Here is a 57,671-nt window from a genome sequence, read left to right on the forward strand (position 1 = left end):
TGCAGCGGCTGGAGAGCGAGGGCGTGCTTGCCGGCTACAGCGCCCAGGTGGATCCGGAGGCGGTGGGGCTGGGGCTGCAGGCGTTTGTGCGCGTGCAGCTGACCCGGCACGAGAGCGATGTGATCGAGCGTTTCGTGGAGCGGGTGAACGGCTGGGACGAGGTGGTCGCCTGCTATGCCCTTACCGGCGACATGGATTATCTGATGCATGTGTACGTGGCCGACCTGCAGCACTTCTCGCGCTTCCTGCTGGACCGGCTGCTCAATGCCTCGGGCGTGGCCGACGTCAACTCCAGTTTCGTGCTGCGCACGGTAAAACGTTCAGCCGCGCTGCCGCTCAGCCAGCTCGAACGGTGATACGAACGGCTGCCGGCACACTGTCATTAACGTTAAACTAATGGGCTGATGAGTATCGACGCCGTTTCCACCCCCGATCGCCATGCGCTGCGCCCGTTGCGCTATCTGTGGCGCGTGCCGCTGCTGCTGGTGCACGTGGTGCTGGGCATCCTGCTGTGCGGATGCATCCTCACCTGGAACCGCAAAGCGGTCATGCAGGACGGCCGCGAGCCGTTCACGCATCGCATGATCCGCCTATGGTCCACCGGGCTGATGCGCATCTTCGGGCTGCGCTCCGTACGCATTGGACAGCCCTTGCCGGATGCGGTGCTGTTCGTCGCCAACCACACCTCCTGGATCGACATCGAACTGCTGCACAGCCAGCGCGCCGCGTGCTTCGTGGCCAAGGCCGAAATCGCCAGCTGGCCGCTGGTCGGCTGGCTGGCGGCCAGTGGCGGCACGATCTTTCATCGGCGCGGCAGCAACCATTCGCTCGCGGCGGTGATGCAGGTGATGGTCGAGCGCATGCGCAGCGGCCGTTCGGTGGCGGTGTTTCCCGAAGGCGGCACCGGCCACAACGGTGTGCTGAAAGTGTTTCATGCGCGCATCTTCCAGGCCGCGCTCGATGCCCAGGTGCCGGTGCAGCCGGTGGCTTTGCGCTTTGTGCGCGATGGCCGGCGGCAGATCGACGCGGGCTTCCGCGACAACGAAAACTTCTTGCAGAACTTCCTGCGCATGCTCGGCGGCCCGGCGATGGATGCCGAGGTGCATTTCCTCGAACCGGTAGCCGCCAGCCCGGAGGGACGGCGCCGCATGGCCGATCTTTCGCGCGAACGCATCGCCGCGGCGCTCGAGGACCGTCCAGCATGATCTTGCCGCAAGGACGCGACTTTCATCCGCCCTGGCCGCTGACCAGCGGCCACATCCAAACCATGCTGTCCTCCAGCGGCGTGCGGCGCCAGTTTCTGCCGCGCCGTGCCTACCGCGTGCTGGACGGTGCGCAGACGGTGATGGTGGATGGCGGCGAAGGCATTCGCCTCACCGGTTCGTTCACCGCGCAAACCGCGCAGCCCGTTTCGCGCGGCCTGGCGGTGTTGTTCCACGGTTGGGAAGGCAGCGTCGATTCCACCTACGTGCTGCAAACCGGCAGCCGCCTGCTCGAAGACGGCTGGGATATTTTCCGCCTCAATTTTCGCGATCACGGCCAGAGTCACGGCCTCAACGAAGCGCTGTTCCACTCTTGCCGGATCGATGAAGTGGTGCACGCATTAGGCGACATCGCGCAGCGCTGGCCGTCGCGCGCCATGGCGCTGGCGGGCTTTTCGCTGGGCGGCAATTTCGCCTTGCGCGTGGCGATGCAGGCGCCGGCACACGGCATTGCGCTGAACTACGTGCTGGCGGTGTGCCCGATCATCGATCCCAGCGAAGGCCTTTTTTCGCTGGAAGAATCCGCGCCGTGGTTCTACCAGGCGTACTTCATGAACAAGTGGCGGCGCTCGTTGCGCGCCAAGCAGAAAGCGTTCCCGGAAATCCAGTATTTCGAATTGCAGGAGCTCAAGCAGAATCTGCGCGGGCTGACCGAAGCGCTGGTCTTGCGGCATACCGATTTCGGTTCGCTGGAAGCGTATCTGGACGGCTATTCGGTGGCCGGCAATGCCCTTGAAGCCATGCAGATTCCGGCCACCATCCTCACGGCGCGCGATGATCCGGTGATTCCCGTCACCGCGTTCGAAAAGCTGCAATTGCCGAGCAATGTGGAACTGGACATCGCCACCTACGGCGGTCACTGCGGCTTCATCGGCGGCTGGGACATGACCAGCTTCTGCGACGAATACATCGCGGCGCGCTTCAACGCGATCGCCGAAGGGCAGTCTCCGCATCCAGCTTGACCCGTGGCCGTCATGCCTACTCTAACTGGCGCCATACCCCTCATTGCCGTCATGCCCGCGAAAGCGGGCATCCATCTTGTCCTGATGCATCCATGGAACATGGATGCCCGCTTTCGCGGGCATGACGACAGAGAGGGCGGGCATGACGCAGTGAGGGTGGGTATGACGCAATGAGGACGGGCGTGCCGTAGTGAGGGCGAGCATGACGGCAGTGAGGTTTGTGGAATAAACAGCCGTTCCCTAAGGCTGTGACTATATGCACGGTGACTTCCTGCAGTCGGAGTTCGTAGCAGCACGGGCATAAGCTCCGCGCACCTCTGAACGAACGTCGCCGGGAGCCGTCATGAAACGTCGCACCGCCGTTTTGCCCGTTTTGGTGTCATTGGCCCTATCCACGACATGCTTCGCTGCCCATCCACCGCAGGATGGCGATCTCCTCACAGCGGGCGAACATCCGGGCTGCGAGCACATCGATGCAAAAGCGTGTGTCGAGCAGGCCATTGCGGCGATGGGCGGCAGGTCGCGGCTCGAAGGTATTCACAGCCTTCACTACGATGCGATGGGACACACGGTGCTGGCCGAGCAGTCGTACCGGCAGCAGCCGTTCATCACCTCCTACGAGCGCGACAACGTCACCATCGACTTCGACAAACAGCGTTTGCTCAATGACGAGCAGCTCACCTGGCCGGAAGCCGATCCGCACACCGAAAGCGTCGAACTCACCCTGATCGCGACGCCGCAAGGCATCGTGCTGCACGGCAAGCATGGCGACCTGCCGGCGTCGCTGGCGGATCGGGATGCCAGCCGCGACATGCTGGCGCTGGAACCGGAACGTCTGTTGCTCAACGCGGCGGCCGCCGGCGATTTGCATTACGTTGCATCGCAGTGGCTGCGCGCCACGCCGCACAGCGTGGTCCAGTTCACCTGGCAAGGTACGCCCATACGCGTGTTGCTCAATGCCACCAATCATCTGCCCGATGCGCTGGAGCGCACGAGTGTCTTCAATGATTTCTGGTTTGCCTGGGGCGACGTCGAGCAGCGCATCTATTTCGACAACTGGCATCTCGTGCAAGGCATGCTCTTTCCCACCAATCGCATCGACCGGCGCAACGGACTGTGGTTTGCGTCCACCCAGTTGCTCGATCCGGTCTTCAATGCCGAGGTGGACGACAAGGCATTCGCGCTGGATCCGGCGGTAGCCGCCAAGAGCGCGCAAGCCAAAGGTTGGAACCGCGTTTTCAGCGACCGACAGCGCGTGCAGCTGGCGCCGGGTATCGAGCTTTATCAGGGTGCATGGAACACCACGCTGATCAAACAGGACGATGGCGTGCTGGTACTGGAGGCGCCGATCTCGCCCGGTTATGTAAAGGGCATTCTCGCCAAGGTGCACAGCGAATATCCGGGCGTGCCGGTCAAAGCCGTGCTCAGTACCTCCGATTCGTGGCCGCACATGGCCGGCGTCAGACAAGTCGTTGCGGACGGTGTGCCGGTGTATGTGCTCGATCTCAACCGGCCGTTGCTCGATCGCCTGGTGCATGCGCCGCACCGCCTGCAGCCGGACGATCTGCAGACTCACCCCATGCCGGCGCACTGGATGACCGTGGCCGATCGCGTGGTGCTGGGCCAAGGCGCCAATCAGGTGGTGCTCTATCCTCTGCGCGGCGCATCGACCGAACGCCAGTACATGGTGTATTTCCCGCAGCAAAAACTGCTCTACGCCAGCGACACGTTGGCTTTGAACCCCGACCACAGCCTGTACGACCCGGAACTGATGTACGAAGTGGCGCAAGCCGTCGCGCGCGAACACCTCAAGGTCGACACGGTGTATGCCATGCACGAAGGGCCGACGCCGTGGACCGCGGTCCAGCAACAGCTGGCCAAGGCGATGTCGACGGCCAGTCCCAACGCCGCGGGCTGACGGTCGAGGAGCTGTCACGACCGGATCATTGATCGCGCGTTACAGTCGCGCAGACAGGCGCCGGCTTGCGCCGGCGCGGGCCTGCCCCAAACTGTCGAGTTTTCATGGCGTCACGGAGATCCCCATGCAGCTACGCAGCGATAACTTCCAGCACGGCACACCCATTCCTCCCGACCTCGCGTTCGGCAAGCCGGGCCATCCGGTGGCGCTGTCGACCAACGTAAGCCCACACCTGGCATGGAAAGATGCGCCGGCCGGCACGCAGTCGTTCGTGCTCACCTGCATCGACACCGACGTGCCGAGCAAGCCCGATGACGTCAACAAGGAAGGCCGCGTGGTGCCTGCCGATTTGCCGCGCGTGGAATTCGCGCACTGGCTGATGGCCAACATTCCCGCCGAGTGCGGCGAGCTGGCCGAAGGCGCGTGCAGCGAGGACATCACGCCGCGCGGAAAAAAACAGCCGTACGGCCCACCCGGCAGCGTGCAAGGCGTCAACTCCTACACCGATTGGTTCAGTGGCGATGTGCAGATGGAAGGCACTTACCTGGGTTATGACGGCCCATGCCCGCCGTGGAACGATTCGCTGGTGCATCACTACCATTTCAGCGTCTACGCGCTGGATACACCGCGCCTGCCGCTGGATGAGGGTTTTTCGCTGGAAGAGCTGCGCGCGGCGATGGCCGGGCACGTCCTGGCGCAAGCGCAGCTCACCGGCACCTACAGCCTCAATCCCAGCGTGCCGGCCTGAAACGGGAACCGCGGCTTTAGATGTGCCAGACCGTTCCCTCCCCTGCGCGCAGGGGAGGGAGCTATCCCGGCAGATTGAATTTCAAGGCAAATTCAGCCTTCTGCGGCGAGCGCTCTGACAGCAATCTTCACGCCAACACAGCACGCTGTATGGCACATGGAACCAAGGGCCGCGACCGGATGCCCGTCGATTCCCGTGGAGCGCCGCCATGTTGCACTACGCCTTGGTCTTCCTGGTCATCGCCATCATCGCCGCCCTGCTCGGTTTTACCGGCGTTGCCGGTACCGCCGCGTGGATTGCGAAAGTGTTGTTCGTGCTGTTTCTGATCCTTGCCGTGATCGCTTTTTTCCGGCGGACTGGCTGAATGGCACGACTTTTTCGTTCAGCCTGCAAGGCGGCAAACCGCTAGAGTGAACACCTCAAGCCAATGGAGAACGTCATGAACAAAGAAGTCCAGGCGCAAGACGGCAGCATGCATGAGAACCGCGTGCACGAGCGCATCGACCAAGGTGCCGAACGCATCAAGCAGGCAACCTCTGACGCCGTGGCCAGCAGCAAGGATAAATTCGATCGTGCGGCCGACCGCGTCGAAGAGCGCGTGCACAGCGCCACCGACAAGGCCGCGAACGCCGCCAACCGCGCCAGCGACAAAGTCAGCGATGCCGCCGAGCGCGGCCGTGCCGCGTACGACCAGGCGCGCGATCGCGCCGACGAATGGCTGGAGGAAGTGCGCGAATACGTGCGTGAAAAACCGGTCCAGGCGGTGGCCATTGCGCTGGGCGCCGGCTGGCTGCTCGGCCGTATCCTCCGTCGCTGAGTTTGAACCTAGGCACGGAGGCGGGTAATGCACGATTCCGTGCACGAAAACGAAACGTCAGCAGAGCAGCCGGAGCCGACCGGCCACGCCCCCCCGAGCGGGCTGCTGGATGACCTCACGCGCTTGGCGCGCGCGGTGCGCGACCTGTTCGGCGCGCAGTTGCACCTGCTGGCCGCGGAGCTTGGACTGGCGCGCAGCGCCGTCTCCTGGCTGCTGGCCGCCGGCCTGGCCGCCACCATCGCGGGGGTGGGTCTGGGTCTCACGTTGCTGGGTCTGATCGGTTTGCTGCTGGCCAAATGGCTCAGCTCGTGGATCCTCGCCTTCGCGGTGCTCGCGGTACTGGAAGTCGTGTGGCTAGTGGGAGCGGTCGTGTTGTTCCGGCGCTGCATGCACTGGATGAGCTTGCCGGGTACGCGGCAGGAGTGGCGTGCGATCATGCGTGACACGCTGCACCGCGCCGAGCGCGACATCGGCACAGACGAGGGGGAGGTCTGACATGAGCCTGTTCAAGCAACTGGAGCGCGTGCGCCACGCGCGCGAACGCGTGGCCCGGCATCGCGGCGAAATGGCCGCACCGGCCGCGGCCCTGTTGGAACGCGGCTATCGCCATCCGCTCACCACGGTGGGCGCGGCCGCCGGCGCCGGACTCGTGCTCGGCAGCCTCGGGGTCAGCCCGTTGCGTGTGCCGGGACTGGTGTCGACCGTAGGTGCGGGACTGGCGGAAATCGTGGCGCACGGCACGCGCCTCATCGCTGAAATGGGCATGGACGAGGGCTACGACGGCAGCGACAGCGACACGCCATGACCGCCGTCGAACCCACGGCGTTGCCGGCGGTGACATCGGCCGATAGTCCAGCGCGTGATACACCAGCGCCACCTTCGACCAGCCTGACGCACCAAATGAAAGCCACCACCCGCGGCGTCAACCGCCTGCGTGGCCATCTGCGCAGCATCCGCATGTCGTTCACCGCCTTGCTGATACTGGCGCTGCTTTACACCGTCACGCTGGTCAAAGGCCTGATCATTCCGCTGGTGCTGGCCGCGTTCATCGGTCTGGCGCTCAACCCCATCGTGGCGCGCGGCACGCGCCATCACATTCCGCGCTGGCTTGGCGCGAGCGTGCTGATGCTCACCTTGATGGCCGGCATCGGCACCGGCATCAGCATGCTTACCCAGCCTGCGCTGGGCTGGTTGCACAGTGCGCCGTCGCAGATTCGCAGTTTCATTCCCAAGCTCGAACACATCACGCGACCGCTCGAAGCCGCCGGCCGTGCGACGCAAACCCTGGTCAACGGCCATCCCACGCGGCCGGATGCGACGCAAAATGCCGGCGATGTCGCGATCAGCGTGTGGGATGTACTGGCCAACGCGCCGAAGGTGCTGGCGGCGGTGCTCACCGTAGTGCTGCTGGTGTACTTCTTCCTCGTCTACGGCGACCTGATCTTGCGCCGCCTGGTGGAGATCGCGCCGAACTTCGGCTACAAGCGCCACGCCGTCAGCATCGTGCGTGGCATTCAGACGGAAGTCTCGCGTTACATCCTCACCACCGTGGTGATCAACGTATCGTTGGGCGTGATCACGGCCGGCATGCTTTATCTGCTGCACATGCCCGATCCGGTGCTGTGGGGCGCGGTGGCGATGATCGCCAATTTCATTCCTTATGTCGGCGCGATCGTCACGACGGCCACGCTGTTGTTCGTCGGCCTGATTCATTACGACGCACTGGGGAACGCCTTGCTGCCCGCGTTCTGCTTCGCGTGTCTGACGGCATTCGAGGGCAACCTGATCACGCCGATGATCCTTGGACGACGCATGCGCGTCAGCCCGATCGCCATTCTTATCTGGCTGCTGGTCTGGGGTTGGCTATGGGGCGTGCCGGGCGCGCTGCTGGCCGTGCCGATGCTTACCAGCACGAAGCTGATTGCGGAGCGGGTACGCGGGTGGGAATGGTTTGCGCGGATGGTGCAGCGCTGATTGGCATCACTTGCCGCAGATCTCGCGCTCGTCATTCCGGCCTGGGCCGGAATGACGATTAGGTAAGACTAACGATTACGGTACTTGGGCTACTTGCGAGCAATGGTTGTCGCCGCACGCCTGCCAGCCGCCACCAAGCGCCTTGTACAACGCCACGGCGCGCGTATCGATGGCGCTCTCCGATTGCGCCAGCGCATCCTCCGCCGACAACTGCACGCGTTCGGCATCCAGCAACTCCAGATAGCCGGTCGCACCTTCCTGGTAACGCACGCGCGCCAGATCGGCGGCGCGGCGGCTTTCCTGTGCCTGCACGATCAACTGCTCGACCCGTGCGTGTTCGGCGTTGTAATTGACCACCGCGTTATCCACGTCCTCCACTGCCAGCAGCACCGCGCGCTGGTAATTGGCTTGCGCGGCATCGGCGCGCGCCTCGCTGGCGTGCAGGTTCGAACGCACGCGTTCGACGTTCAAGCCGTTCCAGGTGATGGTGGGCATGAACGAGAACGCACGCGAGGCCGGGCCGCCGAAGTCATTGCTGCGTCCGGCCAGGAAACCGACGAAACCGCCGAGCGTGATATGCGGGAAAAAGTCCGCCTTGGCCACGCCGATGCGCGCGGTGGCCGCCGCATACTCGCGTTCGGCGATGCGCACGTCGGGCCGGCGCGACAGGGCGTCGCCGGCATCGCCGACCGGCAGCGCCGTCGACACCGGCTTGAACGTCGCCGGTGACACATCGACATCCAGCTCGCCCGGCCGCTCGCCCAGCAGCACCGCCAGGCGATAGGTGTACCCGCGCGCCTGCGCATCCAGCACCGGCAATTGCGCTTTGGCCGCGCTGAGCTGTGCACTGGCGCTGGCCACGTCCTGTTCGGAGGCGGTGCCGATCTGTGCGCGGGCGCTGATCAGCTTCAATGTATCGGCCTGGTTGGCAATGTTGCGCTCGGCAATCGCCAGCCGCTGCTGGGTACCGCGCAGTTCGAAATAATTGCGCGCCACTTCGGCAAACAAGCTCACCTGCGCATCGCGCAATGACGCCTCGCTCGCCTGAGTATCCGCACGCGCCGCCTCCACCGAGCGGCGAATGCCGCCGAAGACGTCGATTTCCCACGACGCATCGAAGCCGGCCTGATAGGTATCGATCGGAATGCGCTGCGTGGTGAAGCCAGGCTGTTGCTCGAACGCGCGGCTATAGGACGCGCCGGCGTCGATCGTGGGAATCTGGTCCGACTTCGCCGTGCCCAGCAGTGCGCGCGATTCGGCCAGCCGCGCCTGCGCAATCGCCAGGTCGAGGCTACCCTTGGCCGCGTGCTCAATCAGTGCATCAAGAGCAGGATCGTTGAACTGCTTCCACCACGCAGCCTGGAACTGCGTGTTGCTTTCCCATTGCGCGTCGATGCCCTGCAGCGTCGCCGACGGCGTGTGCGGTGTCTTGTAGTCCGGCCCCACGCTGGCACATCCGGCCAGCGCGAGTGCGGCGAACAAGGCGGTATTACGTAGCAAACGGATCATCTCAATGGCCCTCCAAAGCGGGCAAGTTGGATGCGTGCTGCTTCTTGCGCGCTTCGCGGCGTTCCACCACGGCGCGGATCAGCACGTAGAACAGCGGGGTATAGATCAAGCCGAAAATGGTCACGCCCAACATGCCGGAGAACACCGCCACGCCCATCGCGTGACGCATCTCCGCGCCAGCGCCGTGCGAGGTCACCAGCGGCACCACGCCCATGATGAAGGCGATCGACGTCATCAGGATCGGGCGCAGACGCAGGCGGGCCGCTTCCAGCACCGCATCGTGGCGCGACATGCCTTCATGCTGGCGCTCGCGTGCGAACTCCACGATCAGGATGGCGTTCTTGCACGCCAGGCCCACCAAGACGATCAAACCGATCTGCGTGAAGATGTTGTTGTCGCCACCGGTGAGCCACACGCCGGTCAGCGCCGACAGCACGCTCATCGGCACGATCAGGATCACCGCCAGCGGCAGCGACCAGCTTTCGTACAGCGAGGACAGCACCAGGAACACCAGCAGCACGCACAACGGGAACACCAGCACGGCGGTGTTGCCGGCGAGAATCTGCTGATAGGTGAGATCGGTCCATTCGTAGCTCATGCCATTGGGCAGATTGTCCTGCGCCAGTTTCTCCATCGCCGCCTGCGCCTGGCCCGAACTGAAGCCGGGGGCGGGGCCGCCGTTGATCTCGGCCGTGATGTAGCCGTTGTAGTGCTGTACGCGTTCCAATCCCGCCGAACGCTGCACCGTCACGAACGAACCCAGCGGCACCATCTCGCCGTTGGCGCTGCGCGTCTTCAGCTGCAGGATGTTCTGCGGCTCGTGGCGAAAGGCCGGCTCGGCCGAAACGTTGACCTGATAGATGCGGCCGAAACGGTTGAAGTCGTTCACGTACAGCGAACCCAGGTATGCCTGCAAGGTTTCGTCGACATCACCCAGATCCACGCCTTCGGCTTTCGCCTTTTCGCGGTCCACGTTCGCATCGATCTGCGGCACGCTCACCTGATAGCTGGAAAACAGGCCAGCCAAGGCGGGTACCTGCTGGCTCTTCGCGATCAGATTCTGGGTCTGCTTGTACAGCTCGTCGAAACCCAGCTGCCCGCGATCCTCGACCTGGATACGGAAACCGCCGATGGTGCCCAGGCCCTGTACAGGCGGCGGCGGGAACGTGGCGATGTACGCATCCTGGATGGTCGCGAACTTCTGGTTCAATGCGGCGGCAATCGCACCCGCCGAGAGCGACGGATCGCGACGCTCATCGAACGGTTTGAGCGTTTCGAACACGATGCCGGAGTTGGTGGCATTGGTGAAGCCGTTGATCGACAGGCCCGGGAATGCCACCGCGCTTTGCACGCCCGGTTGCTTCAAGGCCATCTCCGACATGCGGCGGATCACATCTTCCGTGCGATCCAGCGAAGCGGCATCCGGCAATTGCGCGAACGACACCAGGTATTGCTGGTCCTGCTGCGGCACGAAACCCATCGGCACATGGCTGAAGCCCAGCCACGCCAGGCCGATCAAGCCGGCATACACCACCAGCGCTGCCGGACCCTTGCCGACAATGCGGTTCACGCCACCGACATAAGCATCCGCACTGCGATGGAAGAAGCGATTGAAGGGTCGGAAGAGCCAGCCCAATCCCTTGTCCATCAGCAGCGCCAGTCGATCCTTCGGCGCGTCATGCCCTTTCAGCAGCACGGCGGCCAGCGCGGGGCTCAGGCTCAGCGAATTGAAGGCCGAGATCACCGTGGAGATCGCGATCGTCAGCGCGAACTGGCGATAGAACTGGCCGGTAAGGCCGCTGATGAAAGCCGTGGGCACGAACACCGCGCACAACACCAGTGCGGTCGCGATGATCGGACCGGTGACTTCGTTCATCGCGCGTCGTGTCGCTTCCTTGGGCGCGTGGCCGAGCTCGATGTTGCGCTCGACGTTTTCCACCACCACGATCGCGTCGTCCACCACGATGCCGATCGCCAGCACCAAGCCGAACAGCGATAGCGCGTTGAGCGAAAAGCCGACCAGATACATGATCGCGAACGTGCCGATCAGCGATACCGGCACGGCCACCAGCGGAATGATCGATGCGCGCCAGGTCTGCAGGAACAGGATCACCACCAGCACGACCAGGAAGATCGCTTCCAGCAAGGTGTGCGCCACCGCTTCGATCGAGCCGCGCACGAACACGGTCGGGTCGTAGACGATGCTGTATTGCACACCTTGCGGAAAGTCCTTTTTCAAGTTCGCCATGGTGGCGCGCACTTCGTCGGAGATCTGGATGGCATTGGAACCGGGCCGCGCGAAGATCGGAATCGCCACCGCCGGCTGGTTGTTGAGCAGGCTGCGCAGCGCGTACTGGTTGGAGCCCAGTTCCACCCGCGCCACGTCGCGCAGATGCACCACGCTGCCGTCCGCATCGGTACGCACGATGATGTTGTTGAAATCATCCACCGTGCTCAGGCGTCCCTGCGTTTGCACGTTGAGCTGGAAATCCGTATTGCCCGGCACCGGCGGCGCATTCAGCGCACCGGCCGCCACGGCCACGTTCTGCTCCTGGATCGCATGCACGATGTCGCTGGTGGTCATGCTGCGCTGGGCCAGCTTATTGGGGTCCAGCCACACGCGCATGCTGTATTCGCCGGCGCCGAAAATCTGCACATCGCCCACGCCATCCAGGCGGGCGAGCGTGTCCTTCACGTGCAGGCGCGCGTAGTTGGACAGGTACAGCATGTCGTAGCGCTTATCCGGCGAGGTAAGGTGCACCACCATGGTCAGGTCGGGCGAGCTTTTCTGCGTGGTGACACCCAGCCGCTGCACTTCCTCGGGCAGACGCGGCAGCGCCTGCGATACGCGGTTTTGCACTTCCACCTGCGCATTGTTCAGATCAGTGCCGAGCGCGAAGGTGACGGTCAAGGTCATCTGGCCGTCGCTGGTGGCCTGCGAGGACGAATACAACATGCCCTCGACGCCGTTGATCTGTTCCTCCAGCGGCGTGGCGACGGTTTCGCCGATCACCTCGGGGCTGGCGCCGGGATAATTGGCGCGCACCACGACGGTGGGCGGCACCACTTCGGGATATTCGCTGATCGGCAGCTTGAACACCGCGATGCTGCCGGCGATCACGAAGATCAGCGAAAGCACCGCGGCCATGATCGGCCGGTCGACGAAAAACTGTGCGATGTTTTTCATGGTTAATCTCTCGAAAGCGATAAAACCGCAGCAATGGTTGTTGCCTCTCCCCCTGCGGGCAGGCGGAGCTTGGAAGGGGTGGCGCTTTTACCTGGTGCGCGGGCTCGACCCCATCGCTGCCTTCCCCGCTGCACGGGGAAAGGCAGCGGCCAGGCTCAGCCTTGCGGGTGTTTCTGCGCCGTGTTGCCGGTCTGCGCGGTGCGTGTGTCTTGCTGGCCGCTCGGATCGGCCGCGGCGGCATCCACCAGCGCCTTGTCTTCAGGCGAGAGGCGTGCATCCATCGCGACCTGCGTGGCGTTGACTTCGGCGCCGGGCCGCACGTGCTGCAAGCCGTTGATCACCACCACGTCGCCGGGATTAAGTCCGCTCTCGATCACCCGCAGGCCGTGAAACAGCGCACCGGTGTCGACCTTGTGGTACTGCACCTTGTGCTGGGCATCCACCACATAAACGAACTGGTTGCTCAGGTCCGTGCCGATGGCGCGGTCGTCCACCAGCAGGCGCTGGCGCGGCTGGCCGCTCTGCAGGCGCACATGCGCATACAGGCCGGGGGTGAGCAGGCCGTCTTCATCGTCGAACACCGCGCGCAGGCGCATCGTGCCCGAGCCTACGCGCAGCTGGTTGTCGACGAAGTCGATGCGTCCGACGTGCGGATAGCCTTGCTCGTCGGCCAGGCCCATGGTCGCCTCGATGCGCGGGGCGCGGCCGCTGCGGGCGGCATCGCGGCGCAGGCGATCGAGCTTGAGCCAGGTCTGCTCATCGACGTCGAAGTACACGTAGATGGGATTGACCGAGACCACGCTGGTCAACACGTCCGAACTGCTTACCAGGTTGCCCGGCATGATGCGGGCGTTGCTGACGTGGCCGTCGATCGGCGCGCGCACCTGGGTCCAGTCGAGGTTGAGCCGGGCATTGGCCAGCGCCGCGGTGGCGGCGGCCAAGGTGGCGGCGGCACTTTGCTCGCCGGTGACCATGCTGTCGGCGTCTTCCTGCGAGATCGCGTGCTGGGCCAGCAGGCGCCGGGCGCGGGCGGCATTGGCCTGGGCCAGCCCGAGCTGGGCCTGAGCCTGGGCGCGGTTGGCGGTGAGGCGGTCGACCTCGGCCTGGAACGGGCGCGGGTCGATGCGGAACAGCACATCGCCCTGGTGCACCAAAGCGCCTTCCTTGAACTGCACCGCGTCCACATAACCGCCCACGCGCGGGCGCACCTGCACGGTATCGACCGCCTGCAGCTGGCCGGTGAAATCGGCGCTGTCGCTGATCGGGCGCAGCATGGCCTGGGCGACGGTGACTTCGGGCAGGCCGCCGCCGGCGTTGGCCGACTGCGCCTGAGCGCCGCCGTGGTGGCTTAAAAGAGCCCAACTGCCGGCGATCGCTACCACGACAAGGCCGGCCAGGATGGTTTTCTTAAACATCGTTTCGCTCCCTGGAGATGATCGTGCGGCAGTGCAGCACGGTGAGGGAAACGAATAATGGGTGTACTATCTAGCACAGAAAATGCGTTCGTTGCGCAAGCCACTCCTGACAGCCAGTCACGAATCGAGTCAAAATCGAAGCTATGGAAGACTTTTCCGCCATATCCGCCTTCGTCCGCGTGGTCGAAGCGAAGAGTTTTGCCAGCGCCGCCGCGCAACTGGGCATGACCCCTTCCGGGGTCAGCCGCGCGGTCTCCCGGCTGGAAGAGCAACTCGGGGCCCGGCTGCTGTTCCGTTCCACCCGGTCGCTACGTTTGACCGACGATGGGGCCTCGTTCTATGCACGTTGCAAGGAAATCCTTGCCGATCTCACCGAGGCCACCGAGGCGCTGGGCTACGCCAATCGCAAGCCGAAGGGCAAGTTGCGGGTTGGGATGACCGTCTCGGTGGGCCGCGCGGCCATCATCCCCCAGCTCAGCGATTTCGAGCGCCGCTACCCCGATATCCGCCTCGAGCTGATGATGTGCGACTACCCTTACGACCTTAACGAGGAAGGGGTCGATTGCGCCATCCGCATGGGTGAGTTGGAGGATTCCAGCCTGATCGCGCGCAAGATCGGCTATTTCAAGAACGTGCTGCTGGCCTCTCCCGAATACCTGCAAAAGTACGGCGCGCCGGCCAGCATCGAGGATCTGAAGAACCACCGCTGCATCAACTATGTCTACGCCAACGGCCGCCCGCGCCAGTGGCAGTTCGATACGCCCGGCGGACGCGTCGAAGTGGACATCGACGCGCATATGCTGATCAACGACGGCGAATCGGTCATCCAGGCCGCGGTCGCGGGCTTGGGCATCATCCAGGCACCGCACGTGCTGGCCGCCTGCATGCTGGACCTGGGCAAGCTGGAGCCGGTAATGACCGACGTCACCTCCACCGGCAAGTCGGTGTGGATCGTCTATCCGCAGAAGAAACACCTGTCCGCGCGCGTGCAGGCTTTTATCGAGTGGGCGCGCGAGCTGTTCGAGCGTCCGTTCGAATCGATGGGGCACGTGGCGCCGCCGGTGGTCGAAGCGTTCCGCCCGGCCGGGCGGGAGAAGCAGCGTTCGCGCGCGCAGTAACGACCCTCACGCGCCGGGCGGCGTCAGCCACAACAAGGCCGCGCCCAGCGCGATGCGATACAGCGCGAACCCGGTGAAGCGGTGCGTGCGAATGTAGCCGAGCAGCCATTTCACGGCGATAAAAGCCACGATCAGCGACACCGCGAAGCCAACCATGAGCGCGCGCCAGTCTTCGTGCGCGGCGCTGCCGTGCTTGAGCATGCTCAGCAACGCATAGCCGGTCGCCGCATACATGGTTGGGATGCCGACCAGGAACGAAAACTCGGCCGCGGCCGAACGGTTGCTGGTACCGGCGAGCATCGCCGTGAAAATCGTGGCGCCCGAACGCGAGGTGCCCGGGAACACGCCGGCCACAATTTGCGCAATGCCGACCAGGATCGCCACGCGCCACGTCACCGCCGTGCGATCGGTCTGGCGCGCTGCGATCGCCTCGGCTGCCAGGATCCAGAAACCGCCGATCAGCAGCGCCCACGCGATCGGCGTGATCGTCTCGGGCAATTTGAAGCCGTAGTGCGTCACCAGCGCGCCCAGCAGGCAGGTGATCGCGAACGCAGCCATCAGCTTGAGCAGATAGTCACGCTGGCCGGGTTGGCGCCACTGGGTCAGCAACTGCCCGATGCGCTTGCGGTAAATCAGCGTGATCGCCAGGATCGCGCCGGCTTGGATGCCCACATTGAACAGGTCCGAGCGCGCGCCCAGCCCGAACTTCTCCGCCATCAACAGGTGGCCGGTGCTGGAGATCGGCAGAAACTCGGTCACGCCTTCGATGATGCCCAGCAGGGCGACGCGGATCAGGTCGGGCATGGCAGGGCCTCCGGCGAGTTGAGTGCTGCCGCGTGCAGTCGGACACGAAACGGCATAGCTTAGGTGGAATGATCGACCCGCCGAGGTGGGCACGGGTGGACGGCAGGCTATGAAAAGTTGCACCATCGCGAAGCAATGTGCGTTACAAAATGGTGCATCGCAGGCTCCTCCCCGCGCGACATTGAAGCTCAAGCTATTGATGTAAAAACACTTTGCAACTTGGTACGGCGCTTGCAGGCAAGCACGCGCGATCCACATCCTGACCCCGAGGTTTCTCCATGTCCGCCAAGAAAGTACTCGACCTGATCCAAGAACATGACGTCGAGTTCGTCGACCTGCGTTTTGCCGACATGCTCGGCAAGCACCACCACGTGACCTTCCCCGCCCACGCCATCGACGAGTCCACTTTCGAGGACGGCAAGATGTTCGACGGCTCCTCGATCTCCGGCTGGAAGGGCATCAACGAGTCGGACATGGTGCTGATGCCCGATCCGGCCACCGCCTACCTCGATCCGTTCAGCGGCCACACCCAGCTGGTGCTGCATTGCGACGTGCTGGAGCCGAGCACCATGCAGGCCTACGGCCGCGATCCGCGTTCCATCGCCAAGCGCGCCGAGGCGTTTCTCAAATCCACCGGCGTCGCCGACACCGCGTTCTTCGGTCCGGAGCCGGAATTCTTCATTTTCGATTCGGTGCGCTGGCAGAACGACATGGGCCGCGTGTTCTACGAAATCGAATCGCAGGAAGCGGCGTGGAGTTCGCGCTTCAAGTACGACGAAGGCAACAGCGGCCATCGTCCGGGCGTGAAAGGCGGCTATTTCCCGGTCAGCCCGGTGGACTCGCTCGGCGACCTGCGTGCGGACATGTGCAAGGTGCTCCAATCGCTTGGCCAGGTGGTGGAAGTGCATCACCATGAAGTGGCCAACGCCGGCCAGTGCGAAATCGGCACCCGCTTCAACACGCTGGTGCAGAAGGCCGACGAGCTGATGACCATGAAGTACGTCATCAAGAACGTGGCGCACCAGAACGGCAAGACCGTCACCTTCATGCCCAAGCCGATCGTCGGCGACAACGGCAGCGGCATGCACGTGCACCAGTCCTTGAGCAAGGACGGCAAGAACCTGTTCTCCGGCGATCTCTACGGCGGCCTGTCGCAGACCGCGCTGTGGTACATCGGCGGCATCTTCAAGCATGCCAAGGCGATCAACGCGTTCGCCAACTCCACCACCAACAGCTACAAGCGCCTGGTGCCGGGCTTCGAAGCGCCGGTGATGCTGGCCTACTCCGCGCGCAACCGCTCGGCGAGCTGCCGCATTCCGTTTGTGTCCAACCCCAAGGGTCGCCGCATCGAAGTGCGCTTCCCCGATCCGATGCAGTCGGGCTACCTCACCTTCACCGCGCTGATGATGGCGGGCCTGGACGGCATCCTGAACAAGATCGACCCGGGTGCGCCGGCCGACAAGGATCTCTACGATCTGCCGCCGGAAGAAGAGAAGAACATCCCGCAGGTGTGCTCCAGCCTCGACGCCGCGCTGGAAGCGCTGGACAAGGATCGCGACTTCCTCAAGGCCGGCGGCGTGTTCACCGACGACTTCATCGATGCCTACATCGAACTGAAGATGCAGGAAGTGACGCGCTATCGCGCCAGTACGCATCCGCTGGAATTCCAGATGTATTACGCGATCTGACGGCGGTTGCATGGCAAGCGTGCACAACGACGGGCGCCTGGGCGCCCGTTGTTGTTTGCATATCCTGCCGGCACAGCTTGTTGCGTGCGCATCCTTTTCGCCGCATGCCGGCGAGGGGCGAGTGGAAGACCGCGGTGCGCACGCCGTGGCGAGTCCTCGCCACATGTCTGTCATCTACGCTGTTTAGGGTGGGTACGATGACTCACCCCTTCCACGCCAGCGGGCCGCCGATGGCCCGCCGCCGCATGCTTGCCGCCGCCATGCGCCGCGGATCGCGGGACCGCCAATGACACTGACGCGGCGCCGATTCCTGCACGCCACCGGCGGCCTGCTCGGCGCGAGCGCGTTCGCCGGCTTCTGGCGCCCCGCCATGGCGCAGATGAAGATGCCGATGCGTGCGATGGCGCCGACGCTGGCCGCGCCCAACGTACCGCTGATCAATCCCACTTCGCTGGCGCGCTTCGTCGATCCGCTGCCGGTGCCGCCGATCGCGCGCGCGCGGGGAAAGCGTGCCGATCCGCTGCATCATGGCAAAGAGCTTGCCTACTACCGCATGGAAATGCGCGCGTTCAAGGCAAAATTGCATCGCGACATCCCCGCCACGCCCTTGTGGGGCTACGAGGGCATGTTCCCTGGGCCGACATTGGAAACGCACCGCGACGAGCCGCTACTGGTCGAGTGGGTGAACGCGCTGCCGGAAAAGCACTTCCTGCCGATCGATCATCACGTCCACGGCGCGGAACGCGATAAACCCGAGGTGCGGGTGGTGACGCACGTGCATGGCGCGCGCGCGCCGGCCAATGCCGATGGTTATCCGGAAGACTGGTACGTGCCGGGCCGCTCGGCGTTGTATCGCTACCCCAACAGCCAGGATGCGGCAACGCTGTGGTATCACGATCACGCCATGGGCATCACCCGGCTCAACATCTATGCGGGCCTTGCCGGCGCGTTCATCGTGCGCGACGCGCATGAACAAGCGCTGGGCCTGCCCGCGGGCGACTACGACATACCGCTGATCCTGTGCGACCGGCTGGTCGCGCAAGACGGCCAGCTGTATTACCCGGTGTCGAACGATCCGGACGCGCCGTGGGTCATGCAATGCAACGGTAATCTGGCGCTGTGCAACGGCAAGATCTTTCCGTATCTGGACGTGGAGCCGCGCCGCTACCGTTTTCGCCTGATCAATGTGGCCAATACGAGTTTCTTCGACCTGTCGCTGTCGCAGGACCAGGCGTTCCAGCAGATCGGCACCGACCAAGGCCTGTTGCCCGTGCCGATCGAACGCGCACGCGTGGAGCTCTATCCGGCCGAACGCGCCGATGTGATTATCGATTTCTCCAAGCTCGCGGGCAAAACCGTGCTGCTTCGCCACCAGTCGCAGGGCATCGTGGAATTTCGCGTGCGCCGTCATGGCGGACCCGACGCCTCGGTGCTGCCGGCGACGTTGCGCGAGGTGCCCCGCATCGATCCGGCCCGCGCCGCGCGAGCGCGCATCCTTACCTTGAACGAACTCGACGACGCCAACGGCAACGCACTGGTGATGTTGCTGGACGGCAAGCGCTGGTCCGATCCGATCTCGGAAAATCCGCGCCAGGACTCGCTGGAGACCTGGAGCTTCGTCAATCTCAGCGGCGATGCGCATCCGGTCCATCTGCATCTGGTGCGTTTCCAGCTCATCGACCGGCGCCCGTTCGACCTGTTCGCCTGGAACGCCCATCGCACGTTGACCTTCACCGGCCCCGCGCAGGTGCCCGAACCGCATGAGATGGGCTGGAAGGACACCGTGCGCGCCGATCCGGGCATGGTGACGCGCATCGCCATGCGCTTCGAGGGCGAGCCGGGCCGTTATGTGTGGCACTGCCATTTCCTCGAACACGAGGACAACGAAATGATGCGTCCTTACGAGGTTTTGGCCGCCCAGACGTAAATACGGCGTCAAGTTGAAGTAGTGCGCCCGATCACGCTTGTCGCAGGACGGTCATCGTGCGATGACGGCGTGTCGCGTTGCTGCCAACGCCGCGTCATGTAACAGGGCCACACTTGCGGGCGGTCCGCGAGAGACGGCGACGACACGCGTCTGCGCGGACTGTAATCAGGGGGATTACGCGATGCAGGCTCTCTTTGGGATCGCCAGCAGGAGACACCAGTCATGCCCACGAAGTTTGACCGTACCCGGTTGAAGCCGTTTCTGTTTGGGGCGCTCGTGACCAGCCTTGTCGGACTGGCCAACGCGCAAACCACCAATCCACCCAATGACGCGAGTTTCCGCGCCAACGTGCCGAACTCGGCGACGACGCCCGCCAGCGGCCAGTCCGGCGGCACCATTACGCTGTATAGCCCCAATACAGGTAAAGACAATAGCAACCGCACGCGCACGCCCATCAAGCACGTCATCCTGCTGATCGGTGAAAACCGCACCTTCGATCACGTCTTCGGCACCTATCGGCCGCCGGCCGGGCAGACGGTGTACAACCTGCTTTCCGAAGGCATCGTCAACGCCGACGGCACGCCGGGCCCGAACGTGGCCAAGGCCGAGCAATGGCAGGCAAGCCAGACCGGCGATTACACCCCATCGCCCACCCGCACCAGCGCGTATACGCAGCTGCCCCAGATGAACACCGGTGGCGCGCCGACGCAGCCGTATCTGTCATCGGCCGCGCAGGCCGAGGCGATCGAGCCGGGCCTGCCCACGGCCGACTATCCCGAACTCGCCGAAGGCGGCACGGGCCTGCCCAATGACGCGGTCGATACGCGCTTCCCGTCCACGCTGGCCAACGCGCCGGTCAACATGCACGCGTCGATCAGCTACAACGACTACGCCAACAGTCCCGTGCATCGCTTCTTCCAGATGTGGCAGCAGCTGGACTGCAACGTCAGCCAAGCCACCCGCGCCAACCCCAGCGGTTGCCGCGCCGACCTGTTCCCGTGGGTGGAAGTGACCATGGGCGCGGGCAACAACGGCGCCACGCAGCCGGCCGGTTTCACGGATGAAAGCACGGGCGAAGGCTCCACCTCGATGCAGTTCCTGAACATGGCGCAGGGCGATGCGCCGTATCTGAAGCAACTTGCCCAGCAGTTCGCGCTGAGCGACAACTTCCACCAGTCGGTGATGGGCGGCACGGGCGCCAATCACATCATGCTGGGCTTCGGCGACGCGATCTATTACGCCGATGCCAACGGCAATCCCGCGGTGCCGCCGAGCAACCAGATCGAAAACCCCAACACGCAATCGGGCACCAACAACTGGTGGGTGCAGGACGGCTACAGCGGCGGCTCCTACGTCAACTGCGCGGACGATACCCAACCGGGCGTCGGCGCGGTGCGCAGCTATCTTAAGAGCCTGCCGTACCGCACTTTCCGCGGCACCGATTGCAAATCCGGGGCGTATTACCTGGTCAACAACTACAACCCCGGCTACCTGGGCGACGGCACGCCCGCGCCGCTGGGCGCCAACCAGTTCACCATCCCGCCGGTAACGCAGCAAAACCTCGCGCTGCTGCTGACGCGCCATAACGTAAGCTGGAAGTATTACGGCGAAGGCTGGTCCAACGGCACCGAAGACGGCGAAGCCGGTACCTTTTGCAACATCTGCGATCCGTTCCTGTATTCCAAGCAGATCATGACCAACCCGACTCTGCGCGCGAATAACCAGGACATCAACAACCTCTACAGCGACATCCAGAACGGCACCCTGCCGGCGGTGGCCATCGCCAAGCCGGACGGACTGCTGGACGGCCACCCGGCTTCGTCCAAGCTGGAGCTGTTCGAGGGCTACGTGCAGAAAATCGTGCAGATGGTCCAGGCCAACCCGCAGCTGTGGAACAACACGGCGGTGATGATCACCTTCGACGAAGGCGGCGGTTACTACGATTCGGGCTACGTGCAGCCGATCGACTTCTTCGGCGACGGCACGCGCATCCCGCTGCTGGTGGTGTCCAAGTATTCGCAGGGCGGCCGCGTGGTGCACACGTACTATGACCACGTGTCGTTCGACAAATTCGTCGAAGCGAACTGGGGCATCGACGAGACGATCTCCCGTCGCAGCCGCGACAACCTGCCCAACCCGATCCAGTTCGGCAACAACCCCTACGTCCCGGTCAACGCGCCGGCCATCGGGGACCTGATGGACATGTTCGACTTCCGCGGATGGAACCCGGACGTCAACGTGGCTGCAACACAAAACTGAGTATGCTGATCCAATGCCCCGCCCGCGCAGGTGGGCGGGGCATCCGCTTTGTGCTGATGGGAACGATGAAGACGATGAGTTTGCTTGCGCATCCCGCCGCTCGCTGGCACCGCTGGTCCAACCCGATCGCCGCACTGGTGCTGCTTGGCGCGTCCGGCAGTTTCAGCCCTCGTACCCATGCCGATCCCGGCGATTTCCAGGCCATGCCGGGTCTGTGGAAAATCACCCTGCACACGCTTAAAGACGGGCGTGCCGGCCCGGCTACGGTGCAATGGAAGTGCCTGTACGACGGCGGCGATCCATGGGCCACCTTCGTCGATGCGATGGTGCCCGGCGAGCACTGCACACGCAGCGGCGAACACCGCACCAGCACGGCGCTGGCCTGGACCGTGGACTGCGGCGGCCAGCCGGCGGCCGGCAACGGCCGTATCCAGCTCGATTCGCCCAAGCACTACACCGGTGACGTGACGCTGGACGGACACGACGTACTGCAAGTGGAAGGCAAGCGCTACGCCGCCTGCACCAGCCCCAGCGATTGAAGGCGCTTCAGTCGGGCAGCGCAATCGGCTTGCCGAGCTGGCGCAGCCGGCGTTTTTCCGCGCGCCTGGCTTTGCGTTCGGCCTTGCGCACGCGCCGGTCGTGCTGCCACAGATAGATCGCCGGGGTACTAAGCAAGGTCAGCAGCTGCGACACGAACAGGCCGCCCAGGATCGCGATGCCCAGCGGCTGGCGCATTTCCGCACCGGTACCAAAGCCGATCGCCAGCGGCAGGGCCGCGCCCATCGCCACCAGCGTGGTCATGGTGATCGGGCGAAAGCGCACCAGCGCGGCTTCGCGGATCGCCTCGGGCGGTGACAGACGGTCCTCGCGCTCGGCGACGAGGGCAAAATCCACCATCAGGATCGCGTTCTTTTTCACAATGCCGATCAGCATCAGCACGGCGATCACCGACATGGTTGACACCTGCGTATGCGTAATCAGCATCGCCAGGAACGCACCCATGCCCGCCGCCGGCAGCGTGGAAAGAATCGTCAGCGGATGGATCAGGCTCTCATAGAGCATGCCCAGCACGATATACATAGCCAGGATCACCGCAATGAAGACGATCCCCGCATTGGTCGCCGCATCCACCAGTTTCTGGTTGTCGCCGGTGAATTTCTTCATCACGCCCGACGGCAGCTGCGCGGCATAGATCGCCTGGTCCACAAATTTCAGGCCGTCGGCCTGCGTCACGCCATCGGCCAGGTTGTAATGGATGGTGGCCGATTCGAGCTGGTTGTAGTGCTGGATGTCGATCGGTTCAATGTACGGTTTGATGTGCGCCATCGCCGACAGCGGCACCATCTTGTTGCTGGCGTTGCGTACGTAGAGATTGAGCAGCGTGTCGGGGCTGACCGAGTTGGCGTTGTCGGCGCTCAGAATCACCTGGTATTGATTGAGATCGGAATAAATCACCGATACCGGCGTCTGGCCGAAGCCGTTGGCCAGCGCCTGGTCGATATCGCCCATGCCGACCTGCAAGCGCGAGGCTGCGTTGCGATCGACCTGGAGCAGCTGTTGCGCGCCGATGTTGTCGAACGTGGTGCTGACATCGCGGAACGGCTTCATCTTGCGCATCACCTCGGCCAAATGCAGGGTGGGCTGCTGCAGCGGCTGGCCGCCGGTGCTGGTCAGGTCGAATTCGTATTTGCCCTTGGCCTTGGCGCCGCTGCTGCTGCTGAAAAAGCCCAGGCTGGTGATGGTGATGTCGACATCGGTGAGCTTCTTGTAATGCTCGTTGAGCCGCGCAATGACCTTTTCCACCGGATCGGGCCGCTCGCCCGGGCCGTGGCCGCGCGGTTTGAGGTCGATGAAGTAGGTTGCCTCGTTGCCCACCGCGCCATTGGTATTGTTGCCGCCGAGAAACGAGGTGACGTCGTATACGGCAGGATCGGCCAGCATGCTCGCCTCGATCTCCTGCGTGCGCCGCGCCAGCAGAACAGGCGAGATGTTCGGATCGGCGACCAGATCCACTTCCAGCATGCCGGTGTCGCCTTCGGGCATCAGTGCGCCGCCGGCGGTCTTTACCACGGCGACGGCCAGCGTGACCGTCAGGATCAGCAGGATCAAGGGCTGCCAGCGCATGATGCGGCGATGGCGCATGGCCCAGTCCAGCGCGCTTTCGTAGATGCGCAGCAAGCGCCGGTCAAAGCGCTCAACCGCACGCTCCAGCCTGCCGGGTGTGTGTTCGCCGACCGCTTCGCGCTTCAGGTAATGGCCGCACAGCGCGGGCGTGAGCGTCAGCGACACAATGGCCGAGATCACGATCGTGGCGATCAGCGTGACCGAGAATTCGCGCATCAGCAGCGTCATCGAATTGTTGCCGAACACCATCGGCGCGAACACCGCCACCAGCGACAGCGTGATCGAGATCACCGTGAAGCCGATCTCGCGCACGCCGATCAGCGAGGCATGCAGGGGATCCTCGCCCTTTTCCATGTGGCGAAAGATGTTTTCGATCACCACGATCGCGTCGTCCACCACAAACCCGATGCACAGCACCAGCGCGATCAGCGACAGCATGTTGAGCGTGAAATTGAGCGAGTACATCAGGACGAACGCGCCGGCGAGCGACAGCGGCACGCTGAACATCGCGATCACCATCGGCCGCACGCGGCGCAGGAACACCAGCATCACCGCCGCCACCATCACGATGCTGAGCAGCAGCGCCACTTCCACCTCATGCAGCGCCGACTTGGTGGACCGGGTGAGATCGAAGATCGGCGAGATCTTCACGTCGGCGGGCACCAGCGCCTGCAGCTTGGGGAGGGTGTCGCGGATCTTCTGCACCAGTTCCACCGCGTTCGCCTCGGGCCGCTTCATCACCTGCATCACCACGGCGTGCCGGTTGTTGAACCAGGCCGCCTGGTAGGCGTCCTGCTGGCCGTTGCTGACCGTCGCCACGTCCGACAGGCGCACCGGCACGCCCTTCTGGTTGGCGATCACCAGCGATGCAAAATCCCGGGCGGTCTGCAGGCCGTCGTTGGCGGTCACCGTCATCTGCGTGATGCCGTCGCTCAAGATGCCCTGCGGCGACATCACGTTGGCCGCGCGCAGCGCATTGGCCACGTCGTTGGCGGTAAGACCCTTGGCGGCGAGCGCGACATTGTTCAGCGACACGCGGATCGCGTGCGGCGCGCCGCCGATCAGCTGCGCCTGCGCCACGCCGGTGATTTGCGACACCGCCGGGCGCATCAGCGTATCGGCCAGATCGTAGAGCTTGTCCGGCGGCATGCTGGTTGAAGTCATGGTCAGCAGCAGCACGGGAATCTGCGTCGTATCCGCCTTGAAATACTGCGGCGGCGACAGCGCCATCACCGCCGGCAGGTCGGGTATCGCCGCGTTGATCGCCTGTTGCACGTCGCGCGCCGCCTGGTCCGCGCCGCGCGAGAGGTTGAACAGAATCTGGATCTGCGTGCCGCCCGGATTGGCATCGGATGTCATCTGCTGGATGCCCGGGATGCGTCCGAGCTGCCGTTCCAGCGGCGCCGTCACGGTGGCCGCCACCGTTTGCGCATCGGCACCGGGTACCAGCGCCTGCACGGTGATCGCGGGAAACTGCATCGAGGGAAACGCGGCCAGCCCCAGCACCAGGTAGGCGCAGAAGCCGGCAATGACCAGCCCGATCGCCAGCAACGAGGTAGCGACCGGACGGCGGATGATCGGCTCGAAGATATTCACGCGCGGCACCTGCGGCCACGCGCGGCGGCGTGCGTCAGGAAGCGACTGGGATGGCGCGCGCGGATTCCATGCATAACCACTTCATACGCTGACATCGCTCCAGGCAAATGTGCCTGAAGTCCGGCCGTGCCGGAAGGCATGCGTTGGCATACGCGAAAATGACGGCGAGAGAAGCGGGTGTATCGGAAAGTTTACAGTTGCGCTCGATGTTCACGTTTGCCGCCAGGGCGAAGCGTCAACGCATCACGGCGATGCCGTCGCCTGCTTGCCCAATTTGCGCAAGCGCCGCTCCTCGCGCCGCGCCTTGTGCGCCGCCTTGCGCACGCGGCGGTCGTGCTGCCACAGGTACATCGCCGGCGTGCTGAGCAAGGTCAGCAGCTGCGACACCGACAGGCCGCCCAGGATCGCGATACCCAGCGGCTGGCGCATTTCCGCACCCATGCCGAAACCGATCGCCAGCGGCAGCGCCGCACCCATCGCCACCAGCGTGGTCATGGTGATCGGGCGGAAGCGCACCAGCGCCGCCTCGCGGATCGCATCGGGCGGCGACAGCTGCCGCTCGCGCTCGGCGACCAGCGCGAAATCCACCATCAGGATCGCGTTCTTCTTCACGATGCCGATGAGCATCAGCACCGCGATGACCGACATCATGGTCAGCTGCGTATGCGTAAGCAGCATCGCCAGGAACGCACCCATGCCCGCGGCGGGCAGGGTGGAAAGAATGGTCAGCGGATGGATCAGGCTTTCATAAAGAATGCCCAGCACGATGTACATCACCACGATCACCGCCGCGAACACGATCAGGGCATTTTCCAGCGCCTCCATCAGTTTCTGGTTGTCGCCGGTGTAGCGGCGCGTGATGCCGGGCGGCAGCTGCGCGGCGAACATCGCCTGGTCCACGTATTTCAAGCCGTCGGCCTGGGTGATGTCCTTGGCCAGGTTATAGCTGATGGTGGACGATTCGGTCTGGTTGAAATGCTGCACTTCCACCGGCGCGATGCTCGCCCGGATATGCGCAATCGCCGACAGCGGAATCATCTTGCCCTGGGCATTGCGCACGTAGGTATTGAGCAGGGTATCGGGGCTTAGCGAATCGGCGTTGCTGGCGGCCAGTACCACGCGGTATTGATTGATGTCCGAATAAATCACCGACACCGGGTTCTGGCCGAAGGCATCGACCAGTGCCTGGTCGACCTGGCCCATGCCCACCTGCAGGCGCGAGGCGGCATCGCGATCCACTTCCACCCGTTGCTGCTTGCCGATGCTGTCGTAGCTGGTGGTGACATTGGTGAATGGCTTCATCTTGCGCATCACCTGCGCCAGGCGCAGGGTCGCCTGCTGCAGCGGCGCGCCGGTGGTGCTGTCCAGGTCGAAGGCGTATTCGCCGCCGCCCTTGTTGCTGCCGCCGCCGAGAAATTGCAGGGCGCGCATGGTTACGGTCATGTCCGGCAGGGTTTTATATTTCTTGTCCAGGCGCTCGATGACTTTATCCAGCGCATCGGGGCGCTGGCCCGGACCCTTGCCGAGCGGCTTGAGGTCGACAAACAGCGTGGAATCATTGCCGACCGCGCCATTGTTGTTGTTGCCGCCAAGGATGGTGGTGACGTCCGCCACGGCCGGATCGGCCTGCATGATCGCCGCCACGGCTTGCGTGCGCGCGGCCATCAGTTCGGGCGAGATGTTTGCGTCGGCCGACATCTGCAGGATCAGCATGCCGGTGTCTTCCTTGGGCATCAGGCCGCCGCCTGCCGTCTTGGCCACGATGACCGCGAGCAAGGCGGTAAGCAGCAACAAAATGGGCGGCTGCCAGCGCATGATGCGACGGTGGTGCATCGCCCAGTCCAGCCCGCGCTGGTATACGCGCAGCATCCAGCGGTCGAAGCGCTCGATGGCCGCTTCGAGCTTGCCGGGTTTGTGTTCGCCGGGCGTTTCCGCCAGCAGGTAGCGCCCGCATAGCGCCGGCGTGAGGGTGAGCGATACCAGCGCGGAAATCACGATCGTGGCAATCAGCGTGACCGAGAATTCACGCATCAGCATGACCAGTGTGTTGTTGCCGAACACCATCGGCGCAAACACCGCCACCAGTGAGACGGTGATGGAGATCACCGTGAAGCCGATTTCGCGCACGCCCAGCAACGAGGCTTCGAGCGCGCCCATGCCGTGTTCCATGTGGCGCACGATGTTTTCGATCACCACGATGGCATCGTCGACCACGAAGCCGATGCACAGCACCAGCGCGATCAGCGACAGCGTGTTGAGCGTGAAGCCCAGCGCGTACATCACCACGAACGCGCCGGCCAGCGACAGCGGCACGCTGATCATCGCGATCAGGGTGGGGCGCACGCGGCGCAGGAATACCAGCATCACCAGCGCCACCATCACGATACTGAGCAGCAACGCCACTTCCACTTCGTGCAGCGCCGATTTGGTGCCCTGGGTGAGATCGAAGATCGGCGTGATGGTGATGTTGGCCGGCACCAGGTTGCGCAGGGCCGGCAGGCGGTCGCGGATCTGCTGCACCAGCGCCACGGAGTTGGCCTCCGGCCGCTTGCTGATTTGCATCGACACCGCGCGCTGGCCGTTGAACCACGCGGCCTGGTACTTATCCTGCGCGCCGCTGGTAATGGTGGCGACGTCCGACAGGTGCACCGGTACGCCCTTCTGGTTGGCGATCACCAGCGAGGCGAAATCCTGCGGCGTGTGCAGCGCATCGTTGGCGGTCACCGTGATCTGGCGGATGCCGTCGCTGAGCATGCCTTGCGGCGAGGTCACATTCGCCGCGCGCAGGGTGTTGGCGATGTCGTTGGCGGTGATGCCCTTGGCAGTCAGCGCCATGTTGTTCAGCGTCACCCGCACCGCATGCGGCGAGCCGCCGAACACCTGCACCTGCGCCACGCCGGGGATCTGCGACACCGCCGGCTTGAGCAGCGTATCGGTGAGGTCGTACAGCTTGTCCGGCGGCATGCCGGTGGAGGTGAGCGAAATCAGCAGCACCGGGATCGAGGCGGTATCGAACTTGAAATACTGCGGCGGCTGCATGCCGGCGGGCAGGTCCGGCTGCGCGGCGTTGATCGCCGCCTGCACGTCGCGCGCGGCCTTGTCGGCATTGCGGCCGAAGTCGAACAGGATCTGGATCTGGGTGCCGCCGGCGTTGCTGTCGGAGGTCATCTGCTGGATGCCGGGAATGCGGCCGAGCTGTCGTTCCAGCGGCGCCACCACGGTAGCGGCCATGGTCTGCGCGTCGGCGCCCGGATACTGGGCCACCACCACCAACCCCGGGAAATCCAGCGACGGCAACGCCGCCACGCCCAGCAGCAGGTAGGCGCAGAAGCCGGCAATGCTCAGGCCGATCGCCAGCAGCGAGGTGCCGATGGGCCGGCGGATGATCGGTGCAAAAACGTTCATCGCGCTACCTGGCAGGTGTCAGGCCAACGCAAGCGGCGCACACGCTCATCCAGCGCGTACGACGGCGCAACAAAAGAAAAGGGCACATTCATGGGCACCTTATGCCTTGGCAGGCGATCAGTGCGAATGTGCCTGAAGTCCGACCCTGCCGGAAGACATGGGCGCGGATTTTTCGTCGAAATCGCAAACTTGTTCAGCCACTCCCCGTCCCGGCATGCGCCGCGACGGGGGCGTCATCGTCAGTGGATCGACGGGCTGTAGCGGAAGGTGAGATACCAGGTGCGGCCCAGCTGGTTGTAGTAGTAGGCCGTTTCGTAGTTGTGATCGAACGCGTTGGCAAGCTTGGCCTGCACCTGCCAGCCCGGCGCCAGGGTGTAGCTGACGCGAAAGTCGGTGGTGGCGTAGCCGCCCATGCGGTACGCGTTGGCCTCGTCGTCGTAGCGCTTGCCCGAGGCGAAGAAAGTGGCGCCCACGGCGAATTTGCCGAAGCTGCGATCGATGTCCACGCGTCCGGTGTCCCTGGCGCGGCGCGGCAGCAGGTTGCCGTTGCCGGGGCCGGCGCCGTCGTTCTTGGGCTGCATCAGGGTGAGGTAGTTCTGCACGCGCCAATCGTCCAGGGTGAAGCCAAACTGGCCTTCGATGCCGCGGATCACCGCGCGGCTGATGTTCATCGGGATGAACGCTTCGTTGAGCTCGATCAGGTCGCTGATGCGCGTCTGATACGCGTTGACGCCCCAGTTCCATCCGTTCAGCTGCTGGGTCAGGCCGATCTCGGCGCTGCGCGAGGTTTCCGGCTGCAGGTTGGGGTTGGCCGTGGGCACGCCGCCGAAGGCCGGATAGTAAAGATCGTCGAAGGTCGGCGCGTGGAACGCCGTGCCGTAGCTCACGGACAGCACCGGACCCTGGTCGAAATGGTAGCCCCACGCCGCGGTGCCGGTGTTGTGGTTGCCAAATTCATCGTTGTGGTCGTGCCGTGCCGACAGCTGCACCTCGTTCTGGCCGAACGTGCCCTGGTACAGCGCAAAGGTGCCGGTGTCGCCGCGGGTCGTCTGGGTGAAGCCGGTGTCGCTGTAGATGTGTTCCTGCTGGTAATCCAGGCCGACCGTCAGCAGTTGGTTGGCGGCCAGCGTGATGTCGTTCTGCCACGAAGCCTGGTTGCGGCGCGAGTCGAAAAAGCCGGTGCCCATGCGCGGGTAGTAGAAGCCGTAATAGCTGCCCTGGTAGAAGGTGTCGAAGTCGTCGCGGCTCTGCCCGGCGTCCAGCGTCACTTTCCAGATGTCCAGTGGCGAGAAGCTCAGGCGCGCGCCGGCTACTTCCTGCGCTTCGACCGCATCGTTGCCGCTGTACGGCGAGCCGGCGTATTCCACGTTGCTCTTGCTGCGCAGCCAGTCGAAGGCCAGTTCGGTGCCGTCGTCCCAGCGATAGCCGAAGTTGGCCAGGCCGTTCCAGTTGCGGTAGGCGTCGTTGCGCGGATCGTCCACGAAACAGGCCACGCCCAGCTCCGCCGCGCCCATGCGGCAGGCGGGAATGCCGCCGGTGTATTCGCCGCCGAGGCTGGCGTTGTACCAAAGATGGGAATCGCCGCCGGAAACGCTCGCTTCGCCGTTGACGTAGTGATGGCTGCCGCCGGTGACGCTCACCGACGGCGAGATGCCGCCGTTGGGCTGGCCGTGGCGGGTGAAGATCTGGATCACGCCGCCGATCGCATCGGAGCCGTACAAGGTGGCACGCGGACCGCGCACGATCTCGATGTGGTCGATCACGTCCACCGGAATCTGCTCCAGCGCCGCCACGCCCAGGCTCACCGAGCCGATGCGCACGCCATCGATCAACACCAGCACATGCGTGGGATTGGTGCCGCGCACATACACCGAGGACGATTGCCCGATGCCGCCGGTCTGGGTAACGCTGATGCCGGGCAGGCCGTTGAGCAGATCCAGGGTCGAGGACGGCTGCAGGCGATCGATATCCTCGCGCGTGATCACGCTGACCGAAGACAGCGAATCGCTTTCGTTGATCGCGGTGCGTGTTGCGGTGACGATGACCGGTTCGAGCGTATTGTTGCCCTCGGTGCCGGTGGCGGACTGTGCGTGGCTGGTTTGAGCAGTCAGTCCCAGGCCGAGCAGCGCCAGGGCCAGCGAAGTTTTTTTCAACATGATGTCGGTTCCCCTGCCGCGCGTCCCCGCGCGGCGTCAATAAATAAGCCGGCCATCGCGCGAAGATAAGGGGAACCGGAATGCGGGCAGGCGCAAAGCGTCGTGGCACGCATTCGGAGCCTCGCCCACCGCGAGCTGCCAGAACCTTGCTTCGGGCCGGTCTCCGGACTCGCGGGCGGCATGCTTGCAAGTGCATGCCTGCGAACGATGCCTTCCCATGCCAAAGCACAGTGGCGCGTGATCGTTCGCTAAAAAACGCTCGCTTACCGTTGCGGGGGCAGTGCCGGCCTTGCTGCGTGAACAGCGCACCGGCTTCCCGTTTCATCCCCTTCAGCCAAGGCCGTGGGGACACCCGAAACGCGCAAACTTTAGCCGCTGAGGGTGTTGCGGGCAATGTCGGGTGCTTTTACCTGGCGCTGCAAAACGGCCGACGCGGTAAAGTCGCCGCCTCGTTCATCCGACCCTGTCCGGAGATCCAGGCACATGAAGAAGCGCTTTGGCGGCCAGCGCGCCGTGTTGTGGCTGGCGCTGGGCATGGCGTGCTGGTCGCAGGGCTTACTGGCCGCCGCGCCGCCCGGCGCCGACGCCATCCCGGCGCGCCGGCCGCTCGATGAGCCCCAGCCGCCGCCCGGCCCCGGCCCGAGCGCGCAGACCATCAAGGCGTGGCAGGACCGCAAGTTCGGGATGTTCATCCACTTCGGTCTGTACTCCATCGCCGGCGGCATGTGGAACGGCAAGCGCGTGGACCATGGCTATAGCGAGCAGATTCTCGCCAACGGGCCGATCCCGCCGAAGGATTATGAAGCGCTGGCCGCGCAGTTCGATCCGGTGCGCTTCGATGCCGATGCCATCGTGGCGCTGGCTAAGGCGGCAGGGATGAAGTTCATCGTCATCACCGCCAAGCACCATGACGGCTTCAACCTGTTCCAGACCGCGCAGACCCGCTACAACGCCGTCGATGACACGCCCTACCATCGCGACATCGTCAAGCAGCTGGCCGAGGCCTGCGCGCGCGGCGGCCTCACATTCGGCGTGTATTACTCCACCATCGACTGGCACCATCCCGGCGGCAACACCTACATCGAGGGCAACAGCAATCCCATCACGCCTGCGCAAGAAGCGTTCAACGTCGCGCAAATCAAGGAGCTGTTGAGCCATTACGGCCCCATCGCCGAAATCTGGTTCGACATGGGCAAGCCCACGCCCGCGCAAAGCGCGCACTTCGCGCGCACCGTGCACGCGCTGCAGCCGCAGACGATGATTTCCGGACGAGTGTGGAATTATCAGGGCGATTTCGCCGTGATGGGCGACAACAGCGAGCCCGACGTGGCGATGGAGTTGCCATGGCAATCGCCGGCATCGATGTTCGCGCAAACCTGGGGTTACCGCTCGTGGCAGGTGCGCAACGACTTGCCCGGCAAGATCCGCGAGAACATCGCGCGGCTGGTGCGCGTCGTCAGCCAGGGCGGCAACTACATGCTCAACATCGGCCCGCGCGGCGACGGCTCGGTGGTGCCATACGAGGCACAGGTGCTGCGCGGCATCGGCGACTGGCTCAAGCGCAACGGCCAGGCCATCTACGGCACGCGCCAACAACCCTTCGCCGCGCTGGATTTCGGCTACGCGACCGTCGGGCCGCACGCGCTCTATCTGTTCGTATCCAAGCTGCCTGCCGACCATCGGCTGCGCCTGCCGGGCCTGGCCGATACCGCGCTGGGCCGTGCGTATCGACTGGGCGCGCCGGGCGATACGGTGGAAGTGCAACGCGAAGGCGCGGACGTCAGCATCGCGCTGGACCGCTTCGCCAACTGGCCGACCGGCGACGCCCAGCGCGACAGCGTGGATGCCTTCATGCCGGTCGTCGTATTGCCGTGGAAGGGCGAACTGCGGATTCGTCCGGCTGCGCTTGCCGCGGCAGGCGATGGACGTTTTGATCTGCTGCCGGCGCAGGCCGAGCACTATCTCAACTACAACGGCGAAGGCTACGAGGCGCCCCCCACGCTCTACAAGCTGGGTTGGAATCTGGATGCGCAGGCGGCCGACTATTCGCTGACGGTCCACTACGTGCCGGCATCTTCGGCCCGTGCTGTCGATGTGTGGGTCGATGGCAGGCCCTACCGGCTGGCGCTTGCCGGTGCCGCCGCGGGCACCTCGGGTGAGACGAGCCGAAGCCTGCTCATCCATCGCGACCGCGCCACGCACCCCTACGCCATGCGCCTGAAGCTGACTCCGCCCGCGCCCTTCGTGCAGGGCAGCGCCTTGCCGGTAACGGTGCAAAGGGTGGAGCTGTCGCCGCTGCCGTAAGTGCGCATCGCGGAACCGCGCCTGGCCGATAGGGCGTCCTCAAAAGCCTGACTGGCGGCTGCACGGAAAACGTCGGATCGGCCGGATTTCACGGGCCGGTCATGGATAGCGGAGCGTAGTCGGGTATGACGCAACGAGGAGGAGCAAGCCATGCGCGACAAACACCTGCCTCTGGCGGTGACCTGGATCGGCTGCATGCTAAGGCCTGTTTACCCTATTGGCGTGGCCCTGGCCCTAGTCATGTCCGCCGCCGCCGCCGCCCAGCCGGGCGATCCTTCCGCACCGGGTTCGGCGATGGCAAGCGGTGCGGCCGAAAGCTCAACGGTCATGACCGTGACCAAACCTGCCTCGCCGCGCCAGACGCGCGCGTGGGCGGCTTATCTGTCAGGCATCGTGCGGCAACATTCGCAAGGCATCACGGCCACCCGAAGCACCATCTATTTCATTCCCGCCGGTGCGGATACCGACGCCGCCAGCGCCAGGGAGCGCCAGCTCGCCAACGTTGAAGAGGCGCTTTCCGGGCGCCTGCGGCCGGGCAACCTCATCGCATTCGGCGGGCCCGACTCGCGCGAAAGCGCGGACTTTGTGGCAAGCGCTTTCCAGCACGCGCCGCCCGGTGCCTGCCAAGGCTCGGTGATACTGTTCATGGGCTCGCCGTCCGACCAGGCCAAGGTCGCCGCCGCCACGCAGGCCAGTGGCGCCACGTTGCGCTTTGCCGATACGTCAGGTCCGACCTACCTGCTGAGCAGCGCGTCGGCGCAGGCTCCCACGCCCATGTTCATCGTACCGCCGGCGTCCGTGCCCCCGGTGCCGCCGATGCCGGCAGGTTCACCGACGCAGCCTGCATCCATGCACGGACGTTGATGCAGGCAAGGCTTGGCCGCCGGCAGGGTTTACGGCGGATGCGCGCGGTAGCGTCAGGTGGTTTCGCAGTTGCCGCCGGCCAGCTCCACGCGATTGCGGCCGGCGGTCTTGGCCAGGTACAAGGCGGCATCGGCGCGTCGGATCAGGTCAAAGCCATTGTGGTCGTGCCGCTGTAGCCAGGCCACGCCGATCGAGCAGGTGACAGCGACGCGTTCGCCGTCGCCGTGGAACGGGTTGGCGGCGATATAGCCACGCAAGGCCTCGAACGGTGCCGGGTCGTCCAGCGGCGCGCCCGGCACGACGGCCAGGATCTCTTCGCCGCCATAGCGGCCCAGGGTGGCGCCGTGCGGTAGCGCTTCGCGCAGCCGCGTGGCGGCCTCGATCAGCACCGCGTCGCCGGCCAGGTGGCCGTGGTGATCGTTGATGCGCTTGAAATGGTCCAGATCGATCAGGGCGATGGCCAGCGGTTCGCCGCTCTGCCGTGCCTCCTCGATGGCCAGCGCCAGGATGTTCAACACGTGCGAGCGGTTGGGCATGCCGGTCAGCGCATCGTGCGTGGCCTGCTGCCAGAGCGCGGCGCGCGCGTCCTCCAGCGCCTGTTTGTCCACTTCCAGTTCGCGCGTGCGAAGGGCGACCAACTGCTCCAGCCGGCGTGCGCGCGTGCGCAGGTGCCGCGTGCGCAACTGCCAGATCACAACCAAGCCCAGCGCAAGCAGCAACAGGCCGCCCACAATCGCAGGCGTGCTCTGCCACCATGGCGGCACGATGTGCAGCGACAACTGCGCCACCGGCGAAAACTGCCGGTTGTCCGGATCGTAGGCCATCGCCTCGAACACGAAATCGCCCGGCGGCAGCGGCGGGTAATCGACCTGCGGCCGGTCCGAGGTTACCCAGCCCGGTTCCAGGCCGCGCAGGCGGTAGCGATACTGCATGGTGCTGCGCGTGGGTGCGCCCAGGGTGGCCAGGCGCAGCGTGACGGGCTGGTTGGCTGCGTAATGCCAGCGATACGCCGCGGCCGTGCCCTGCCATGTCTGGCCGCGGCGCAACCCGGTGATGACGATTTGCAACGGATCGGACGCCGCCAGCGACAAGGGATCGAGGATGTGCGAAATGCCGTTGCTGGTGCCGATCCACACCGAACCGTCATCGTCTTCGAAAAAGCTGTTCTCGGCGATGTCATCCCAGATCAGGCCGTCGTCCTCGGTGAGCCGGCGCCAACGCCGGCCATTGAACACTTCCACGCCATCCGTGCCGCCGATCCACAACCAGCCGCGGCGATCGTGGAAGATGAAATAGATGCGCGTGCCATCGACCAGCGCATCTGCCGCGTGGACCACCGTCAAGGTGTCGCCATCGGTAATGCGGCCGCGCCACAAGCCGTCGAAATTGCCGGCCAGGTAGAGTTCGCCGTCCGGCTCCACGTCCAGGTGGGTGAAGGCCTGCGCGGATGGCGCGCCGTTGACGCGCACGTGCGACCATTGGCCATGCGCGAAACGGAACAGGCCCGCATCGCCGCTGAACCATAGCCGCCCCTGTGCATCTTCTTTGCCGTCGGAGCAGGTGTTGTCGGGCACCACGCCGCCGCCGGCGTGCTGCAGGGCATGGCCATCGTAGACGTACAGCCCGCGCTCGGTGCACAGCCAAACGTTGCCATGCCTGTCGAGCAACATCTGGCGGATGTAGGCCGGCGAATGTGCCAGCACTTCGGTACGGCCCTCGCCGGCGCGATAGCGCAGCAGTTCGCCGGAGTAATAGGCGGCGAGCATGTCGCCATTGGGCAATGCGGCCAGCCCGATCGTCTCCTGCGCCAGCGGCGGCGCTTTCAACGGCCAAGGCACCATGCGCGCGGCGCCGCGCGCCAGGACGCTGCCACCGAGCTCGTCACCCACCCACAGTTCGCCGCTGCTGGCACGCGCGATCGCCCAGCTGGGGCTGCTGTCCAGGCCCTGCGCGCCCTGCCAGCTTTGGATCCGGTCGTAACCGCGCCACTGCAGGACGCCGCGGCCGTAGGTGCCGATCCACAGCACGTGGTTGCGGTCGTAGAGCAGGGCGTCGATGCCGATCGACGGTAAGCCGTTGCCGGCATCGAAGATGCGCCAGGCGTGGCCGTTCCAGCGCGCCAGGCCATCATTGGCGCGCGTCAGCAGACGGCCGTCTTCGTCTTCGATCATGTCCAGGTAGGCGGTCACCACGCGCGCGCCGGGCAGATCGTGGTCGGCGAACGCGCCGGCGCCCGGAGCGAGCGTGCGGATGTGATACGGACTGCGCACCCACAGCGTGCCGTCGCGGGCATGCAGGTAAGACGTCCAGGTGTCCGGCGGAATACCCTCGCGCTCACCCCATACGCGCAGCTCATCGCCGCGCAGTTGGCACAAGGATTTGCCGCAGCCTAACCACAGCGCACGGCCATCGCCGAACACGCTGCCGACGTCCGCCAGCGCCGGTGTCGCGCGCTGGGCCGCCGCGTCGAAGCGCGGCTGCGCGCGCCATGCCGTGCCCGCGGGCGCGATCTCCCACAGCTGGTGTTCGCTCACCGCATACACATGGCCATCCAGATCGGCGAGCGTGGCGCCCGGATCGATCAGCAAAGGGCGTCCTTGCGCCAGCACGGGTGCGAAGTGCTGGCCATCGCCGACGAACAGGCCGCTGCGCGTGCCGACCCACAAGCGCCCGGTGGCGTCCTGGTGCAGCGCGCCGATGTAATTTCCGCGCAGGCCTGTCTGGGCACCCAGGCGCTCGAACACGCGCCCGTCGAAGCGGAACAGCCCGTTCTCGGTGCACACGTAGACGAAGCCCTGGCGATCCTGCAGCAGGCAATTGTCTTCCAGGCTGCCCAGGCCTTGCTGCTGGGTGAAGCTGGCCAGGTTGATGGCCTGGGCGTGCGCGCCCAGACCCAGCATGGCGATCCAGGCGAACACCGCGCAGGCCCCGCGCCGCCGGCGACGACTCCGCGAGAAATCGTCGCGTAACTCATTCGCCCCTGCGTTCAATGTCCCCTGGCCCTCATTCGGCATCCGCCGCGGCGCAGGCTAGGCATGGCCTGTACCGTGGATTTGGATCGAGCCAACAATAGCGTAGGTTTGCGTCGCTGCGCAGGTTCGCGGCGGAAGAACCTTGCGTGCCCGGTCTGGCGCATCCGGGCTTGGGCCGGCCTGTCGTGCGCCGGTCTTCGGCGATGCGGCCCGAGCGCGCAGTGTTTTAATTTTTTCTCCAGGCCCGGCGGCGATGGTCACGCGCTGCTGCCTGGTCATCGTCGGGCCGACGCGCGTCACAGCGCCAGGCGTCGCGCAGCGGCTCCTCGAACGGCAGTGGTTTTCCGTCATTCTCGAAGGAACCCTTGAACGAGCTTTTGCGATGAGGGACAAGCTCTCGCCCGGACCGGTCGTACAGGCGGTCGTCCTGCGTCGTCTCGTAGCGGACACTTCGGGTCTTGCCGTCTTTGGAAGGCGCGATGGTCCAATGGATTTCGGTCGTCTTGATCGTCGTCACGCCGTCTGCAGAGGTAAATTGAAACGTCCTTTTCAGAAAAGGATGCCGCGGCCCCGATGCGTCCTGTCCCACGGCGGTCCATGTCTTGGACCTGCCGTCCGGACTGACGCAGTAGCTCTTCTTCGTATCGCCCGCGGTCGGGAAGGCCGTTTCCGGCGAGGTGGAAAAGGGCTTGTTGTCAGGGACATGCGCCGCGACAAGGCCACGCGCGGCGGTTTGCGTGTCGTTTTGCTGGATTGCCGTGTTCATGGGCGAATGGCCAGCACCTGCGGGCTCGTAGTCATAGCGGATGGACATGCGGACGCCTTCGGGTCGTTGGGGTGGCGCGTGCAGCGATCGCTGCGCGCCCGGCCGTCCATCGCAATCGAGTTTGGCTTGAGCGGGCTGTCGCATCGATGACGCACCGACTGCTGGCACGCCGCCGCAGGCGTGCTGCGCTACCAACGTGTTGCGGCGCCCATCGACGTGACAGGCCGCTGGCGAGCGCGTTGCGCGGTCGTCAATCGGTCTGCAATTCCGCCACGAAATCGTAGATATCCCCGCGATACCAGGAGGTGGTGAACTCCACCACGCGGCCGTCGTCGAGAAAACCGCGGCGCTCGATGTGCAGCCCGGCGCTGCCGGCCGTCACATGCAGCAGGCGCGCCTGGCGCGCGCCCAGCAAAACCGCGCGCAGGCGCTGCAAGGCGCGCACCGGGCGGCAATCGTGCTGCTCCAGCGCTTCGTAGAGCGAATCGTGCACTTCGTGCGGATCGGCCAACACGCTCGCCGGCACCACGCTGCGCTCGATCGCCAGGGGTTCGTCCTCGGCATAGCGCACGCGATGCAGGCGCGCGACCAGCACGCCGGGGGACAGGTTCAGCGCCATGGATTCTTCCGGCGTCACCTCGCCCACGCTGCGCTCGAAGAACTCCGAGCGCGGATGCAGGCCGCGCGCGCGCAGATCCTCGGTGAAGCTGGTGAGGCGGGACATCGGCTTGATGATGCGCTCGGCCACGAAGGTGCCGGCGCCATGGCGCTGGGTCAGCAGGCCTTCCTCGACCAGGCCGGCAATGGCCTTGCGCACCGTCACCCGCGACAGCCCCAGCGCCTGGGACAGGTCCCGCTCGCTGGGCAGGGTTTGACCTGGTTCAATATCGCGGTGCTGTATCACGTTGCGGATCGCCCGGCGCAACCGCAGGTAGGCCAGCGGCTGGTGGGTGGTCGTATCGCGGCTGAGGCGCCGGTATTCGTCGGCCAGGGCATTTTGCATGAAGCGCACCATACCAATACCGAACCACTGGTACAACCGGCGCCCTACGCCGGGGCACGGTACGCTTAGGAAAAATTTGCATACGAATGCACCCATCAGGGGACTGGTATTGCGTGGTATGTCATTGGTACGATCCACATTCCCCGGCGGCCGCATCCCCGTGGCCAGCCAGCATCAGCAAGAGGTGAGTTGTGACTGCACCTGCCCTACCGGTCGACCCCTTCGACCTGGTGATCTTCGGCGGCACTGGCGACCTGGCCGTGCGCAAATTGCTCCCTGCCCTGTTCCATCGCTTCATGGACGGCCAGATCCAGGAGGGCAGCCGCATCATCGGCGTGGCCCGCGAGGGACTGGACGATGATGGTTATCGCAACCAGATCCGCGCCGCGCTCAACGGCACCGGCTCATCCCGGCCCGACAAGCTAGCCGCGTTCCTCAAGCTGGTCGGCTACCGCCCGCTCGACGCGCGCAAGGACGATGGCTGGGACGACTTCGCCAAGCTGCTCGGCGAGCAGCCCGACCACGTGCGCGTGTTCTATCTGTCCACCTCGCCGGAACTGTTCGTGGACATCTGCGAACGCCTGGGCCACTACGGGCTCAACCAGGGCCAGTCGCGCGTGGTGCTGGAAAAGCCGATCGGCCACGACCTGGACAGCGCCAACCGCATCAACGACGACGTCGGCCGCGTGTTCGCCGAATCGCAGACCTACCGCATCGATCACTACCTCGGCAAGGAAACGGTGCAGAACCTGCTGGCGCTGCGCTTTGGCAACGCCTTGTTCGAACCCCTGTGGAACGCCGGCCACATCGACCACGTGCAGATCACCGTGGCCGAAACGCTGGGCGTGGAAAAACGCGGCCCCTACTACGACAACGCCGGCGCGCTGCGCGACATGGTGCAAAACCACATGCTGCAGCTGCTGTGCATGGTGGCGATGGAGCCGCCCGCGTCGATGTCCCCCGATGCGGTGCGCGACGAAAAGCTCAAGGTGCTGCATTCGCTCAAGCGTATCGACGAAAGCAATGCTTCGCAGCTCACCGTGCGCGGCCAATACCGCGCGGGTGCCGCCGAAGGGCACAGCGTGCCCGGCTATATCGAAGATCTCAACAGCACCGCCAAGACCCCGGTGGAGAAATCCGGCACCGAAACCTTCGTGGCATTGAAGGCGCAGATCGGCAACTGGCGCTGGGCTGGCGTGCCGTTCTACTTGCGCACAGGCAAACGCCTGGCCGAGCGCGTGTCGGAAATCGTCGTCGCCTTCAAACCGGTTCCGCACTCCATTTTCACCGCCGCTGCAGGTCCGCTGGCGCAAAATCGCCTGGTGCTGCGGTTGCAGCCGGACGAAGGCGTAAAGCTGTGGCTGACCATCAAGCATCCGGGGCCCGGCGGTTTGCGCCTGCGCCACGTGCCGCTGGACATGAGCTTCGCCGAAGCGTTCGGCGCGCAGCAGCCCGATGCGTACGAGCGCCTGCTCCTTGATGTGGTGCGCGGCAATCCCACGCTGTTCATGCGCCGCGACGAAGTAGAAGCGGCATGGCGCTGGGCCGATCCGATCCTTGCCGCCTGGCGCGCCAGCGGCGAAGCGCCGCGTCCGTACACCTCCGGCACGTGGGGCCCCAGCGCTTCGGTGGCACTGATCGAACGCGACGGACGCACCTGGGACGAGGATAACGAATAGTGTCGGCGCAACCGGACATGCATGCGTTTGAAGACAAACTGGCGCTGGCCGCCGCGCTGTCGGCGCGCCTCGCCCAGGATCTGCGCGCAGCGATCGCCGCGCGCGGCGAAGCCACCATCGCGGTATCCGGCGGCAGTACGCCCAAGCATCTGTTCGAACAGCTGGCGCAGGAAACCCTGGAATGGTCGCGCGTGACCATCACCCTGGTCGACGAACGCTGGGTACCCGACACGGACGAGCGTTCCAACGCGCGCCTGATCGAATCGCTGCTGTTGCGCCACAAGGCCGCCGATGCGGAACTGGTGCCGCTGTACGTGGAAGCGGCCACGCCCGAAGCCGGCATCGGCGAAGTACGCACGCGCGTGGCGGCGCTGAAGCTGCCGTTCGATGCGGTCGTGCTGGGGATGGGCCCGGATGGGCACACCGCTTCGTTTTTCCCTGGCGGCGATCGCCTGGCCGAAGCGCTCGATCCGGCCAACACCGCGCAAGTGCTGCCGATGCGCGCGCCCGGCGCGGGCGAGCCGCGCATCACGTTCACTTTGCCGGTGCTGCTGAAAGCGCGCGCCTTGTATCTGCATATCGAAGGCGCCGACAAACGCGACGTGCTGCAACAAGCCGAACAGCCCGGCAGCCAGCTGCCTATCGCCAGCGTGCTGCGCCGAGCACCGCATTTGGACGTCTATTGGTGTCCTTGATGAATCGCCTCGCCGCACCTCCCGCTCCCTCCCCTGCGTACAGCAGGGTAGTGCTGGGGTGGGGTGAAGCCCCGCATCGCAAGACAAGCATGTGTAACCCCTTCCCAACCTCCCCTGCAAGCAGGGAGAGAAGCGTCATGTTTGCGCCGCGTAACACCGGCTGGAGTTGAAGATGAGTTTGCATCCCGTCGTAGCCGAAGTCACCGAACGTCTGCGCGAACGCAGCCGCGATACACGCGCCGCCTACCTTGATCGCATCGGCGCGGCCGCCGTCGAGGGCACGCATCGCGCACGCCTTTCCTGTGGCAACCTTGCGCACGGCTTTGCCGCCTGCGGCGCGCACGACAAGACCGCGCTGCGCGAAGGCCGCGCGCCGAACATCGGCATCGTCACCGCTTACAACGACATGCTTTCGGCGCACCAGCCGTACGAGCGTTATCCCGCGCTGATTCGCGACATCGCGCGCGAGTCGGGCTTCACCGCACAGGTGGCTGGCGGCGTGCCGGCGATGTGCGATGGCGTCACGCAGGGTCGCTCGGGCATGGAGCTGTCGCTGTTTTCGCGCGATCTGATTGCCATGGCGACCGCCGTGGCGCTGTCGCACGACATGTTCGACGGCGCGCTGTACCTGGGTATCTGCGACAAGATCGTGCCGGGCCTGTTGATCGGCGCGTTGAGCTTCGGCCATCTGCCGGGCGTGTTCGTGCCCAGCGGCCCGATGCCCAGCGGCATCAGCAACGAACAGAAATCGAAAGTGCGCCAGGCGTATGCCGAAGGCAAGGCCAATCGTGCCCAATTGCTGGAAGCCGAAGCCGGCTCCTATCACGCCCCCGGCACCTGCACTTTCTACGGCACCGCCAACTCCAACCAGATGCTGATGGAGATCATGGGCCTGCATCTGCCCGGCGCCAGTTTCGTGGCGCCCGACACGCCGCTGCGCGACGCGCTCACCGCCGAAGCGGTGCGCCGCTGCGCGGCGTTGGGAAAGAACGGCGAGAACCTGCCCATCGGCCACATCATCGACGAGCGCGCCATCGTCAATGGCGTAATCGGCTTGCATGCGACGGGCGGTTCCACCAACCATTTGCTGCATCTGGTGGCGATGGCACAGGCCGCGGGCATTGCGCTGCGCTGGGAGGATTTCGACGCGCTGTCGGCGGCCATTCCACTGCTCGCGCGCGTTTATCCGAATGGCTACGCCGACGTAAACCAGTTCCACGAAGCCGGCGGCATGGCTTTCCTGATCGACCAGCTGCTGAGCGCGGGCCTGCTGCATGGCGATGCGCGCACTGTGGCCGGGGGCACACTGGCCGATTACGGCAAGGTGCCCACCCTGGACGAAGCGGGCCAGCTGGTGTGGACGCCGGTACTGAAGGAAAGCGGCAATCGCGGCGTGCTGCGCGGCGTAAGCGAACCGTTCCGTCCCGATGGCGGACTGCGCATGGTGCACGGCAACCTCGGCCGCGGCGTGATCAAGGTGTCCTCGGTGCCGGACGATCGTCTGGTCATCGAAGCGCCCGCCGTGGTGTTCCACGACCAGGACGAGATCAAGCACGCTTTCGACCGCGGCGAACTGGACCGCGATTTCATTGCGGTGGTGCGCTTTCAGGGACCGCGCGCGATCGGCATGCCGGAACTGCACAAGCTCACGCCGACGCTGTCGGTACTGCAGGATCGCGGCTATCGCATCGCCCTGGTTACCGACGGGCGCATGTCCGGCGCAAGCGGACGCGTGCCGGCCGCCATCCACGTAACGCCGGAAGCCGATGACGGCGGTCCGATTGCGCGCGTGCGCGACGGCGACATCATTCGCCTGGACGCGCATCTGGGTACGCTGGAGGTGCTGGTCGATGCGGCCCAATTCGCGGCGCGCACGCCGGCTATCGAAGATCTTTCGCGGCATCAGCACGGCATGGGGCGCGAGTTGTTCGGCATGTTCCGCCGCAACGCGGCCGCGGCCGACCTCGGCGCGGGCGTCCTCTAGCGCCCCTTCGGGCGAGAGGAAAACACTTAATCGCATAGTCAGGCTGGAAGGCATGAACATCCAAACCAAGCAACAACACGTCGAAGCCACCATGCGCCTGGCGCCGGTGATTCCGGTGGTCATCATCAACGATGCCAAACATGCGGTGCCGATGGCGCGTGCGCTGGTGGCCGGCGGCACTCCGGCGATCGAAGTGACGTTGCGCACGCCTGCTGCGCTGGATGCGATCCGCGCGATTGCCGCCGAAGTGGAAGGCGCCGTGGTCGGCGTGGGCACCGTGCTCAGCGCCAAGGATCTGCAGGCCGCCGAACAGGCCGGCGCGCGCTTCGCCGTGTCGCCCGGCGTGTCGCCGAATCTGCTCGCCGCCGCCGAAGACAGCGCACTGCCGCTGCTGCCCGGCGTGGCAACGGCGAGTGAGGCGATGAGCATGCTCGAACGCGGCTATCGCCATCTTAAATTTTTCCCCGCCGTGCCGGCCGGCGGCGCGAAACTGCTTGGCGCGTGGGCTAGCCCGTTGCCGCAGCTGCGTTTTTGCCCGACCGGCGGCATTACCCTCACCAGCGCGCCGGATTTCCTTGCGCTATCGAACGTGCTGTGCGTGGGCGGCTCGTGGCTGACACCCAACGACAAGCTCGAACGCGGCGACTGGAGCGGCATCGAGCAGCTGGCCCGCGAAGCGGCGTTGCTGCGCGCCGTGGTCGCCTGATAGCGCCGGTATTGCTTGGCCCTCACGCCTTCTTCCCTGCGCGGAGAAAGCGCGGATGCCGCTGACCGTGTAACTTCTGGGCGGTCGGCGCGCCGTGCCGGTTCGGGAACCCTCCATGCGCAAGCTTCCGCTCGTCTTCGCCCTCGCCACACTGCTGCTGGGCAATGCACTCGCCGCCGACCATCACGACAAGGACAAAGCCGCGCAGGATGACCGCGCGCCCGATGCGGCGCTGGTGCATCCGCAGGCATCGGAAAGCGAAGGCTCGGTGTCGGTCCAAGGCAAGCGCATCGCCTACAAGGCGGTGGCCGGCACCCTTGTGCTGCACGGCAAGAACGAGAAAGAAAACCAGCCGACAGTCAGCATGTTCTACGTGGCCTACTTCAAGAAAGGCGTGGACGCGGCGAAACGGCCGGTTACCTTCATCTACAACGGCGGCCCGGGTTCGGCTTCGGTGTGGCTGCACATGGGCGCATTCGGTCCGCGCCGCGTGGTTACCCGGGACGACTCGCACACGCCGGCCGCGCCCTACCAGCTGGTCAACAACGATTACAGCCTGCTCGATGCCTCCGACCTGGTCTTCATCGATGCGCCGGGCACCGGCTTCAGCCGCCTGATCGCCAACGATCCGGATCCGGCCAAGCGCGGCGAGCAGTTGAAGGAGCGCCGCAAGGAGATCTACAGCGTGGATGGCGACGGTCACGCCTTCGCGCAGTTCATCACCCGCTTCCTGTCGCGTTACGGCCGCTGGAATTCACCCAAGTACCTGTTCGGCGAAAGCTACGGCACCACCCGCTCGGCGGTGCTCGCCAACGATCTGGAAAACGAAGACAGCGTCGATTTGAATGGCGTGATCCTGCTCTCGCAGATCCTCAATTTCGATACCAGCATCGATGGGCCGGAGCAGAACCCCGGCGTCGACCTGCCCTACGAGCTGGCGCTGCCCACCTTCGCGGCCACGGCGTACTACCACCACAAGCTGCCGCAGGCACCGGCGGAACTCGAGCCATTGCTTGCGCAAGTGGAGCAGTTTGCGCTGGGCGACTACGCCTCGGCGCTGATGGCCGGTTCCCGCCTGGACGCGGCGCGCAAGCAGGCGATAGCGGAAAAGCTGCACCAGTACACCGGCCTGCCGGTGGACTACCTGCTCAAGGCCAACCTGCGTGTGAGCGGCGGCATGTTCGAGCATGAACTGCTGGACAATACCGACGACACCACCGGACGTCTGGACACGCGCTTCGCCGGCCCCTCGCTCGATCCGCTGAGCAAGGAAGCCCAATACGATCCGCAATCCTCGGCGATCAGTTCGGCCTATATCGCCGCGTTCAACGACTACGTGCGCAAGGATCTCAAATACGGCCAGGACCAGACCTACCACGAATACGCCACTGACATCACCGATTGGGATTCCAGGCACGACGGCCACGAAGGCGCGCTCAATGTGATGCCGGACCTGGCCAAGGCGATGAAAACCAATCCGGACCTGAAGATCCTGCTCAACGGTGGCTACTACGACCTGGCCACGCCGTTCTTCGCCGCCGACTACGACATGCACCACCTGCCCGTTCCGCCGGCGTTGATGAACAACATCAGCTATGCGTGGTATCCGTCCGGGCACATGGTCTACGCCCACGAAGCCTCGCTGAAGCGCTTGCACGACAACGTCGCGCGCTTCATCGAGCAGACCGACAACGTCAAGCCATAAAGCGCGATAGGCTCTTGCCCCGGCTAGCAGGGGGAAGCTGGGAGGGGGTAAGCTCTTCGCTCTTCTATCTCGTACAGACCTCCCATGCGCGCCCTCATCGACCGCTACATCGACGCCTACAACCGCATGGACGTCGAGGCCATGATGAAGACCATGCATAGCGAGGTCATCTTCGAAAACTACACCGGCGGTACGCTGAGCGTGCGCACCGTCGGCGTCGAGGAGCTGCGCCACCTGGCCGAAAGTTCGCGCCATTTGTTTTCCGCCCGGCACCAGACCATCGTCGGCTACGCCGAGGCGGCGGGCGTGGCCCATGCGCAGATCGCCTTCGAAGGCACCTTCGCCATCGACCTGCCCAACGGCGTGCGCGCCGGTCAACGCATCGCCATGCCGGGGCGTAGCGAATTTCGCGAGCGCGAGGGTCTGTTGATCCACGTCGCCGACTACAGCGACTGACGCCGCCGATTACGCGAGCAGGTCGAGCTGCCACGACACGCCGAAGCGATCGCTCAACCAGGCGAATTTTTTGCTAAAGCCATAATCGCCGAGCGGCATGAAGACCTTGCCGCCCTGTGCCAGTTCGCCGAACGCGCGATCGACAACGGCTTCGTCGTCCAGCTCGACGAAGATCGAGATCGACGGCGTGAAGCTGAAGTCGTGTTTCACCGCGCTGTCCATGCACAGGAAAGTGCGCCCGCACAGCGTAAACGTGGCCCGTTTTACCGAGCCAGCGGCGCCTTGCTCATGTGCGCCATAGCGCTCGATCGACACGATGGCCGAATCGGGGAACAACGAAACATAAAGCCGCATCGCGGCTTGTGCCGAACCTTCGAACATGAGACAGGGTAAGGCGCTCGATGTCATGGCGCCGCGCCGATGACTTCGTACTCGCTTTGCACCAATCCGCTCGCATACGAGCGGGTTGTGACATGCTTGAGCGCGATGTCGCGCGGAAGGGGGCCAAATAGGGGTATGCCGGTACCGATCAGCACCGGCACGCGCGTCACGATCAGGCGCTGGATCAAGCCTTCGCGCAGAAATCCCTGCACGGTGACGCCGCCGTCAACATAAGCGTGCTTGAAGTTGCGCGCGCTGAGCCGCGAAACGATTTCCTTTGGCGTGCCGCGCAGATGTTCGAGCACCGCGCCTGCGGGCGGTGCGGCAAGCTCACGCGTGCTCAGCACGAACACGGGCTTGTCGCCATAAGGCCAGCCGTCGAAGCCCAATACGGTTTCGTAAGTGCCGCGACCTATCACTAGCGCATCGACGCTGGCCATGAATTGGTCGTATCCGTGCGGTTCGCCGCCGCCGGCGGGGAGAAAGTCGAGCGCGCCGTCGAGCCTGGCCATGAAGCCATCGACGCTGACGCCCACGAAGACCGATGCTTTCATGTTTGCCTCCGCCGCCGCGGCCATGCTCTGCGACATGCCGGCCTATCGTTCGTAGGACCTGATTTCCAGCAGATGTTTGTTGGGGTCGAAAAAATACAGCGTCGGCGCCAGCCCGCGTGCACCCGATTCCTCGCCCGGCCCCCGATTCGATCCCACCGAATCGAAGGTCGGGCCATACCCGATACCCGCCTCGCGGATGCGTTCGAAGATCTGCGCGAACTCGGCCTTGGATACGGCGAAAGCGTAATGCTCCGACCCCGGCGTGCCGTAGGGCGCAAGCTGAAGTACGAAACCGTCATCGACGCGGATGACGGTAAAAGGCCCGTCCCGGCCCTGCAGCGCGAAGCCCAGCACGCCGGTATAGAACGCCAGGCTTGCTTGCAGATCGTTCACGCGCAAGATGATGTGATCGAGCGTTGCCATGTCGGACGCGCTCCTGGCTGTGCAATACGATGCTTGCTGTTGCAGAGGTAGGGCGTTACTGCGGCTCCCACAGTTCGATCGGATTGCCTTCCGGATCATGCAGGCGCGCAAAGCGGCCTTGGGGATAGGTTTCCGGATTGATCTCCACCGCAATGCCCGCCGCGCGCAGCTGGGCCGCCATGGCGTCGAGATCGCGCACGCGGAAATTCAGCATCCACATGCGGCTGGGGTCGCCGAAATAGCCGGTGTCCTGGGCGAAGGGCGCAAAGGCGGTCGTGCCGCTTTCCTGCTCCCATGCCTCCTGATCGCCGCTGGTGGGTATCTTGTTGACGCCCAGGTGCCGCTCGTACCAGTCAGCCAGGTTGTCCGGCGCTTTGGCGCGAAAGAAAAATCCACCGATACCCGTCACTTTTTCCATAGCACGTCCTCGTTGGCGTTCCCGGTTCGACGGATGATCGCTCAACTCGTCAGCGCGAGCGAGTAGAACCGCGTGCCGGGCAGGTGTGTATCGTTGTACGGCGAGATTTCGATGAAACCCAGATGACGGTAAAGCGCCTGCGCGGCGACCATGCTGGGCAGGGTGTCCAGGCGCAGTTCGCGATAGCCGGCGTCACGCGCGGCCGCGATCACCGCTTCGACCAGGCGCCGGCCCAGATTCAATTTTCGGTAATCGGGCCGCACATACAGGCGCTTCATCTCGCCGACGGTCTCGCCCAGCGGGCGCAGCGCCACACAGCCGGCCAGCGCCCCATCCACCCGGGCCAGCAGCAAGGCGCCACCGGGCGGCACATAGGGGCGCGGCAACGCGGCAAGTTCGGCCGAAAAGCCCTGGTACTCCAGATTTGTGCCGATCGCATCGGCGTATTCCAGAAACAGCTCCCTGGCCTGGCCAACAAGTGCAGGGCCGGCCGCCTGCGCCAGTACGATATCGGTCACGGGGAGGGGTCCTGCATCAAGCTGTGCAGCATGCGCTGCGGGTCGGTGATGAACGAACGCGTGATGCGATAGTGCTCGGTGTCCTCGTAGGCCACGCGCTCGATGCCGTGCTCGGTGAACTGGTAGATCCACGCGTTGGGGTAGGCCATGAGGATGGGCGAATGGGTGGCGATGATGAATTGCGAATCCGCGCACACCAGTTCATGGATGCGCGCCAGCGCGGCCAGCTGACGCTGCGGGGAAAGCGCCGCTTCCGGTTCGTCCAGCAGATACACGCCGCGGCCGCCGAAACGATTGACCAGCAAAGCCATGAACGACTCGCCGTGCGACTGCTCGTGCAAGGAGTGGTTGCCGTAAGAGCCGATGATAGGCGGGCCGAAACCCGGTTCGAGATCGAGCCGTTCGATTTCGGTGGCCACATTGAAGAAACTTTCCGCACGCAGGAAAAAACCGTCCCTGGGCCGCCTCACGCCCTTGGCGATGCGCAGGTATTCGTTGAGCGCCGAATGCGAGAGGCGCGTGCCGAAGCGGAAATTCTTCGAGCCGCCCTCCGCGTTGAAACCCATCGCCACGGCAATGGCTTCCAGCAGCGTGGATTTGCCCGAGCCGTTTTCGCCGACGAAGAACGTAACCTTCGGATGCGGCTCCAGCGTGTCCAGCGCGCGCACGGCCGGCAGCGAAAACGGATAATGCTCGAACGAGGGAACCTTGTCGCGCTTCAAGCCGATCTGCAGGATGTATTGGTCTTTCATGTACCCTCCTCGTCCATGAGCCGTCCCAGATCAGCAGGCGTTTAGCGACGAAGATAGCTGACGTCGCTGGTGCCATCCGGTTCGGGTCTGCGCAACAGCGCATTGTGCCAGCGGCGTTGTTGCGCCAGATCGCTTTCGATCAACCATTGCGGCTTGCTCGCGACCAGCGCCGCGACGGGCAGGCCGTCTTCGTACAGCACGCGGGTGCCGGCCAGCGCGGGCAGGCGGTCGCCGGCCAATACGGTGCCGACCAGGTTGAGCGGATCGCTGCCGCTGAGGCAGACGCATTGCTGCTCCAACGGATGCTGCCGCACACTGCGCAGCTGGCCGATCGCTTCGGGCAGCGCGAACTGCTCGCCGACCAGTCCTTCCACGAAACGGCCGCCGCGGATGTCGCCGCGCGCTTCCAGTCGATGGTAGACACGCAGCAACTCGCGCCAGGATGGCAGCCACGGCGCCTCGCGTTCCAGCAATTTCCAGAACACCACGCCATAGCGGCGCAACAGCACGCGCGCGATGTGTTCGATCGTATCGGCCTGCCCTTCGCCGCCCGCGTTCGGCGACGGCGCGCGCACCAGCGCCCAGCGCCCGGCATCCTCGATCTCGCTCAAGCCGTGCCGGCGCACGCGTCGGTGCTTGGGCGACTCGCGCTTGGCGGCGGGCACCAGCAAGGCGCGCAGGCCGGCGAAGCTGTCGGCGGTGACGCGGCCGGCGCAAACCAGTTCGCCCAGCGCGTTTTCCAGTTCCGTGCGCAGCAGGCGCGCGGCATCGAGCAGCTCGTCGAAGAACAGCGCGCCGTGCGCGGCCAGCACATCGAACACGGCCTGCGCGCGCGAGGACAATAACAGCGCCTGTTCCTGATGGCGGTCGGCGATGGATGTCCACGTTGCCAGCTGGCGGCGCGGCAGCAGCACGATCGGTGTGGCGCGCACCGGCCCGCTGCCCCCGCCGCCGCTGCGCAGGCGGTTCCAGCCGATGCGGCCGGCTCGGCACAGCTCATCGAGCCATCGGCTGGAATAGTCGGCGATGCGCGCTTGCAGCAGTTCGCTTTCCCACGCGCCGGCGGCGGCTTCGAAACCTTCGAGCTGGCTGAGCACGGCGCCGAGCGCATCCGGACCATTCAACCGCGTGTCGGGCGTGGCGTGTTGCCACTGGAGCAGAAAACGCATCAGATCGCGTCGGCTGACCGGCTCGATCTCGCGACGCAGGCGGCCGATGGTGTAGCGATGGATGCGCGCCAGCAGGTGGCGCTCGCACCACTCCGTGTGCGGCGCATCGGGCGTGAAGCGGCCCTGCATCACATAGCCTTCCGATTGCAGCCGGGTCAAGGCCAGTTCGATGTCAGAGGTCTGGACGTGCAACGAAACGGCCAGCGTGTTGACGGTGACCGGGCCCAGACCGGTGAGACGGCCGCGCACGAGTTCGAGCAAGGCGTCTTCGCCGGTCCAGGTTTGCGCTGCGAATTCGGCGGGGGGCTCGATGCGTGGCTGCAGCGAAGCATTCGTGTGAACGGCGTGCCATAGAGGAAGTTTTTCCGCGCAGACCCACACACCGGCCACAACCTGCCCCTCCCCTTGCGCGCTGGAGGAGGTTGGGAGGGAGGCGTTCGAGCTTGCCGCAACGGGGGGAGCTTCACCCCACGCCAACGCTCCCTCGCTGCGCGCGGGGGAGGGAGTAAATTGCGTCGCACGATGCGACTTTGCGAGCTTGTGCAACCAGTCGGACCAGCCGGCGTTGGCCTGGACTTCTTCGTGTGTGACCAAGCCCAGCACGTTCAACGCTTCATGCATTTCATCGGCGTCGCGCACCTGGGGCCACGCTTCGGCGCGCACGGCGGCGATGGCCTCGGGATCGAGCCGGGCCAGGTCGTCGGTGTCTTCGATGCCGTTCCAGTGGCGTGTCTGCACGGCGCGCGTGCGGCGTTCTTCCAGCGGCGCGTCGTCGAGGAAGGCGTAGGGTGCGGCATTGAGTATTTCGCTGGCGAGCGGGCTGGGCGCGGTGAGGTCGCGCGCGACCACGTTGATGACGCCCGCTTCCAGCCCCTGCAGGATATGCAGCAGGCCGTCCACGTCCATCGCTTCGCGCAGGCAATCGTGCAGTGTCTGGTTGACCAGCGGATGATCGGGAATCTGCCGCTCGCCGACGATGTTTTCCAGGCAGGCGACCTGATCGGGAAACACGGTGGCGAGCAGGTCTTCGCTCTTCATGCGCTGCAACTGCGCCGGCACTTTCTTGCCGCCGGCGTAGCGCGGCAAGGCGAGCGCGGTGACCGCGTTCCAGCGCCAGCGCACCGGAAACAGCGGCGCATCGAGCAGCGCCTGCACCAGCACGTGCTCGGCGCTGCTGCTGTGCAGGTAGCGCGCCACTTCTTCCAGCGGAAAACTATGGCTGGTGGAGAGGGACAGCACGATCGCGTTTTCGGTCGCCGCCGCCTGCAGTTCAAAGTTGAACTGGCGGCAGAAGCGCTTGCGCAGCGCCAGTCCCCAGGCGCGATTGATGCGGCTGCCCCACGGCGTGTGGATCACCAATTGCGTGCCGCCCGATTCGTCGAAGAACCGTTCCAACACCAGCGTGGATTGCGTGGGCAGCACGCCCAGCGCGGCCTTGGCCTTGGCCAGGTACTCCACGATCTGCTGCGCGGATGACTCGTTCAGCCCCAGCATCCCGTGCAGCCAGTCGAACGCGGCCTGCACGCCGCCGGCATCGATGCGCGCGAGGACTTCTTCGCGCAGGCGCGACACACCCAGCGACAACTCGTTGCTGCGGCCGGGCGCCTCGCCAAGCCAGAACGGAATGTTGGGCGGTGCGCCGTGCGCGTCTTCCACGCGCACGCGATCGCGCTCCACGCGCTGGATGCGGTAGCTGGTGTTGCCGAGCTGGAAGATGTCCCCGGCCATGCTTTCGATGGCGAAGTCCTCATTGACCGTGCCGACGATGGTGGCCTTAGGTTCCAGCACCACCAGATAGTCGGCGGTGTCGGGAATGGTGCCGCCGGAGGTGACGGCAGTGAGCCGCGCGCCGCGCCGTGCGCGCAACTGGCGATGCACGGCGTCGCGGTGCACGTAGGCCGCACGCGCGCCGCGACGGGTGGTGAAGCCATCGGCCAGCATGCGCACGATCGCATCGAATTGCGCGCGCGGCAGCGCGCGGTAGGGATGGGCGCGCCGCACCAGGTCGAACAGTGCGTCCTCGTCCCATTCCGCGCAGGCGATTTCGGCGACGATCTGCTGGGCCAGTACGTCGAGCGGTTGCGGCGGTTGCACCAAGGTATCGAGTTCGCCGCGGCGCACACAGTCGAGCAGCGCGGCGCATTCGATCAGGTCGTCGCGGCTGCTGGGAAACAACCGCGCTTTGGGCGTGCCGTTCACCGCGTGGCCGGCACGGCCGGCGCGCTGCAGGAACGCGGCGATGGAACGCGGCGAGGACAGCTGGCACACCAGGTCTACCTCGCCGATGTCGATACCCAGTTCCAGCGATGCGGTGGCGACCAACACCTGCAACTGGCCGCGCTTGAGACGCTGTTCGGCATCCAGCCGCTGTTCCTTGGCCAGGCTGCCGTGGTGCGCGGCAACCGCTTCATGGCCCAGGCGTTCTGACAAGTGCCGCGCCACGCGCTCGGCCATGCGCCGGGTGTTGACGAACACCAGCGTGGTGCGATGTTCGGCGACCAGTTGCGCGAGGCGGTTGTAGACCAGTTCCCAGCTGTCGTTGGACATCACCGCATCCAGCGGCACGGGCGGTACTTCGATGGCCAGATCGCGTTCGCGCGTGTGGCCGATGTCGATGATGGTGCAGCCTTTTTCCATCGCGGCGCAGGGAACAGGTGCGCAAAGCGCGACCGGTGCGGCGAAAAGATCGCTGGTAAACGGTTGCGGCGTCGCGACGGTTGCTTGCGCTTCCCGCAGCGGCGAAGGCGCCGGGCCGTCGCCCTCCCCCACCAGGAATCTCGCGACCTCGTCAATCGGTTTCTGCGTTGCCGACAGGCCAATGCGCTGCAGCGGTCGCCGGCACAGCGCCTGGAGCCGCTCCAGCGTCAAGGCCAGGTGCGCACCGCGCTTGCTGCTCGCCACCGCGTGGATTTCGTCGACGATCACGCTGCGCACGCTTTGCAGCATCTGGCGACCGGACAGCGAACCCATCAGCACGTACAGCGATTCGGGCGTGGTCACCAGGATGTGCGGCGGCGCCTTGCGCATCAGGTTGCGTTCGGGCTGCGGCGTATCGCCGGTGCGCACGGCGGTGCGGATCGGGGCGTCGGGCAGCGCGAGCTTTTCCAGTTGCGCGCGGATCCCTTCCAGCGGCGCTTCCAGATTGATGTGGATGTCGTTGGACAGCGCTTTCAGCGGCGATATGTATACGACGCGCGTTTCGTCCGGCAGCGTGCCGCCGCGCGCCACGGCTTCCTGCACCAGCGCGTCGATCGCGGCGAGGAACGCGGTGAGCGTTTTGCCCGAGCCGGTGGGTGCGGCCACCAGCGTGTGCCGCCCTGCCCTGATCTGCGGCCACGCCTGCGCCTGTGCCGAGGTGGGCGCAGGAAACGTGGCGTCGAACCACGCGGCAACGGCAGGGTGGAAATCGCGTAGCGGCATCATCGATGGCCCGCGCTCGGACGGGGACGGTTCGTCGATCATACATAAGGCCCGATGGCGGCGCGGAAAAGGCCTGTCTTGCAGGCAGGCATGCCGGGCATGCTGTGCCGCGGGCGTCTCAACGGGTGAGACGCCCGCCTGGCCGACATCAGGCCGACGCATCCCTCAGCATGGAAATTTTCGGTAGCGCGACGCCGCCATCGACGTCGGTGGACAGGCTCACCGCGCGCCAGCGTTCGGTCTCGGCGCGGCGCGCATCGTCCACCTGCTGGAAGAAGTGCATGGCATCACCGCCCAGCAGCAGGTGTTCGGGCGGCGCGTCGTGCTCGGCCAGTTGCACTAGCACCTGTGCGATCTTGTCCGGATCGCCGGCTTCGCGGCCGACGTAGTCGGCCAGCATGCGGTTGACCGCGCCCACCGAGGGCTCGTAGTCGGGCAACAGCGCCGGCACCGCGCCGCGCGCGATCTCGCCCCAGCCGGTGCGCATGCCGCCCGGTTCCACCGCGGTGACCTTGACGCCGAACGCGGCGGTTTCCTTGGCCAGCACTTCGGTGAAGCCGCCTACCGCCCATTTGGCGGCCTGGTAGGCGCTCATGCCCGGCGTGCCCATGCGGCCGCCTACGGAGGAGATCTGGAAGATGTGGCCGGAACGTTGCCTGCGCATCACCGGCAGCGCGGCGCGGGTAAGGTTCACCACGCCGTACAGATTGGTATCGATCTGGGCGCGGAAATCCGCCTCGGTCGTCTGTTCGAACGGCGCGACATGGCCAAAGCCGGCGTTGTTGACCAGCACGTCGAGCCGGCCGAAGGCCGCAACGGCAAGATCCACGGCCGCTTGCGCGGCGGCCATATCGGTGACGTCCAGCGCGGCCGTGCGCACGCGGTCGCCGTAGCGGGCGACCAGGTCCTGCAGTTTGTCGGGCTGGCGCGCGGTGGCGACCAGGCGGTGGCCGGCGGCCAGCACGGCCTCGGCAAGATGGCGGCCCAGGCCACGGGCGCTGCCGGTAATCAACCAAATCTTAGACATGACAAGCTCCTTCAGGGGGATGTGAGGAAATTTAGGTGAGCAAGTACACACTCATAAATAAGGCAAAAGAAGCCTCAATGTTTGGCGATGGCCGCCCAGAACGCTTCGAAACCGGCGTTCCTGTAGCGCTCGGCCTGTGCCGGTTCGCGCAGGATGAACTCCATCGTCGTTTCGGCCAGCGAGGCCATGACCGCCCCGGCGAAGGCCGGCGGCTGATCCTTCAGTACCCCGCCGGCCAGGCTTTCCTGCAGCATCGCGTTGATCTGCCGGAAGCCGGCCATGCCCGCTTCCCTGGTCTGCGGGGTGATCCGGTCCGAGACGGATAGTTGCGAGATCGCCCTGCGTTTCAGCGGATGGGCCACGCCCCAGTCGACATAACCGTTCCACGCATGGCGCGCCTGCGCGGCCATGCGCTCGGCGGCGGGAAAGCCATCGAGCATGGCGTGGCGCAGTTCGCGTTTCAGCTCAAGGTAAAGCTGATTGAGCAGGGCGTCCTTGGTCTCGAAATAGGTGAACAAGCTGCCTTCGGCCACCCCGGCACGCTTGGCGATCCTGGCGGTGGGCGCGCTCACGCCCAGCTCGGCCACCACCTCGGTGGCGGCTTCCAGGATGGCGTTGCGCTTGTCTTCGCTGCGGGGACGGGCCATGATGAGCGTATATGAATGAGTACTTGCTCAATAATAAGGGCGACTGTCGGCTTATGCAAGGGCTAGGCGGCGGCCCGCTGGCCGAAGTAGCGCGCGGGCGAATGACCAAAGCAGCGGCGGAACATGGCGATGAAGGCGCTGGTGCTGGCGTAGCCGAGCGCGTCGGCGACGGACGCGACCGGCACCCCGTCGGCCAGCTGTTCCAATCCCCGCGCCAGCCGCGCCTGTTGCCGCCACTGCGCAAAGCTCAGCGCCGTTTCGGCGCGGAACAGGCGGCTCAGGGTACGCGGCGAAAGCCCGGCCCAGGCGGCCCAGTCTTCCAGGCTGCGGTTGTCGTGCGGTTGTTCGATCACCGCCTGCGCGATGCGCAGCAGGCGCCGGTCGATCGGCATCGGCAGATGCAGGGATTCGTGCGGAGCGTGCAGCATTTCGTCCAGCAGCACGTCCATCACCCGTTGCTGGCGCGCATCCAATTGGGCGTTCCATTTCCACGAGCTGGCGCGATGGACCAGCTCCTGCATCAGCGGGGTCACGCCGATCACGCAGGGGTGGCCGGGCAGCTGCCCGCAGATGTCGGGGGCGAGAAAAATGCCCCAGCCGCGCATCGTGCCGCTGAGCGTCACGGTGTGCATTTCGCCCGGCGGCATCCAGCCCGCGCGGTGCGGCGGCAGCAGCCACGACCCGCGCGCCGTGTGGATGTGTACCAGGCCGCTTTCCACGCACCAGAACTGGCCGCGCAGGTGGCTGTGCCAGTCGTATTTGTGCGTGTCCTGGCTGTATTCGCTGGCCGCATTGCCTTCATCCCAATAGGCGATGAGGGGCGGGCCGCCGGCTTGCTCGATGAATTCAAAGAACGATTCCTTAGGATGCGCCATGGCCGGTTCTCGACATTTTTTGACCAAATAACGTTATCAGCTGGCGCCGGGATTTGCCTAAGCTTTGTATCGCCCGGCGCGCACGCCGGGTTTCCCCGCCGCTGCCGCCGCTCGCGGCTCCCAACCAGGCATGGCCAGGGGCTGTGCTCGATCGCGTTGACCGGCTTGGACCAGCGCGATGGCCCGATGTCACATCGCAAGCCGCCGTCTCGTCCATTCCAAGCGTCCCTGTTCGTCGAACAAGAACCAAGAAGCTCGTCCAGAGCCCCACAGCAACTGATTCAAAGGATCGCCTCATGTCCCCTATCCAGTTGATTTCACTCAATTCCCGCTTATCCAAATCACCGCTCGAAACGTTCGTGGCATGCGCTCACCAGATGCTCGATCCAGCCACCCCCGAGCCGGTCCGGCGCGCGGTGGAGCCTCGTTTGCTGGCGCAATTGCCGGCCCTGCGGGCGCTGGGCGTGTTCGAGCTGTTCGAACTGCGCGACCCCGCTTTGCGTACATGGGTCGGCGACGAACTGGCGGAATTGACCGCCTCGCCCCAGAAGTAATTCGCCCCTGACCATTTGCTGAAACAATAGGTGTCCTAAACATATTTGCCTTGACAAATATTCCAGAGGCAATAGAATGCGCTCCCATGAATCCGGGACCGCTCGTAACCCCCACCGCCCAAGAAAGCCTTGGCGTGCTGATCAACCTCGTCCGCATCGAACTGGTACGCGGCATCGAGGCGGAGATCGCCGCCAAGGGGCTCGACCTTCGCTACATCCAATTCCTGATCCTCAAGCGGCTGTCCGTGCTGGGGCCGATGTCCGCCACCGAGCTTGCCCGCTCGGTGGAATTGGACGGCGGCGCCATGACGCGCCAGCTCGACCAGCTCGAGGGCAGGGGATTGCTGCGCCGCTGCCCGCATGAGCAGGACCGCCGCGCCTTGCGCATCGAACTGACCGACGCCGGCGGCGCCCTCTGGCAGCAACTGACAGGTTGCAACGATCGCGTGCTGCAGGCGGCGCAGCGTTCGTTGAGCGAGACCGAAAGCAAGCGCCTGCACGACTACCTGGAGCGCGTGTTGCACGCGCTCCGCGACAAGAACTGATTCACTCCAAACTCGAGATTTCAAAGCCATGCGTTTGCATATTCTTGCGGCTGCCGTCGGACTGGCCTTGGCGCTCGCTGGCTGTGCCACGAGCGGAGGCATTCATCCCAATGGCGCGTCGATCGATCCGTCCTCGCTCAAGGCCGATCGCAGCCTGGCGAACGTGCAGCTATCGGATGCGGCGTGGCCCAAGGCAGATTGGTGGACAGGCCTGGGCGACCCCCAGCTCGACGCGCTGATCGCCCAAGCGCTGCGCGATAACCCCACGCTTGCCATCGCCGACGCGCGTGCGCATCAGGCGCAAGCGGCGGCCAACAGCGCCGATGCGGCGCGCGAACCGTCCGCGAGCGTAGGCGGCAGTGCCGCCGAAGCATTCATTCCCACC

45 protein-coding genes, 2 pseudogenes and 1 riboswitch (1 of these 48 running past the window's edge) are annotated in these 57,671 nt (G+C 65.0%); of the genes and pseudogenes, 26 read left to right on the forward strand and 21 right to left on the reverse strand.

What is annotated here, in order from left to right:
• From VME63_RS06075 to VME63_RS06120, 10 genes are all read left to right on the forward strand, one after another.
• Window positions 1–356, forward strand: a 356-nt coding sequence (locus VME63_RS06075) for an Lrp/AsnC family transcriptional regulator (RefSeq protein ID WP_325431299.1), incomplete at its 5' end; no start/stop codon positions are given.
• Between the two features lie 48 nt (window positions 357–404).
• Window positions 405–1,205: a lysophospholipid acyltransferase family protein gene (locus tag VME63_RS06080; RefSeq protein WP_325431301.1), complete on the forward strand. Its 801-nt coding sequence runs from the start codon at window positions 405–407 to the stop codon at window positions 1,203–1,205.
• Window positions 1,202–2,224 (forward strand): YheT family hydrolase, encoded by a 1,023-nt coding sequence (locus VME63_RS06085; RefSeq protein WP_325431303.1) that lies wholly within the window; start codon window positions 1,202–1,204, stop codon window positions 2,222–2,224. The genes VME63_RS06080 and VME63_RS06085 overlap by 4 nt, the downstream gene beginning before the upstream one ends.
• Before the next feature lie 343 nt (window positions 2,225–2,567).
• Entirely contained in the window at window positions 2,568–4,142 is a 1,575-nt protein-coding gene (locus tag VME63_RS06090; protein WP_325431305.1) for a hypothetical protein, read from the forward strand.
• Window positions 4,143–4,266: 124 nt separating this feature from the next.
• Entirely contained in the window at window positions 4,267–4,890 is a 624-nt protein-coding gene (locus tag VME63_RS06095; protein ID WP_325431307.1) for a YbhB/YbcL family Raf kinase inhibitor-like protein, read from the forward strand.
• Between the two features lie 208 nt (window positions 4,891–5,098).
• Window positions 5,099–5,254, forward strand: a complete 156-nt coding sequence (locus tag VME63_RS06100; protein ID WP_325431309.1) for a DUF1328 domain-containing protein — start codon at window positions 5,099–5,101, stop codon at window positions 5,252–5,254.
• Between the two features lie 75 nt (window positions 5,255–5,329).
• Window positions 5,330–5,707 carry a hypothetical protein gene (locus VME63_RS06105; protein ID WP_325431311.1) on the forward strand — a complete coding sequence of 126 codons (378 nt, stop codon included), beginning with the start codon at window positions 5,330–5,332 and terminating at the stop codon, window positions 5,705–5,707.
• A 27-nt stretch (window positions 5,708–5,734) separates the two neighbouring features.
• The gene (locus VME63_RS06110; RefSeq protein WP_325431313.1) at window positions 5,735–6,202 is read left to right on the forward strand and encodes an ABC transporter ATP-binding protein; all 468 of its coding nucleotides are present in this window, start codon (window positions 5,735–5,737) and stop codon (window positions 6,200–6,202) included.
• A 1-nt stretch (window position 6,203) separates the two neighbouring features.
• Window positions 6,204–6,512, forward strand: a complete 309-nt coding sequence (locus VME63_RS06115) for a hypothetical protein (protein ID WP_325431315.1) — start codon at window positions 6,204–6,206, stop codon at window positions 6,510–6,512.
• Between the two features lie 95 nt (window positions 6,513–6,607).
• Entirely contained in the window at window positions 6,608–7,681 is a 1,074-nt protein-coding gene (locus VME63_RS06120) for an AI-2E family transporter (protein WP_325431317.1), read from the forward strand.
• Between the two features lie 75 nt (window positions 7,682–7,756).
• On the opposite strand, the gene VME63_RS06125 is transcribed toward VME63_RS06120, so the two are convergent.
• The 3 genes from VME63_RS06125 to VME63_RS06135 all read right to left on the reverse strand — a co-directional run bounded on the left by VME63_RS06125 (window position 7,757) and on the right by VME63_RS06135 (window position 13,792).
• Window positions 7,757–9,190 (reverse strand): efflux transporter outer membrane subunit, encoded by a 1,434-nt coding sequence (locus tag VME63_RS06125; RefSeq protein ID WP_325431319.1) that lies wholly within the window; start codon window positions 9,188–9,190, stop codon window positions 7,757–7,759.
• A 1-nt stretch (window position 9,191) separates the two neighbouring features.
• Window positions 9,192–12,377 (reverse strand): efflux RND transporter permease subunit, encoded by a 3,186-nt coding sequence (locus VME63_RS06130; protein WP_325431321.1) that lies wholly within the window; start codon window positions 12,375–12,377, stop codon window positions 9,192–9,194.
• A 155-nt stretch (window positions 12,378–12,532) separates the two neighbouring features.
• Window positions 12,533–13,792, reverse strand: coding sequence for an efflux RND transporter periplasmic adaptor subunit (locus tag VME63_RS06135; protein WP_325431324.1), 1,260 nt, complete (start codon window positions 13,790–13,792; stop codon window positions 12,533–12,535).
• 143 nt (window positions 13,793–13,935) lie between these two features.
• Here VME63_RS06135 and VME63_RS06140 point away from each other — a divergent pair, with 143 nt between their 5' ends.
• Window positions 13,936–14,910, forward strand: a complete 975-nt coding sequence (locus VME63_RS06140) for a LysR family transcriptional regulator (protein ID WP_325431326.1) — start codon at window positions 13,936–13,938, stop codon at window positions 14,908–14,910.
• Between the two features lie 6 nt (window positions 14,911–14,916).
• Here VME63_RS06140 and VME63_RS06145 read toward each other — a convergent pair whose 3' ends face one another.
• Entirely contained in the window at window positions 14,917–15,714 is a 798-nt protein-coding gene (locus VME63_RS06145; protein WP_325431328.1) for an undecaprenyl-diphosphate phosphatase, read from the reverse strand.
• A gap of 278 nt (window positions 15,715–15,992) precedes the next feature.
• On the opposite strand from VME63_RS06145, the gene glnA reads away from it, so the two are divergent.
• The 4 genes from glnA (at window position 15,993) to VME63_RS06165 (ending at window position 22,127) form a co-directional block, all read left to right on the forward strand.
• Window positions 15,993–17,402, forward strand: coding sequence for a type I glutamate--ammonia ligase (glnA, locus tag VME63_RS06150; RefSeq protein ID WP_325431331.1), 1,410 nt, complete (start codon window positions 15,993–15,995; stop codon window positions 17,400–17,402).
• A gap of 286 nt (window positions 17,403–17,688) precedes the next feature.
• Window positions 17,689–19,329 carry a multicopper oxidase family protein gene (locus tag VME63_RS06155; RefSeq protein ID WP_325431333.1) on the forward strand — a complete coding sequence of 547 codons (1,641 nt, stop codon included), beginning with the start codon at window positions 17,689–17,691 and terminating at the stop codon, window positions 19,327–19,329.
• Between the two features lie 222 nt (window positions 19,330–19,551).
• Complete coding sequence (locus VME63_RS06160) at window positions 19,552–21,588, forward strand: alkaline phosphatase family protein (protein WP_325431335.1); 2,037 nt, start codon at window positions 19,552–19,554, stop codon at window positions 21,586–21,588.
• Window positions 21,589–21,662: 74 nt separating this feature from the next.
• Window positions 21,663–22,127, forward strand: coding sequence for a hypothetical protein (locus tag VME63_RS06165; protein WP_325431337.1), 465 nt, complete (start codon window positions 21,663–21,665; stop codon window positions 22,125–22,127).
• A 7-nt stretch (window positions 22,128–22,134) separates the two neighbouring features.
• On the opposite strand, the gene VME63_RS06170 is transcribed toward VME63_RS06165, so the two are convergent.
• The 3 genes from VME63_RS06170 to VME63_RS06180 all read right to left on the reverse strand — a co-directional run bounded on the left by VME63_RS06170 (window position 22,135) and on the right by VME63_RS06180 (window position 30,869).
• Complete coding sequence (locus VME63_RS06170) at window positions 22,135–25,308, reverse strand: efflux RND transporter permease subunit (RefSeq protein WP_325431339.1); 3,174 nt, start codon at window positions 25,306–25,308, stop codon at window positions 22,135–22,137.
• A gap of 243 nt (window positions 25,309–25,551) precedes the next feature.
• Window positions 25,552–28,713 (reverse strand): efflux RND transporter permease subunit, encoded by a 3,162-nt coding sequence (locus VME63_RS06175; protein ID WP_325431341.1) that lies wholly within the window; start codon window positions 28,711–28,713, stop codon window positions 25,552–25,554.
• A 239-nt stretch (window positions 28,714–28,952) separates the two neighbouring features.
• A complete protein-coding gene (locus tag VME63_RS06180) occupies window positions 28,953–30,869 on the reverse strand; it encodes a TonB-dependent receptor domain-containing protein (protein ID WP_325431343.1) in 1,917 nt (638 codons plus the stop codon).
• A 137-nt stretch (window positions 30,870–31,006) separates the two neighbouring features.
• Window positions 31,007–31,240: riboswitch (cobalamin riboswitch) on the reverse strand.
• Window positions 31,241–31,352: 112 nt separating this feature from the next.
• Between VME63_RS06180 and VME63_RS06185 the strand changes: the two genes are divergently transcribed.
• The gene (locus VME63_RS06185) at window positions 31,353–33,173 is read left to right on the forward strand and encodes an alpha-L-fucosidase (protein ID WP_325431344.1); all 1,821 of its coding nucleotides are present in this window, start codon (window positions 31,353–31,355) and stop codon (window positions 33,171–33,173) included.
• A 150-nt stretch (window positions 33,174–33,323) separates the two neighbouring features.
• Window positions 33,324–34,037 carry a hypothetical protein gene (locus VME63_RS06190; RefSeq protein WP_325431346.1) on the forward strand — a complete coding sequence of 238 codons (714 nt, stop codon included), beginning with the start codon at window positions 33,324–33,326 and terminating at the stop codon, window positions 34,035–34,037.
• A 53-nt stretch (window positions 34,038–34,090) separates the two neighbouring features.
• On the opposite strand, the gene VME63_RS06195 is transcribed toward VME63_RS06190, so the two are convergent.
• The 3 genes from VME63_RS06195 to VME63_RS06205 all read right to left on the reverse strand — a co-directional run bounded on the left by VME63_RS06195 (window position 34,091) and on the right by VME63_RS06205 (window position 38,778).
• Window positions 34,091–36,955: a diguanylate cyclase gene (locus VME63_RS06195; RefSeq protein ID WP_325431348.1), complete on the reverse strand. Its 2,865-nt coding sequence runs from the start codon at window positions 36,953–36,955 to the stop codon at window positions 34,091–34,093.
• Between the two features lie 280 nt (window positions 36,956–37,235).
• Window positions 37,236–37,823, reverse strand: a complete 588-nt coding sequence (locus VME63_RS06200) for a hypothetical protein (protein ID WP_325431350.1) — start codon at window positions 37,821–37,823, stop codon at window positions 37,236–37,238.
• Between the two features lie 202 nt (window positions 37,824–38,025).
• Window positions 38,026–38,778, reverse strand: a complete 753-nt coding sequence (locus VME63_RS06205) for a GntR family transcriptional regulator (RefSeq protein ID WP_325431352.1) — start codon at window positions 38,776–38,778, stop codon at window positions 38,026–38,028.
• Between the two features lie 191 nt (window positions 38,779–38,969).
• Here VME63_RS06205 and zwf point away from each other — a divergent pair, with 191 nt between their 5' ends.
• The 6 genes from zwf (at window position 38,970) to VME63_RS06235 (ending at window position 46,003) form a co-directional block, all read left to right on the forward strand.
• Window positions 38,970–40,457, forward strand: a complete 1,488-nt coding sequence (gene zwf, locus VME63_RS06210; RefSeq protein WP_325431354.1) for a glucose-6-phosphate dehydrogenase — start codon at window positions 38,970–38,972, stop codon at window positions 40,455–40,457.
• Between the two features lie 17 nt (window positions 40,458–40,474).
• Window positions 40,475–41,152 (forward strand): 6-phosphogluconolactonase, encoded by a 678-nt coding sequence (gene pgl, locus VME63_RS06215; protein WP_325431356.1) that lies wholly within the window; start codon window positions 40,475–40,477, stop codon window positions 41,150–41,152.
• 172 nt (window positions 41,153–41,324) lie between these two features.
• On the forward strand, window positions 41,325–43,136 hold the full coding sequence (edd, locus tag VME63_RS06220; protein ID WP_325431358.1) for a phosphogluconate dehydratase: 1,812 nt from the start codon (window positions 41,325–41,327) through the stop codon (window positions 43,134–43,136).
• 52 nt (window positions 43,137–43,188) lie between these two features.
• Window positions 43,189–43,842, forward strand: coding sequence for a bifunctional 4-hydroxy-2-oxoglutarate aldolase/2-dehydro-3-deoxy-phosphogluconate aldolase (gene eda, locus VME63_RS06225; protein WP_325431360.1), 654 nt, complete (start codon window positions 43,189–43,191; stop codon window positions 43,840–43,842).
• 115 nt (window positions 43,843–43,957) lie between these two features.
• Window positions 43,958–45,547, forward strand: a complete 1,590-nt coding sequence (locus tag VME63_RS06230) for a S10 family peptidase (RefSeq protein ID WP_325431362.1) — start codon at window positions 43,958–43,960, stop codon at window positions 45,545–45,547.
• A gap of 84 nt (window positions 45,548–45,631) precedes the next feature.
• A complete protein-coding gene (locus VME63_RS06235; protein ID WP_325431364.1) occupies window positions 45,632–46,003 on the forward strand; it encodes a nuclear transport factor 2 family protein in 372 nt (123 codons plus the stop codon).
• Between the two features lie 9 nt (window positions 46,004–46,012).
• On the opposite strand, the gene VME63_RS06240 is transcribed toward VME63_RS06235, so the two are convergent.
• From VME63_RS06240 to VME63_RS06285, 11 genes and pseudogenes are all read right to left on the reverse strand, one after another.
• Window positions 46,013–46,411, reverse strand: a complete 399-nt coding sequence (locus VME63_RS06240) for a VOC family protein (RefSeq protein ID WP_325431366.1) — start codon at window positions 46,409–46,411, stop codon at window positions 46,013–46,015.
• On the reverse strand, window positions 46,408–46,938 hold the full coding sequence (locus VME63_RS06245; RefSeq protein WP_325431368.1) for a dihydrofolate reductase family protein: 531 nt from the start codon (window positions 46,936–46,938) through the stop codon (window positions 46,408–46,410). Before VME63_RS06245 ends, VME63_RS06240 begins: the two co-directional genes overlap by 4 nt.
• A gap of 42 nt (window positions 46,939–46,980) precedes the next feature.
• Complete coding sequence (locus VME63_RS06250; protein WP_325431370.1) at window positions 46,981–47,361, reverse strand: VOC family protein; 381 nt, start codon at window positions 47,359–47,361, stop codon at window positions 46,981–46,983.
• Between the two features lie 55 nt (window positions 47,362–47,416).
• Complete coding sequence (locus tag VME63_RS06255; protein ID WP_325431372.1) at window positions 47,417–47,779, reverse strand: VOC family protein; 363 nt, start codon at window positions 47,777–47,779, stop codon at window positions 47,417–47,419.
• 41 nt (window positions 47,780–47,820) lie between these two features.
• Window positions 47,821–48,297 (reverse strand): GNAT family N-acetyltransferase, encoded by a 477-nt coding sequence (locus tag VME63_RS06260; protein ID WP_325431374.1) that lies wholly within the window; start codon window positions 48,295–48,297, stop codon window positions 47,821–47,823.
• The gene (locus tag VME63_RS06265; protein ID WP_325431376.1) at window positions 48,294–49,049 is read right to left on the reverse strand and encodes an AAA family ATPase; all 756 of its coding nucleotides are present in this window, start codon (window positions 49,047–49,049) and stop codon (window positions 48,294–48,296) included. The genes VME63_RS06260 and VME63_RS06265 overlap by 4 nt, the downstream gene beginning before the upstream one ends.
• Window positions 49,050–49,090: 41 nt before the next feature.
• Window positions 49,091–52,843 (reverse strand): annotated as a pseudogene (locus tag VME63_RS18500) (Lhr family helicase); the annotation flags it as partial.
• Window positions 52,844–52,954: 111 nt separating this feature from the next.
• Window positions 52,955–53,638: pseudogene (locus tag VME63_RS18505) on the reverse strand (DEAD/DEAH box helicase); the annotation flags it as partial.
• Between the two features lie 148 nt (window positions 53,639–53,786).
• The gene (locus tag VME63_RS06275) at window positions 53,787–54,665 is read right to left on the reverse strand and encodes an oxidoreductase (RefSeq protein WP_325431378.1); all 879 of its coding nucleotides are present in this window, start codon (window positions 54,663–54,665) and stop codon (window positions 53,787–53,789) included.
• Window positions 54,666–54,739: 74 nt separating this feature from the next.
• Window positions 54,740–55,312: a TetR/AcrR family transcriptional regulator gene (locus VME63_RS06280; RefSeq protein ID WP_325431380.1), complete on the reverse strand. Its 573-nt coding sequence runs from the start codon at window positions 55,310–55,312 to the stop codon at window positions 54,740–54,742.
• Between the two features lie 62 nt (window positions 55,313–55,374).
• A complete protein-coding gene (locus VME63_RS06285; protein WP_325431382.1) occupies window positions 55,375–56,187 on the reverse strand; it encodes a helix-turn-helix transcriptional regulator in 813 nt (270 codons plus the stop codon).
• 296 nt (window positions 56,188–56,483) lie between these two features.
• Between VME63_RS06285 and VME63_RS06290 the strand changes: the two genes are divergently transcribed.
• From VME63_RS06290 to VME63_RS06300, 3 genes are all read left to right on the forward strand, one after another.
• A complete protein-coding gene (locus VME63_RS06290) occupies window positions 56,484–56,741 on the forward strand; it encodes a hypothetical protein (protein WP_325431384.1) in 258 nt (85 codons plus the stop codon).
• A gap of 86 nt (window positions 56,742–56,827) precedes the next feature.
• Window positions 56,828–57,286 (forward strand): MarR family transcriptional regulator, encoded by a 459-nt coding sequence (locus tag VME63_RS06295; RefSeq protein WP_325431386.1) that lies wholly within the window; start codon window positions 56,828–56,830, stop codon window positions 57,284–57,286.
• A gap of 28 nt (window positions 57,287–57,314) precedes the next feature.
• Window positions 57,315–57,671: the start of an efflux transporter outer membrane subunit gene (locus tag VME63_RS06300; protein WP_325431388.1), read on the forward strand. The gene runs 1,083 nt beyond the window's last position; only the first 357 of its 1,440 coding nucleotides appear in the window; its start codon is at window positions 57,315–57,317; the stop codon falls past the right edge of the window.

Source organism: Dyella sp. (assembly GCF_035503745.1).
GTDB lineage: Bacteria > Pseudomonadota > Gammaproteobacteria > Xanthomonadales > Rhodanobacteraceae > Dyella_B.

Excerpts from the sequence above, each read along its gene's own strand:
- VME63_RS06080 (WP_325431301.1), top strand. The coding sequence starts at position 405 with ATGAGTATCGACGCCGTTTCCACCCCCGATCGCCATGCGCTGCGCCCG.
- VME63_RS06230 (WP_325431362.1), top strand. The coding sequence starts at position 43,958 with ATGCGCAAGCTTCCGCTCGTCTTCGCCCTCGCCACACTGCTGCTGGGC.
- VME63_RS06185 (WP_325431344.1), top strand. The coding sequence starts at position 31,353 with ATGAAGAAGCGCTTTGGCGGCCAGCGCGCCGTGTTGTGGCTGGCGCTG.
- VME63_RS06110 (WP_325431313.1), top strand. The coding sequence starts at position 5,735 with ATGCACGATTCCGTGCACGAAAACGAAACGTCAGCAGAGCAGCCGGAG.
- VME63_RS06165 (WP_325431337.1), top strand. The coding sequence starts at position 21,663 with ATGAGTTTGCTTGCGCATCCCGCCGCTCGCTGGCACCGCTGGTCCAAC.
- VME63_RS06275 (WP_325431378.1), bottom strand. The coding sequence starts at position 54,665 with ATGTCTAAGATTTGGTTGATTACCGGCAGCGCCCGTGGCCTGGGCCGC.
- VME63_RS06115 (WP_325431315.1), top strand. The coding sequence starts at position 6,204 with ATGAGCCTGTTCAAGCAACTGGAGCGCGTGCGCCACGCGCGCGAACGC.
- VME63_RS06255 (WP_325431372.1), bottom strand. The coding sequence starts at position 47,779 with ATGGAAAAAGTGACGGGTATCGGTGGATTTTTCTTTCGCGCCAAAGCG.
- VME63_RS06265 (WP_325431376.1), bottom strand. The coding sequence starts at position 49,049 with ATGAAAGACCAATACATCCTGCAGATCGGCTTGAAGCGCGACAAGGTT.
- edd (WP_325431358.1), top strand. The coding sequence starts at position 41,325 with ATGAGTTTGCATCCCGTCGTAGCCGAAGTCACCGAACGTCTGCGCGAA.
- VME63_RS06095 (WP_325431307.1), top strand. The coding sequence starts at position 4,267 with ATGCAGCTACGCAGCGATAACTTCCAGCACGGCACACCCATTCCTCCC.
- VME63_RS06235 (WP_325431364.1), top strand. The coding sequence starts at position 45,632 with ATGCGCGCCCTCATCGACCGCTACATCGACGCCTACAACCGCATGGAC.
- VME63_RS06190 (WP_325431346.1), top strand. The coding sequence starts at position 33,324 with ATGCGCGACAAACACCTGCCTCTGGCGGTGACCTGGATCGGCTGCATG.
- VME63_RS06295 (WP_325431386.1), top strand. The coding sequence starts at position 56,828 with ATGAATCCGGGACCGCTCGTAACCCCCACCGCCCAAGAAAGCCTTGGC.
- VME63_RS06180 (WP_325431343.1), bottom strand. The coding sequence starts at position 30,869 with ATGTTGAAAAAAACTTCGCTGGCCCTGGCGCTGCTCGGCCTGGGACTG.
- VME63_RS06105 (WP_325431311.1), top strand. The coding sequence starts at position 5,330 with ATGAACAAAGAAGTCCAGGCGCAAGACGGCAGCATGCATGAGAACCGC.
- VME63_RS06135 (WP_325431324.1), bottom strand. The coding sequence starts at position 13,792 with ATGTTTAAGAAAACCATCCTGGCCGGCCTTGTCGTGGTAGCGATCGCC.
- VME63_RS06090 (WP_325431305.1), top strand. The coding sequence starts at position 2,568 with ATGAAACGTCGCACCGCCGTTTTGCCCGTTTTGGTGTCATTGGCCCTA.
- VME63_RS06290 (WP_325431384.1), top strand. The coding sequence starts at position 56,484 with ATGTCCCCTATCCAGTTGATTTCACTCAATTCCCGCTTATCCAAATCA.
- VME63_RS06200 (WP_325431350.1), bottom strand. The coding sequence starts at position 37,823 with ATGTCCATCCGCTATGACTACGAGCCCGCAGGTGCTGGCCATTCGCCC.
- VME63_RS06100 (WP_325431309.1), top strand. The coding sequence starts at position 5,099 with ATGTTGCACTACGCCTTGGTCTTCCTGGTCATCGCCATCATCGCCGCC.
- VME63_RS06160 (WP_325431335.1), top strand. The coding sequence starts at position 19,552 with ATGCCCACGAAGTTTGACCGTACCCGGTTGAAGCCGTTTCTGTTTGGG.
- VME63_RS06205 (WP_325431352.1), bottom strand. The coding sequence starts at position 38,778 with ATGCAAAATGCCCTGGCCGACGAATACCGGCGCCTCAGCCGCGATACG.
- VME63_RS06250 (WP_325431370.1), bottom strand. The coding sequence starts at position 47,361 with ATGGCAACGCTCGATCACATCATCTTGCGCGTGAACGATCTGCAAGCA.
- VME63_RS06285 (WP_325431382.1), bottom strand. The coding sequence starts at position 56,187 with ATGGCGCATCCTAAGGAATCGTTCTTTGAATTCATCGAGCAAGCCGGC.
- eda (WP_325431360.1), top strand. The coding sequence starts at position 43,189 with ATGAACATCCAAACCAAGCAACAACACGTCGAAGCCACCATGCGCCTG.
- VME63_RS06140 (WP_325431326.1), top strand. The coding sequence starts at position 13,936 with ATGGAAGACTTTTCCGCCATATCCGCCTTCGTCCGCGTGGTCGAAGCG.
- pgl (WP_325431356.1), top strand. The coding sequence starts at position 40,475 with ATGCATGCGTTTGAAGACAAACTGGCGCTGGCCGCCGCGCTGTCGGCG.
- VME63_RS06175 (WP_325431341.1), bottom strand. The coding sequence starts at position 28,713 with ATGAACGTTTTTGCACCGATCATCCGCCGGCCCATCGGCACCTCGCTG.
- VME63_RS06085 (WP_325431303.1), top strand. The coding sequence starts at position 1,202 with ATGATCTTGCCGCAAGGACGCGACTTTCATCCGCCCTGGCCGCTGACC.
- VME63_RS06280 (WP_325431380.1), bottom strand. The coding sequence starts at position 55,312 with ATGGCCCGTCCCCGCAGCGAAGACAAGCGCAACGCCATCCTGGAAGCC.
- glnA (WP_325431331.1), top strand. The coding sequence starts at position 15,993 with ATGTCCGCCAAGAAAGTACTCGACCTGATCCAAGAACATGACGTCGAG.
- VME63_RS06245 (WP_325431368.1), bottom strand. The coding sequence starts at position 46,938 with ATGAAAGCATCGGTCTTCGTGGGCGTCAGCGTCGATGGCTTCATGGCC.
- VME63_RS06120 (WP_325431317.1), top strand. The coding sequence starts at position 6,608 with ATGAAAGCCACCACCCGCGGCGTCAACCGCCTGCGTGGCCATCTGCGC.
- VME63_RS06155 (WP_325431333.1), top strand. The coding sequence starts at position 17,689 with ATGACACTGACGCGGCGCCGATTCCTGCACGCCACCGGCGGCCTGCTC.
- VME63_RS06145 (WP_325431328.1), bottom strand. The coding sequence starts at position 15,714 with ATGCCCGACCTGATCCGCGTCGCCCTGCTGGGCATCATCGAAGGCGTG.
- VME63_RS06130 (WP_325431321.1), bottom strand. The coding sequence starts at position 12,377 with ATGAAAAACATCGCACAGTTTTTCGTCGACCGGCCGATCATGGCCGCG.
- VME63_RS06125 (WP_325431319.1), bottom strand. The coding sequence starts at position 9,190 with ATGATCCGTTTGCTACGTAATACCGCCTTGTTCGCCGCACTCGCGCTG.
- VME63_RS06240 (WP_325431366.1), bottom strand. The coding sequence starts at position 46,411 with ATGACATCGAGCGCCTTACCCTGTCTCATGTTCGAAGGTTCGGCACAA.